General features: G+C 70.7%; 54 protein-coding genes (1 of these 54 cut by a window edge). 38 read left to right on the top strand and 16 right to left on the bottom strand.

Annotation, left to right across the window (positions count from 1 at the left end; genetic code table 11):
* The 10 genes from ABEA33_RS03840 to ABEA33_RS03795 all read left to right on the top strand — a co-directional run.
* Positions 1-1,144, top strand: partial view of an Rne/Rng family ribonuclease gene (locus tag ABEA33_RS03840; RefSeq protein ID WP_345525266.1) — the 3' portion only. The gene continues 1,955 nt to the left of window position 1, outside the view; only the last 1,144 of its 3,099 coding nucleotides appear in the window; its start codon lies beyond the left edge, outside the window; it ends in the stop codon at positions 1,142-1,144.
* 174 nt (positions 1,145-1,318) lie between these two features.
* Positions 1,319-1,627 carry a 50S ribosomal protein L21 gene (gene rplU, locus ABEA33_RS03835; RefSeq protein WP_345525265.1) on the top strand — a complete coding sequence of 103 codons (309 nt, stop codon included), beginning with the start codon at positions 1,319-1,321 and terminating at the stop codon, positions 1,625-1,627.
* 59 nt (positions 1,628-1,686) lie between these two features.
* Positions 1,687-1,941, top strand: a complete 255-nt coding sequence (gene rpmA, locus ABEA33_RS03830; RefSeq protein WP_345518548.1) for a 50S ribosomal protein L27 — start codon at positions 1,687-1,689, stop codon at positions 1,939-1,941.
* An 83-nt stretch (positions 1,942-2,024) separates the two neighbouring features.
* Entirely contained in the window at positions 2,025-3,575 is a 1,551-nt protein-coding gene (gene obgE / locus ABEA33_RS03825; RefSeq protein ID WP_345525264.1) for a GTPase ObgE, read from the top strand.
* Entirely contained in the window at positions 3,572-4,687 is a 1,116-nt protein-coding gene (gene proB / locus ABEA33_RS03820) for a glutamate 5-kinase (RefSeq protein WP_345525262.1), read from the top strand. The genes obgE and proB overlap by 4 nt, the downstream gene beginning before the upstream one ends.
* 18 nt (positions 4,688-4,705) lie before the next feature.
* Positions 4,706-5,668 carry an endonuclease/exonuclease/phosphatase family protein gene (locus ABEA33_RS03815; RefSeq protein ID WP_345525260.1) on the top strand — a complete coding sequence of 321 codons (963 nt, stop codon included), beginning with the start codon at positions 4,706-4,708 and terminating at the stop codon, positions 5,666-5,668.
* Between the two features lie 280 nt (positions 5,669-5,948).
* On the top strand, positions 5,949-6,245 hold the full coding sequence (locus tag ABEA33_RS03810) for an SRPBCC family protein (protein ID WP_345525258.1): 297 nt from the start codon (positions 5,949-5,951) through the stop codon (positions 6,243-6,245).
* A gap of 22 nt (positions 6,246-6,267) precedes the next feature.
* Complete coding sequence (locus ABEA33_RS03805) at positions 6,268-7,449, top strand: cysteine desulfurase family protein (RefSeq protein ID WP_345525257.1); 1,182 nt, start codon at positions 6,268-6,270, stop codon at positions 7,447-7,449.
* Positions 7,446-8,546 (top strand): tRNA 2-thiouridine(34) synthase MnmA, encoded by a 1,101-nt coding sequence (gene mnmA / locus ABEA33_RS03800; RefSeq protein ID WP_345525256.1) that lies wholly within the window; start codon positions 7,446-7,448, stop codon positions 8,544-8,546. Before ABEA33_RS03805 ends, mnmA begins: the two co-directional genes overlap by 4 nt.
* Positions 8,547-8,622: 76 nt before the next feature.
* On the top strand, positions 8,623-9,606 hold the full coding sequence (locus tag ABEA33_RS03795) for a methionine synthase (RefSeq protein WP_345525255.1): 984 nt from the start codon (positions 8,623-8,625) through the stop codon (positions 9,604-9,606).
* Between the two features lie 168 nt (positions 9,607-9,774).
* Here the strand turns inward: ABEA33_RS03795 and ABEA33_RS03790 are convergent, their stop codons facing one another.
* Positions 9,775-11,388 carry an MFS transporter gene (locus ABEA33_RS03790; RefSeq protein ID WP_345525254.1) on the bottom strand — a complete coding sequence of 538 codons (1,614 nt, stop codon included), beginning with the start codon at positions 11,386-11,388 and terminating at the stop codon, positions 9,775-9,777.
* Positions 11,388-11,999, bottom strand: a complete 612-nt coding sequence (locus ABEA33_RS03785) for a TetR/AcrR family transcriptional regulator (RefSeq protein ID WP_345525253.1) — start codon at positions 11,997-11,999, stop codon at positions 11,388-11,390. The genes ABEA33_RS03790 and ABEA33_RS03785 overlap by 1 nt, the downstream gene beginning before the upstream one ends.
* 182 nt (positions 12,000-12,181) lie before the next feature.
* On the opposite strand from ABEA33_RS03785, the gene ligA reads away from it, so the two are divergent.
* Positions 12,182-14,296 carry an NAD-dependent DNA ligase LigA gene (gene ligA / locus ABEA33_RS03780; protein WP_345525252.1) on the top strand — a complete coding sequence of 705 codons (2,115 nt, stop codon included), beginning with the start codon at positions 12,182-12,184 and terminating at the stop codon, positions 14,294-14,296.
* Here ligA and ABEA33_RS03775 read toward each other — a convergent pair.
* Positions 14,284-15,423, bottom strand: a complete 1,140-nt coding sequence (locus ABEA33_RS03775; protein ID WP_345525250.1) for a hypothetical protein — start codon at positions 15,421-15,423, stop codon at positions 14,284-14,286. The genes ligA and ABEA33_RS03775 overlap by 13 nt on opposite strands.
* Positions 15,416-15,934, bottom strand: a complete 519-nt coding sequence (locus ABEA33_RS03770) for a SigE family RNA polymerase sigma factor (protein ID WP_345525249.1) — start codon at positions 15,932-15,934, stop codon at positions 15,416-15,418. The genes ABEA33_RS03775 and ABEA33_RS03770 overlap by 8 nt, the downstream gene beginning before the upstream one ends.
* An 85-nt stretch (positions 15,935-16,019) precedes the next feature.
* Between ABEA33_RS03770 and gatC the strand changes: the two genes are divergently transcribed.
* The 8 genes from gatC to ABEA33_RS03730 all read left to right on the top strand — a co-directional run bounded on the left by gatC (position 16,020) and on the right by ABEA33_RS03730 (position 25,557).
* Positions 16,020-16,319 (top strand): Asp-tRNA(Asn)/Glu-tRNA(Gln) amidotransferase subunit GatC, encoded by a 300-nt coding sequence (gene gatC, locus ABEA33_RS03765; RefSeq protein WP_345525247.1) that lies wholly within the window; start codon positions 16,020-16,022, stop codon positions 16,317-16,319.
* Complete coding sequence (gatA, locus tag ABEA33_RS03760) at positions 16,319-17,839, top strand: Asp-tRNA(Asn)/Glu-tRNA(Gln) amidotransferase subunit GatA (RefSeq protein WP_345525244.1); 1,521 nt, start codon at positions 16,319-16,321, stop codon at positions 17,837-17,839. The genes gatC and gatA overlap by 1 nt, the downstream gene beginning before the upstream one ends.
* Complete coding sequence (gatB, locus tag ABEA33_RS03755; protein WP_345525243.1) at positions 17,836-19,329, top strand: Asp-tRNA(Asn)/Glu-tRNA(Gln) amidotransferase subunit GatB; 1,494 nt, start codon at positions 17,836-17,838, stop codon at positions 19,327-19,329. Before gatA ends, gatB begins: the two co-directional genes overlap by 4 nt.
* 214 nt (positions 19,330-19,543) lie before the next feature.
* Positions 19,544-21,133, top strand: coding sequence for a prenyltransferase/squalene oxidase repeat-containing protein (locus tag ABEA33_RS03750; RefSeq protein ID WP_345525242.1), 1,590 nt, complete (start codon positions 19,544-19,546; stop codon positions 21,131-21,133).
* A 2-nt stretch (positions 21,134-21,135) separates the two neighbouring features.
* Entirely contained in the window at positions 21,136-22,083 is a 948-nt protein-coding gene (locus tag ABEA33_RS03745) for a hypothetical protein (RefSeq protein WP_345525241.1), read from the top strand.
* Complete coding sequence (locus ABEA33_RS03740; RefSeq protein WP_345525240.1) at positions 22,080-23,189, top strand: energy-coupling factor transporter transmembrane component T; 1,110 nt, start codon at positions 22,080-22,082, stop codon at positions 23,187-23,189. The genes ABEA33_RS03745 and ABEA33_RS03740 overlap by 4 nt, the downstream gene beginning before the upstream one ends.
* Positions 23,186-24,757 (top strand): ABC transporter ATP-binding protein, encoded by a 1,572-nt coding sequence (locus tag ABEA33_RS03735; protein WP_345525239.1) that lies wholly within the window; start codon positions 23,186-23,188, stop codon positions 24,755-24,757. The genes ABEA33_RS03740 and ABEA33_RS03735 overlap by 4 nt, the downstream gene beginning before the upstream one ends.
* Positions 24,754-25,557 carry an ECF transporter S component gene (locus tag ABEA33_RS03730; protein ID WP_345525237.1) on the top strand — a complete coding sequence of 268 codons (804 nt, stop codon included), beginning with the start codon at positions 24,754-24,756 and terminating at the stop codon, positions 25,555-25,557. Before ABEA33_RS03735 ends, ABEA33_RS03730 begins: the two co-directional genes overlap by 4 nt.
* Here the strand turns inward: ABEA33_RS03730 and ABEA33_RS03725 are convergent.
* The 3 genes from ABEA33_RS03725 to ABEA33_RS03715 all read right to left on the bottom strand — a co-directional run bounded on the left by ABEA33_RS03725 (position 25,544) and on the right by ABEA33_RS03715 (position 28,027).
* On the bottom strand, positions 25,544-26,695 hold the full coding sequence (locus tag ABEA33_RS03725; RefSeq protein WP_345525235.1) for a PQQ-dependent sugar dehydrogenase: 1,152 nt from the start codon (positions 26,693-26,695) through the stop codon (positions 25,544-25,546). The genes ABEA33_RS03730 and ABEA33_RS03725 overlap by 14 nt on opposite strands.
* Before the next feature lie 68 nt (positions 26,696-26,763).
* Positions 26,764-26,985, bottom strand: coding sequence for a hypothetical protein (locus tag ABEA33_RS03720; RefSeq protein ID WP_345525234.1), 222 nt, complete (start codon positions 26,983-26,985; stop codon positions 26,764-26,766).
* Positions 26,986-27,154: 169 nt separating this feature from the next.
* Positions 27,155-28,027, bottom strand: coding sequence for an EamA family transporter (locus ABEA33_RS03715; RefSeq protein ID WP_345525233.1), 873 nt, complete (start codon positions 28,025-28,027; stop codon positions 27,155-27,157).
* 42 nt (positions 28,028-28,069) lie between these two features.
* Here ABEA33_RS03715 and ABEA33_RS03710 point away from each other — a divergent pair, with 42 nt between their 5' ends.
* On the top strand, positions 28,070-29,158 hold the full coding sequence (locus tag ABEA33_RS03710; RefSeq protein ID WP_345525231.1) for a WD40/YVTN/BNR-like repeat-containing protein: 1,089 nt from the start codon (positions 28,070-28,072) through the stop codon (positions 29,156-29,158).
* A gap of 2 nt (positions 29,159-29,160) precedes the next feature.
* Positions 29,161-29,616, top strand: coding sequence for an SRPBCC family protein (locus tag ABEA33_RS03705; protein WP_345525230.1), 456 nt, complete (start codon positions 29,161-29,163; stop codon positions 29,614-29,616).
* Positions 29,617-29,630: 14 nt separating this feature from the next.
* Here the strand turns inward: ABEA33_RS03705 and ABEA33_RS03700 are convergent, their stop codons facing one another.
* Positions 29,631-32,207: a glycoside hydrolase family 65 protein gene (locus ABEA33_RS03700; protein WP_345525229.1), complete on the bottom strand. Its 2,577-nt coding sequence runs from the start codon at positions 32,205-32,207 to the stop codon at positions 29,631-29,633.
* A complete protein-coding gene (locus ABEA33_RS03695) occupies positions 32,204-32,914 on the bottom strand; it encodes an HAD family hydrolase (RefSeq protein ID WP_345525433.1) in 711 nt (236 codons plus the stop codon). The genes ABEA33_RS03700 and ABEA33_RS03695 overlap by 4 nt, the downstream gene beginning before the upstream one ends.
* Before the next feature lie 110 nt (positions 32,915-33,024).
* Between ABEA33_RS03695 and ilvD the strand changes: the two genes are divergently transcribed.
* From ilvD to ABEA33_RS03665, 6 genes are all read left to right on the top strand, one after another.
* Entirely contained in the window at positions 33,025-34,707 is a 1,683-nt protein-coding gene (gene ilvD / locus ABEA33_RS03690; RefSeq protein ID WP_345525228.1) for a dihydroxy-acid dehydratase, read from the top strand.
* A gap of 499 nt (positions 34,708-35,206) precedes the next feature.
* Positions 35,207-36,001, top strand: a complete 795-nt coding sequence (locus ABEA33_RS03685) for a hypothetical protein (RefSeq protein WP_345525227.1) — start codon at positions 35,207-35,209, stop codon at positions 35,999-36,001.
* A gap of 915 nt (positions 36,002-36,916) precedes the next feature.
* Positions 36,917-37,735: a hypothetical protein gene (locus tag ABEA33_RS03680; RefSeq protein WP_345525226.1), complete on the top strand. Its 819-nt coding sequence runs from the start codon at positions 36,917-36,919 to the stop codon at positions 37,733-37,735.
* 170 nt (positions 37,736-37,905) lie between these two features.
* Positions 37,906-38,667 carry a hypothetical protein gene (locus tag ABEA33_RS03675; RefSeq protein WP_345525225.1) on the top strand — a complete coding sequence of 254 codons (762 nt, stop codon included), beginning with the start codon at positions 37,906-37,908 and terminating at the stop codon, positions 38,665-38,667.
* Between the two features lie 373 nt (positions 38,668-39,040).
* Positions 39,041-40,057 (top strand): hypothetical protein, encoded by a 1,017-nt coding sequence (locus tag ABEA33_RS03670; protein ID WP_345525224.1) that lies wholly within the window; start codon positions 39,041-39,043, stop codon positions 40,055-40,057.
* 10 nt (positions 40,058-40,067) lie between these two features.
* A complete protein-coding gene (locus ABEA33_RS03665; protein WP_345525223.1) occupies positions 40,068-41,024 on the top strand; it encodes an FUSC family protein in 957 nt (318 codons plus the stop codon).
* Here the strand turns inward: ABEA33_RS03665 and ABEA33_RS03660 are convergent.
* A complete protein-coding gene (locus ABEA33_RS03660; RefSeq protein WP_345525222.1) occupies positions 40,996-41,898 on the bottom strand; it encodes an aldose-1-epimerase in 903 nt (300 codons plus the stop codon). The genes ABEA33_RS03665 and ABEA33_RS03660 overlap by 29 nt on opposite strands.
* Before the next feature lie 22 nt (positions 41,899-41,920).
* Between ABEA33_RS03660 and xylB the strand changes: the two genes are divergently transcribed.
* The 3 genes from xylB to ABEA33_RS03645 all read left to right on the top strand — a co-directional run bounded on the left by xylB (position 41,921) and on the right by ABEA33_RS03645 (position 46,253).
* Positions 41,921-43,318 carry a xylulokinase gene (xylB, locus tag ABEA33_RS03655; protein ID WP_345525221.1) on the top strand — a complete coding sequence of 466 codons (1,398 nt, stop codon included), beginning with the start codon at positions 41,921-41,923 and terminating at the stop codon, positions 43,316-43,318.
* Complete coding sequence (locus ABEA33_RS03650) at positions 43,315-44,529, top strand: kynureninase (protein ID WP_345525220.1); 1,215 nt, start codon at positions 43,315-43,317, stop codon at positions 44,527-44,529. The genes xylB and ABEA33_RS03650 overlap by 4 nt, the downstream gene beginning before the upstream one ends.
* A gap of 425 nt (positions 44,530-44,954) precedes the next feature.
* Positions 44,955-46,253 (top strand): HNH endonuclease signature motif containing protein, encoded by a 1,299-nt coding sequence (locus tag ABEA33_RS03645; RefSeq protein WP_345525219.1) that lies wholly within the window; start codon positions 44,955-44,957, stop codon positions 46,251-46,253.
* A gap of 239 nt (positions 46,254-46,492) precedes the next feature.
* On the opposite strand, the gene ABEA33_RS03640 is transcribed toward ABEA33_RS03645, so the two are convergent.
* Complete coding sequence (locus tag ABEA33_RS03640) at positions 46,493-46,855, bottom strand: DoxX family protein (protein ID WP_345525218.1); 363 nt, start codon at positions 46,853-46,855, stop codon at positions 46,493-46,495.
* A 101-nt stretch (positions 46,856-46,956) separates the two neighbouring features.
* On the opposite strand from ABEA33_RS03640, the gene ABEA33_RS03635 reads away from it, so the two are divergent.
* Entirely contained in the window at positions 46,957-47,334 is a 378-nt protein-coding gene (locus ABEA33_RS03635; RefSeq protein ID WP_345525217.1) for a winged helix-turn-helix transcriptional regulator, read from the top strand.
* Between the two features lie 4 nt (positions 47,335-47,338).
* Here the strand turns inward: ABEA33_RS03635 and ABEA33_RS03630 are convergent, their stop codons facing one another.
* Entirely contained in the window at positions 47,339-47,689 is a 351-nt protein-coding gene (locus ABEA33_RS03630) for a UBP-type zinc finger domain-containing protein (protein ID WP_345525216.1), read from the bottom strand.
* Positions 47,686-48,348 carry a Pr6Pr family membrane protein gene (locus ABEA33_RS03625; protein WP_345525214.1) on the bottom strand — a complete coding sequence of 221 codons (663 nt, stop codon included), beginning with the start codon at positions 48,346-48,348 and terminating at the stop codon, positions 47,686-47,688. Before ABEA33_RS03625 ends, ABEA33_RS03630 begins: the two co-directional genes overlap by 4 nt.
* Before the next feature lie 31 nt (positions 48,349-48,379).
* Here ABEA33_RS03625 and ABEA33_RS03620 point away from each other — a divergent pair, with 31 nt between their 5' ends.
* A complete protein-coding gene (locus ABEA33_RS03620; protein ID WP_345525432.1) occupies positions 48,380-49,075 on the top strand; it encodes a GNAT family N-acetyltransferase in 696 nt (231 codons plus the stop codon).
* Here ABEA33_RS03620 and ABEA33_RS03615 read toward each other — a convergent pair.
* The gene (locus ABEA33_RS03615; protein ID WP_345525213.1) at positions 49,041-49,691 is read right to left on the bottom strand and encodes a response regulator transcription factor; all 651 of its coding nucleotides are present in this window, start codon (positions 49,689-49,691) and stop codon (positions 49,041-49,043) included. The two genes, ABEA33_RS03620 and ABEA33_RS03615, sit on opposite strands and share 35 nt — an antisense overlap.
* Positions 49,684-50,337: a sensor histidine kinase gene (locus ABEA33_RS03610; protein WP_345525211.1), complete on the bottom strand. Its 654-nt coding sequence runs from the start codon at positions 50,335-50,337 to the stop codon at positions 49,684-49,686. Before ABEA33_RS03610 ends, ABEA33_RS03615 begins: the two co-directional genes overlap by 8 nt.
* A 38-nt stretch (positions 50,338-50,375) precedes the next feature.
* Here ABEA33_RS03610 and ABEA33_RS03605 point away from each other — a divergent pair, with 38 nt between their 5' ends.
* Positions 50,376-50,696, top strand: a complete 321-nt coding sequence (locus ABEA33_RS03605) for a hypothetical protein (protein WP_345525210.1) — start codon at positions 50,376-50,378, stop codon at positions 50,694-50,696.
* A gap of 203 nt (positions 50,697-50,899) precedes the next feature.
* Here ABEA33_RS03605 and ABEA33_RS03600 read toward each other — a convergent pair whose 3' ends face one another.
* On the bottom strand, positions 50,900-51,616 hold the full coding sequence (locus ABEA33_RS03600) for a hypothetical protein (RefSeq protein ID WP_345525209.1): 717 nt from the start codon (positions 51,614-51,616) through the stop codon (positions 50,900-50,902).
* A 138-nt stretch (positions 51,617-51,754) separates the two neighbouring features.
* Here ABEA33_RS03600 and ABEA33_RS03595 point away from each other — a divergent pair, with 138 nt between their 5' ends.
* From ABEA33_RS03595 to ilvC, 5 genes are all read left to right on the top strand, one after another.
* Positions 51,755-52,171, top strand: coding sequence for a VOC family protein (locus ABEA33_RS03595; RefSeq protein ID WP_345525208.1), 417 nt, complete (start codon positions 51,755-51,757; stop codon positions 52,169-52,171).
* Positions 52,168-52,854, top strand: coding sequence for a 4a-hydroxytetrahydrobiopterin dehydratase (locus ABEA33_RS03590; protein ID WP_345525207.1), 687 nt, complete (start codon positions 52,168-52,170; stop codon positions 52,852-52,854). Before ABEA33_RS03595 ends, ABEA33_RS03590 begins: the two co-directional genes overlap by 4 nt.
* Positions 52,855-53,113: 259 nt before the next feature.
* Positions 53,114-54,871, top strand: coding sequence for an acetolactate synthase large subunit (locus ABEA33_RS03585; RefSeq protein WP_425577303.1), 1,758 nt, complete (start codon positions 53,114-53,116; stop codon positions 54,869-54,871).
* On the top strand, positions 54,868-55,422 hold the full coding sequence (gene ilvN / locus ABEA33_RS03580; protein WP_345525205.1) for an acetolactate synthase small subunit: 555 nt from the start codon (positions 54,868-54,870) through the stop codon (positions 55,420-55,422). Before ABEA33_RS03585 ends, ilvN begins: the two co-directional genes overlap by 4 nt.
* Positions 55,423-55,453: 31 nt before the next feature.
* Positions 55,454-56,482, top strand: coding sequence for a ketol-acid reductoisomerase (gene ilvC / locus ABEA33_RS03575; RefSeq protein WP_345525204.1), 1,029 nt, complete (start codon positions 55,454-55,456; stop codon positions 56,480-56,482).
* Positions 56,483-56,562: the final 80 nt, after the last annotated feature.

Here is a 56,562-nt window from a genome sequence, read left to right as displayed (position 1 = left end):
GGAGCAGATCGCCAAGGGTCTCGACCGCAAGGTCTGGCTGCCCTCGGGCGGCTCCCTGGTCATCGACCGCACCGAGGCGATGACCGTCGTCGACGTCAACACCGGCAAGTTCACCGGCTCCGGTGGCAACCTCGAGGAGACGGTCACCAAGAACAACCTCGAAGCGGCCGAGGAGATCGTCCGCCAGCTCCGGCTGCGCGACATCGGCGGCATCATCGTCGTCGACTTCATCGACATGGTCCTCGAGTCCAACCGCGACCTGGTGCTCCGTCGCCTGATCGAGTGCTTGGGCCGCGACCGCACCCGCCACCAGGTCGCCGAGGTGACCTCGCTCGGGCTCGTGCAGATGACCCGCAAGCGGATCGGGACCGGCCTGGTCGAGGCGTTCAGCGAGAACTGCTCGCACTGCCAGGGTCGCGGTCTCGTCATCCATGACGCACCGGTCGCACCCAAGGACAGCTCCGACGACGAGCCGCGTCGCGGTGGCGGCGGCGGTGGTGGCCGTCGGGGCCGTGGCCGCGGCCGCGGGCAGGACGACGCCGCAGCCGGCACCGGCGGCGGTGCGAAGGCGCCCTCGCCCAAGGACGTCGCCGCGATGGCACGCCCGGAGAACGCCGAGCACGAGCATGACCACGAGCACGAGGACATCCCGGAGGAGACGCCCCTCGTGGCGGCTCCGACCGAGCTGGCCGTCGAGGCCTCGTCGGTCGAGGAGGCGCCGGTCGAGGAGGCCCTGGTCGAGGAGGCCCTGGTCGAGGAGACCGCGGCCGTCGAGACCCTGGCCGAGCCGGAGGCGGACCCGGAACCGGCACCGCCGAAGGTGACGACCCGCAGCCGCCGTCGCAGCGCGCCGCGGCCCGCGGCCGAGCCAGCACCCGTCGTGGTGCTGGCAGAGCCACAGCCCGTCGCCGTGCAGCCCGTCGTCGAGCCGCCCGTCGTCGATGCCGTGGCGGAGCCGGTGGCAGCGCCGGAGCCCCCGAAGGTGGTCACCCGCACCCGTGGTCGGTCGGCGACCCGCCCGGCCGGTCCTCCGGCCGAGGTGTCGGCCGCGACGACCGGCGATGAGGACGGCGACCACGCTGAGGGGGAGCACCCCCACGTGGAGCACGTCCCGATCAAGAAGAAGGGCTCGCGCAAGCGCTGACCCGGGCCGGACGGCGCTGTTTTGCCGTACGGCGGGCTCGTCCGTACTATTGACTCTCGGTGCGCATTCTGTGCGCCTGTCTCTGTGCGGCGCCGTCCAAAGCGTTGTGCCCCAGACAGAGTTGCCAGACTCAGACGTTCCATTCAGCTCAGCAAGACGACGAAGGAGACCGCGGTGTACGCGATCGTGCGCGCAGGCGCCAAGCAGCAGAAGGTTGCCGTCGGCGACGTCATCGAGATCGACAAGATCACCACGGCGGCCGGCGACTCGGTGAAGCTCCCGGTGGTCCTCGTCGTCGACGGTGAGACCGTCACCTCGGATGCCAAGGCGCTCGACAAGGCGTCCGTGACCGTCGAGATCCTCGGCGCCACCAAGGGCCCCAAGATCATCATCCAGAAGTACAAGAACAAGACCGGCTACAAGAAGCGCCAGGGGCACCGCCAGAAGTACACCCAGGTCAAGGTCACCGACATCTCCCTCTGAGCCCCCGGCTCCAGGTCTCCAGGCACTCACGAAGCCAGTACCGAACTAAGGATCACGACATGGCACACAAGAAGGGCGCGGCGTCCACCAAGAACGGCCGCGACTCAAACTCCCAGCGCCTCGGCGTCAAGCGGTACGGCGGCCAGGTCGTCAACGCGGGCGAGATCATCGTGCGCCAGCGTGGCACCCACTTCCACCCGGGCGCCGGCGTCGGCCGCGGCGGCGACGACACCCTGTTCGCGCTCGTCGCGGGTGCTGTCGAGTTCGGCACGCGTCGCGGTCGCCGCGTCGTGAACGTCGTCCCGGGCGAGTGACCTGACGCTCACCCACATTCGCTTCACCATCGAAGGGCGTCCCTGAAACTCGGGACGCCCTTCGATCATTTCTAGGAGAGACCATGGCTGTACCCACCTTCGTCGATCGGGTGTCGCTGCACATCAGCGCCGGCCGCGGCGGGCACGGTGTGGCCTCGGTCCACCGTGAGAAGTTCAAGCCGCTCGGCGGCCCCGATGGCGGCAACGGCGGCCCCGGCGGCTCGGTGATCCTGCGGGTCGACCCCGATGTCACCACCCTGATCGACTACCACCACAGCCCCAAGCGCAGCGCCGAGTCCGGTGGCCACGGCGCCGGTGACCACAAGAACGGCGGCCACGGCTCCGACCTCGTGCTCCCGGTCCCCGACGGCACCTTGGTGACCGACCCGCAGGGCAACGTGCTCGCCGACCTGGTCGGCCCCGGCACCGAGCTCGTGGTCGCGCAGGGCGGCCGCGGCGGTCTCGGCAATGCCGCCCTCGCCTCGTCCAAGCGCAAGGCCCCCGGCTTCGCACTGCTGGGCGAGCCCGGCGACGAGCTCGAGATCGTGCTCGAGCTGAAGGTGGTCGCCGACATCGGCCTGGTCGGCTTCCCGAGCGCGGGCAAGTCCAGCGTCATCGCCGCGATCTCCCGGGCCCGGCCCAAGATCGCCGACTACCCGTTCACCACCCTGGTGCCCAACCTCGGCGTGGTCACTGCCGGCGACACGACGTTCACCGTCGCCGACGTCCCCGGCCTGATCGAGGGTGCCAGCGACGGTCGAGGCCTTGGCCACGACTTCCTGCGCCACATCGAGCGGTGTGCGGCCCTGGTCCACGTCATCGACGCGGCCAGCATCGAGCCGGGCCGCAACCCGGTCGACGACCTCGACATCATCGAGCTCGAGCTGAGCCGGTACGGCGGGCTCGAGGACCGGCCGCGTCTGGTGGCCCTCAACAAGATCGACGTCCCCGACGGCCGGGACATCGCCGGCTTCGTCGTCGAGGAGCTGCGCGGCCGTGGGCTCGACGTCTTCGAGGTCTCGGCCGCGTCCGGCGAGGGGATGCGCGAGCTGATCTTCGCGATGGCCGCCATCGTCGAGTCGGCACGCGTCGCCAAGCCCACGGTCGAGGCGACCCGGATCGTGCTGCGCCCGCCGTCGGCCGACGGCAAGGAAGAGTTCACGATCACCTCGACCCAGGACGGCTGGCGGGTGCGCGGCGAGAAGCCCGAGCGCTGGATCCGCCAGACCGACTTCAGCAACGACGAGGCCGTCGGCTTCCTCGCCGACCGGCTCAACCGACTCGGTGTGGAGACCCGCCTGCTCAAGCTGGGTGCCGAGGAGGGTGACGCCGTCCTCATCGGCCACCCCGACAACGCGGTGGTCTTCGACTTCAAGCCCGGCATCGACGCCGGCGTCGAGATCCTCAGCCGCCGCGGCGAGGACCAGCGGTTCGACGACGACCGTCCCGCGGCGCACCGCCGCCGGGCGATCCAGGAGGCGCTGCCCGAGCGCGGCGAGGGTGAGACCCGGGCCGACGTGGCGCGACGCCTCGACAAGCCCGAGACGTACGGCCCTCAGTCGTACGAGATCGGCAGCACCGAGGATCCCGACTGGGCCGAGAACGACCCCGGAGCGAACGACTCGGGGAAGTGAACACCCGCGCCGAGGTGACCGGGGCGAAGCGGATCGTCGTCAAGGTCGGGTCCTCCTCCCTGACGACCGCGGCCGGCGGCATCGACCCCGGTCGCGTCCGTGACCTGGTCGACGTGCTCGCCAAGCTGCGCGTCAACGGCGCCGAGGTGGTGCTGGTGTCCTCGGGCGCCATCGCGGCAGGACTCGCGCCCCTCGGGCTGAAGAGGCGACCCAAGGTGCTGCCCGCGCAGCAGGCCGCGGCCTCGGTCGGCCAGGGGCTGCTGGTGCACCGCTACACCGAGGAGCTGGCGCGGCACGGGGTGATCGCGGGGCAGATCCTGCTGACCGTCGACGACGTGACCCGTCGTTCGCACTACCGCAACGCCTACCAGACCTTCGCCAAGCTGCTCGAGTACGGCGTGCTGCCGATCGTCAACGAGAACGACACCGTCGCGACCAGTGAGATCCGGTTCGGCGACAACGACCGGCTGGCGGCCCTGGTCGCCCACCTGGTCCACGCCGACCTGCTGGTGCTGCTCAGCGACGTGGACGGCCTGTACGACGCCAACCCCGGCGACCCGGGCAGCTCCCTGCTGTCGGACGTGCGGTCGGTCGAGGATCTCGACGAGGTCCGGATCGGCAAGGCCGGCAGCGCCGGGCTCGGCACCGGCGGCATGCAGACCAAGGTCGACGCGGCCCGGATCGCCACCGGCGCGGGCATCCCCGTGGTGCTGACCTCGGCCGACAACGCCGGTCGTGCGCTTGCGGGGGAGCCGGTCGGCACGCTCTTCCACTCCACCGGCCGCCGCCGGCCGACCCGGCTGCTGTGGCTCGCCCACGCGACCGAGCCGAAGGGCACCCTGGTCCTCGACGCCGGCGCCGTCCGCGCCGTGGTCGAGCGCCGCGCTTCCCTGCTCGCAGCCGGCATCACGGCGGTCGAGGGCACCTTCCACGCGGGCGAGCCGGTCGACATCGCCGCCCCCGACGGCACCCCCGTCGCCCGCGGCCTGGTGAACTTCGACGCCGAGGAGCTGCCGCAGCTGCTCGGCCGCACGTCGAGCGACCTCAAGCGCGAGCTGGGCGCGGGCTACGAGCGCGAGGTCGTGCACCGCGACGATCTCGTGCTTCTCTGACCCCGCTAGTTTGGGCCCGTGCGTGCGCGGGTGGTCGTCTTCTGGGTCGTCGTCGGCCTCGTCCTGGTGGCGGCGTTGGCGATCACCGCCGCGCGCCTGACCGAGCCCGACGGCCGGCTCGGCATCGCGCTCGTCGCGTTCACGCCGCTGGCGCTGGTGCTGTACGCCGTCGTGCTGCTGCTCGCCCTGGCCCGGCTGGCCGTACGCCGTCGGTGGCGGGGCGCCGCGCTCCCGGTCGTACTGGTCGCCGTCGGCGGGCTGGTGCTGCACGGGTGGTGGTACGCGCCGCAGGTGTCCGGCGCCAATCCGCCGGCCGCGGACGACGCGACGCCGCTGGTCGTGATGACAGCAAACCTCCGCCTCGGCGAGGCGGACGGCATCGAGGTGGTGCGCACCGCCACCGAGCAGCACGTCGACCTGCTGGTGCTGCAGGAGGTGACGCCTGCGGTGCTCGCCGACATGGACCGGGCCGGGTTGCCGGACCTGCTGCCGAACCGCGTGGGCCTGCCCGGGAGCATGGCCAGCGGCACGATGGCGTTCTCGCGGACCCCGCTGACCGAGTCGTCGCGGGTGCCGACCGCCCTCGGCAGCTGGAGCTTCCTGATGGGAGACCTTCGCGTGCAGGCGGTGCACCCGACGTACCCCGTCGACGCCACCGGCTGGGAGCGCGACCAGGCGGTCATCCTCCACGCGGTGGCCGACGACGAGCCCGACCTCGTCGTGGGTGACTTCAACGCGACTGCCGACCACCGCTCGATGCGCACTCTCACCGACCGCGGCTACCGTGATGTCGGCGAGCTCGCGAACGACGGCTGGCACCCCACGTGGCCCGGCGGCGGCAGGTACGACGTCCTCGGGCTGCCGCTCGCCCAGATCGACCACGTCCTGGTGGGGGAGCGGCTCGCCGCCCTGGGCATGAAGACGCGCGCCGTGCCCGGTAGCGACCATCGCGCCGTGGTCGCCACCGTCGCCCTGAAGTGAGTGCCACTGTTCGGCCACACTCGATCTTCGGCCACTCAGTGCAACTCGGGTTTTCACGTTCGGGTGATGGATACGGGACTGGGACCCCGCCCCCGGGAGGGGGGCGCGATCTCGGAGGGAGCGAGAAGTCGTCTGTCGCCGCTGACGGCGGCACCGCGGCACCGGGCCGTCGCGCATCGTCCTTTCCAACCCGGAGCGGCACCCCGAGCTCGACGGGTCCGGCTTCGTCCTCAGCGACGAGAAGAGCGACCGGATCACCGGGACCGGGCAGGTGTTCCGGATGAACATGTCCGGCCCGCACCTGGGCGGCGACTACCAGACCGACAACACCGTCACGGGCTACGACAAGAACCACCTGCTCGCTTGGCAGACCGCGCCCGCCGGCACCGAGCCGCCCGGGTGGGAGTGGGTCTGGGACCTGAAGGCGGAGGGATCTGACGCCACGGCGGTCACGCTGACCTACGACTGGGGCAAGGTCACGGACCAGGACCTGCTCGCCAAGATCGGCTTCCCGCTGGTCCCGGCGTCGGCACTGGAGGGCTCGCTGGGCAACCTCGCCTCCGCGGTTGCTGGCTGACCGCCGTACCCTGGTCGGTGCAATGACCGACAGGACCGTCTACCTCGACCACGCTGCGACCACACCGATGGTGCCGGCAGCGGTCGAGGCGATGACGGCGCACCTCCTCGAGGTCGGCAACGCCAGCTCGCTGCACGCCTCCGGCAGGCACGCCCGACGCGTGGTCGAAGAGTCCCGGGAGACCATCGCCCAAGCCCTCGACTGCCGGCCCGGTGAGGTCGTCTTCACCTCCGGCGGCACCGAGGCCGACAACATGGCGCTCAAGGGCGTCTACTGGTCGCGCCGCGCGGCCGACCCGCGCCGTACCCGCATCCTCGCCACGTCGATCGAGCACCACGCCGTGCTCGACCCGCTCCACTGGCTCGAGACGGCCGAGGGTGCCGCGGTGTGGCCTCTGGCCGTCGACTCGCAGGCTCGCCTCGACGTCGACGCGTTCCGGGCAGCGGTCGAGCGCGACCCCGGCTCGGTGGCGCTGATCTCCGTGATGTGGGCCAACAACGAGGTCGGCACGCTGCAGCCCATCGACGAGGTCGTCGCGATCGCGGCCGAGCACGGCATCCCGGTGCACACCGACGCCGTCCAGGCCGTCGGGGCAGTGCCGGTGGCGTTCGCCCGCTCGGGCGTCGACGCGCTGACGCTCACCGGACACAAGGTCGGCGGCCCTTTCGGCGTCGGCGCACTCGTCGTGCGCCGTGAGCTCGACGTCACCCCGTTGGTGCACGGTGGCGGCCAGGAGCGCGACATCCGCAGCGGCACCATCGACCCCCCGGCGATCGCCGGCTTCGCCGCGGCCGTGGAGCTCGCGGTCAAGCAGCAGGCGGACCACGCCACCCGGATCTCGGCGCTGCGCGACGACCTGGTGCGCCGGGTCATCGCGGCCGTGCCCGACGCCCACCTGCACGGGCCCGCGCTCGACAGCGGCGCGCGACTGCCCGGCAACGCACACCTCGGCTTCCCGGGCTGCGAGGGCGACTCCCTGCTGATGCTGCTCGACGCGCGCGGGATCGAGTGCTCGACCGGCTCCGCCTGCTCGGCCGGCGTGCCGCAGCCGTCGCACGTGCTGCTCGCGATGGGTCGCGACGAGGAGGCCGCCCGGCACTCGCTGCGCTTCTCGCTCGGCCACACCTCGACCCAGGCCGACGTCGACGCGGTCGTCGAGGCGATCGTGCCCGTGGTCGAACGGGCCCGGGCAGCCAAGCGATGAGGATTGTTGCTGCCATGTCCGGCGGCGTCGACTCCGCCGTCGCCGCGGCGCGCGCGGTCGAGGCCGGCCACGACGTCACGGGCATCCACCTGGCCCTATCGCGCAACCCGGCGTCGTACCGCTCCGGCGCCCGCGGCTGCTGCACGATCGAGGACTCCAACGACGCGCGACGGGCCGCCGACGTGATCGGCATCCCGTTCTACGTCTGGGACCTGTCCGACCGCTTCCACGAGGATGTGGTCGAGGACTTCATGGACGAGTACGCCGCCGGCCGCACTCCCAACCCCTGCCTGCGCTGCAACGAGAAGATCAAGTTCGCGGCCGTCCTCGACCGGGCGCTGGGGCTAGGCTTCGACGCGGTCGCGACCGGGCACTACGCGCAGCTGCGCACCGGTGCGGACGGGCTGATCGAGATGCACCGCGCGGTCGACCACGGCAAGGACCAGTCCTACGTGCTCGGCGTGCTGGACCAGCAGCAGCTCGCCCACTCGCTCTTCCCGCTCGGCGACTCGACCAAGGCCGACGTACGCCTCGAGGCGGCGGAGCGCGGCCTGTTGGTCGCCGACAAGCCGGACAGCCACGACATCTGCTTCGTCGCCGACGGCGACAACGCCGGCTGGCTGCGCGAGAAGCTAGGCGACAAGGCGCCCAACCACGGCGGCGAGATCCTCGACGAGTCCGGGGAGGTGCTCGGCCAGCACGACGGGACCTACGGGTTCACCATCGGCCAGCGCAAGGGGCTGCGGCTGGGCCGCCCGGCTCCGGACGGGAAGCCGCGGTTCGTGCTCGACATCGAGCCCGTGTCCGGCACCGTCACCGTGGGTCCGCGTGAGCATCTTGCGGTGCACCGGCTCAGCGGCATCAAGCCGCGCTGGTGTGGCACCGTCCCGCGGTCGCTTTCCGGGACGGTCCAACTCCGCGCGCACGGTGAGGAGCTCCCGGCGCGGGTGAGCGTCGGGGAGACGGTCGAGATCGAGCTGCTCGAGCCGGCGTACGGCATCGCGCCCGGTCAGGCGGCGGTGCTGTACGACGGAACCCGCGTCGTCGGATCCGCGACCATCGCGTCGACGTCGTCGGTAACGGCGGGGCAGCGGTGAGCAGGCAACCGTTTCGAGCCACGGCGAGCGGGATTTCGGTTGCTGACTCACCGCCGCGGCGTCAGGTGCCCCGCCCGTGGTGATCGCGACCGGCGTCGGGTCCTATCCCGGCGAGGACTTCGATGAAGCGCTCCGCACCGTCCTCGGCGAGCTGCCCGACCTGCCGCACCTGCCGGAGCTGCCGGCGCGGGGTGTGACGGCCGGGATGACCGGGCGAGCGTTGGCCGTGATGGCCGAGCTCGGGGCCGACCTGCAGCCTGCTGGCTGGCGCCTCACCGACGCGCCAGGGGTCGACCACCGGCGCGCGCGCAGTCTGCTCGGCCAGGACCTGGACACCCTCGAGGACCTGACAGAGGGCTACTCCGGTTCGTTCAAGATCCAGGTGGCCGGGCCGTGGATGCTCGCGGCGACCGTCGAGAAGCCGCGCGGCGACAAGGTGCTCAGCGACTTCGGTGCCCGGCGCGAGCTGGCCCAGGCGCTGGCCGAGGGGCTACGTGGCCACGTGGCCGACGTACGACGACGGCTGCCGGGTGTGGATCGCCTGATCGTGCAGGTCGACGAGCCGGCGCTGGCCGCCGTCCTCGGCGCGAAGGTGCCGACCGCCTCCGGGTTCGGCCGACACCGGATGGTGCACCCGCCCGAGGCGTCGGAGGCGCTGGCGTGGGTGCTCGAGGCGATCGCCGAAGCGGGAGCCGAGCCGTGGGTGCACACCTGCGCATCCGGCACGCCGCTGGAGTTGCTGCGTACGTCGGGCGCGCGTGGGATCTCGGTCGACCTCGGCCTGCTGACGGCCGCCGACCACGACGCGCTCGCCGAGGCGCTGGAGGGTGGGGACACCGTCGCGCTCGGTGTCGTACCGTCGCTCGACCCGGCCACCGCGCCCACCGACACGGAGCTCACCGAGCGGGTGCTGCGCTGGCTCGACATGCTCGGCCTCGACCCGACCGAGGTGGGGGAGCGCCTCGTGATCACCGCGACCTGCGGACTGGCCGGTGCCTCGCCTGCCTGGTCGCGCGAGTCGCTCGAGTTGCTGCGCACCGCGGCCGCGAACCTGACCTGAGGGGACCCATCCTGCGGCACCCTCATCACCAGCCGCAACCCGGACGACCTCCCGGCTTTCATCAAGGCTCTCGAGGACACGCTGTCCTGAACGCACGAACGGGTCGTGTGCCTGAGCCCGCGCTATCGCGCGTTCTCAGGCACACGACCCGTGTGGTCGTGCGTCAGATCAGCCCACGTGGACCGGAACGTCCTCGGGGCCGTCGGTCGCGAGCTCCTCGTGCTTCACGTTGAGGAAGAGCCACGTGGCCAGCGAGCCCAGTGTGATCAGACCGGCGCCGACCAGGAAGGCCGCCGTCGCGCCGTTGGTGAACGAGCCCAGGTAGGCCAGCTGGCCCACCTGGTCCTTCGGCAGACCCTGCTGGGTGAACGCGCTGGCCAGCTCGGACTTCTTGTCGGAAGCCGCGCTCAGGGCGACCGTGCTCAGGATCGCCAGTCCGAGCGCGCCGCCGACCTGCTGCATGGTGTTCAGCACGCCGGAGCCAATGCCCGAGTCCTCAGAGCGGAGGTGGTGCACCGCGGTGAGGGTGAGCGGCACGAACACGGCGCCCATGCCGATCGACATCAGCACAATGAACGGGAAGATCGACGACCAGTAGTTCACGCCATCACCCAGGCTGCCGCTCTGCATCGCCGAGAGGATGCCGTCGGCCGAGTCAGGGACCGAGATCCGCGAGAAGCCCACCAGGGACGCCGCCGCCATCAAGGTGCCGACACCGGCGATGTAACGGGCGTCGATCCGGTTGACGAGGTTGGACGACAGGCCCGCACCGATCACGATGCCGACGGAGAACGGCAGGAACGCGAACCCGGCGTGCAGCGGGCTGTAGCCCATCACCAGCTGGATGAAGAGGCTCAGGAAGTAGAACATCGCGAACATCGCCGCGGGCACGACCATCATCACCAGGAAGCTGGTGGCCCGGGTGCGGTTGGCGAAGACCCGGACCGGCAGCAGTGGGTGCTTCACGCGAGACTCGATGAAGGCGAACGCCGCGAGCAGCACAGCACCGGCCACCAGGGACGCGATCGTCCAGGGGTCGTCCCAGCCGTGTGCCGCCTCGCCGGCACGGCTGAAGCCGTAGACCAGGCCGAGCAGGCCGAGGGTGCCGGTGATGGCGCCGGGGATGTCGAGCTCGCCGGGGTGCGACTCCGACTCGTTGAGGAACCGGGGAGCCAGGGCAGCTGCGAACAGGCCGATCGGCACGTTGATGAGGAACGTCAGCCGCCACCCGTCGATGGTGACGCCCAGGATGTCGGGCGATGTGCCGGTGAGCCAGCCACCGAGGATCAGGCCGACCGCGGCGCCGGCGCCGGACATGGCGGCGTACACCGCGAACGCCCGGTTGCGCGTCGGACCAGCGGGGAAGGTCGTGGTGATCAGTGCGAGCGCGGCGGGGGAGGCGAGCGCGGCGCCGAGGCCCTGGAGGCCTCGGGCCGAGAGCAGCAGTGCCTCGTTCTGGGCGAGGCCGCCGAGCAACGACGCGACCGCGAAGATCGACAGGCCGATCATGAAGACCTTGCGGCGGCCGTAGAGGTCGCCGAGGCGACCGCCGAGGAGCAGCAGGCCACCGAACGCGAGCGCGTAGCCGGTGACGATCCAGGTGAGGTTGGCCTGGTCGATGTCGAGGTCGGCGCCGATGAAGGGCAGCGCGATGTTGGCGATGGAGGCGTCGAGCACCACCATCAGCTGGGCGATCGAGATGAGCACGAGCGCCCACCTCAGGTTCAGCGGCTTGCCGGAGGCCTTGTGGATGGTGGCCTCGGCACTGGCGACGTCAGTCATCAGTCTTCCTTCTGGGTCGTCTGGATGGTGGCCGGTTCGCGGGTGGCGGCCGGCAGGATGATCTGGTCGATGACGCGCGTGATGATGTCGAGGTCGGGGACCTCGCCCATCACGAACACGCGGTGGAGGATGATGCCGGCGAGCGCCGGCTCGAGCAGGTCGAGGTCGGCGTCGGGGCGGATCTCTCCGCGGTCGCGGGCGCGTTCCCAGAGCTGGCGAGAGACCGCGATCTTGGGGCCGATGACCTCGCGGCGGAGTGCCTCCGCGAAGGCCGCGTCCCGGGAGATCGCGGTCAGTACGCTGGCGAAGGTCGCGACTGACTTCGGGTCGGACAACCCTCCGACGCCGCAGAAGACCTGCTGGAGGTCACCGCGCAGGGAGCCCGTGTCCGGTGCGTGCACGGGGCCCTTGCTGTGCTGCAGTGCCTCGATCACCAGGCTGACCTTGTTGGTCCAGCGGCGGTAGAGCGTGGCCTTGGACGCCTTGGCCTTGGTCGCCACGGCGTCCATGGTGAGCCGGTCGTAGCCGACGTCGGCGAGCACCTCGAGGGTGGCGTCGAGGATCTCCTGCTCGCGGTCGCCCTCGACTCGCGGGCGTTCGGTCGGTGTCATCGATGTCCTCCTCGCGGTGTTCAGAAGTCGTTAACCTAGATGAAACGAAACGGTTTCGTTTCATCCGGAACAGCGTAGGGCGGCCGATTAATTCCGAGCAACCGGATATTTTTCTCAGAAATCTCTTGCGCCCTCCCGACCGGGCCGCCGGCGGTGTCGGTGCGGCGCGGCAGAATGCCCCCATGAGCACTCCCTCCGAACCAGTTGTGGATGCCCAGGTCGACGCCGCTCCGGCCGAGACCCGGGAGGAGCACCGTCGGATCGCGGAGGAGATCGAGGACGCCCGCTGGCGCTACTTCGTGCTCGACAGCCCGACCCTCGACGACGCCGACTACGACCGGCGGCTGCGCCGGCTCCAGGAGCTCGAGGAGGAGTTCCCCGAGCTGCGTACGCCGGACTCGCCGACGCAGAAGGTCGGGGGAGCGGTGTCGACCGAGTTCACCGCGGTCGACCACCTCCGGCGGATGGAGAGCCTCGACAACGCGTTCTCCTTCGAGGAGCTCGAGTCGTGGCACGCCCGGCTCGCGCGTGACGGCATCGAGAAGCCCGCTCTGCTCTGCGAGCTCAAGGTCGACGGCCTGGCGATCAACCTGCTCTACGAGGGCGGCCGGCTCAAGCGGGCGCTGACTCGCGGCGACGGCAGCACCGGGGAGGACGTCACGCCCAACGTCCGCACGATCGAGTCGGTGCCCGACCGGCTGACCGGCACGGACGAGTTCCCGGTGCCGGACCTGATCGAGGTGCGGGGAGAGGTCTTCCTCCCGGTCGAGGCGTTCGAGCGGCTCAACGAGTCGCTGCTCGAGGCGGGCAAGGCGCCGTTCGCCAACCCGCGCAACTCGGCGGCAGGGTCGCTGCGCCAGAAGGACCCGCGGGTCACCGCGAGTCGCGCGCTCGACATGGTCTGCCACGGCATCGGCGAGCGGCGTGGCTTCGAGCCGAAGGCGCAGTCGCACGCCTACGAGGCGCTACGGGCCTGGGGCCTGCCGATCAGCGAGAAGGTCAAGGTCGTGCCGACCCTCAAGGAGGTCGAGGCCTACATCGAGAACGCCGGCGAGCACCGGCACACGATCGTGCCCTACGAGATCGATGGTGTCGTGGTGAAGGTCGACGACGTGTCGCTCCAGCGTCGGCTCGGCTCGACCAGCCGCGCGCCGCGCTGGGCGATCGCGTTCAAGTACCCGCCCGAGGAGGTCAACACCAAGCTCCTGGACATCAAGGTCAACGTCGGCCGCACCGGCCGCGTCACGCCGTACGGCGTCATGGAGCCGACCCTCGTGGCCGGATCGACCGTCGAGAACGCCACCCTCCACAATGCTCACGAGGTCAAGCGCAAGGACGTCCGCCCCGGCGACACCGTGATCCTGCGCAAGGCCGGCGACGTGATCCCCGAGATCCTCGGGCCGGTGCTCGCGCTGCGGCCCACAGGGCTGCGACCCTGGAAGATGCCGACGAAGTGCCCGTCCTGCGCGACACCATTGGCGGAGCAGAAGGAGGGTGACAAGGACCTGCGCTGCCCCAACCACGAGAAGTGCCCGGGCCAGGTGCGCGAACGGGTCTTCTTCGTCGCGAGCCGCAACGCGTTCGACATCGAGGGCCTGGGCTACGAGGCGGCGACCGCCCTGCTGGATGCCGAGGTGATCACCAACGAGGGCGACGTGTTCGACCTGACCGCCGAGCAGCTGCTCAAGGCGCCGTTGTTCACCCGCGCTCCGAAGAAGGGTGAGGAGGGCCTGCAGCTCAGCGCCAACGGTCAGCGGCTGCTCGACAACCTCGGCGCCCGGCTCCAGGTGCCGCTCTGGCGGGTGCTGGTCGCGCTCTCGATCCGGCACGTCGGCCCCAGCGCGGCGCGTGCGCTCGCGCAGGAGTTCGGGTCGATGGCGGCGATCAGGGAGGCGACCGAGGCGGAGCTGGCCGCCGCCGAGGGGGTGGGCCCGACCATCGCCGAGGCGGTGATCGAGTGGTTCAAGGAGCCCTGGCACGTCGCGATCGTCGACAAGTGGAAGGCCGCCGGGGTCTCGCTCGAGGACAAGCGGGACCAGTCGATCGACCGCACCCTCGAGGGCCTGACGATCGTGGTGACCGGGTCCCTGGTCGACTTCAGCCGCGACTCCGCCAAGGAGGCGATCCTGTCTCGCGGCGGCAAGGCAGCGGGGTCGGTGTCCAAGAAGACCGACTACGTCGTGATCGGGGAGAGCGCTGGGTCGAAGGCCGACAAGGCCGAGCAGCTCGGCGTCCCGATCCTCGACGAGGAGGGCTTCAAGGCCCTCCTCGTCGACGGACCTCCTCAGGACTCGTAGGAGTTGCCGCCCACCTTGACGGGCCCGTCGCCCAGAGAGATCCCGGTCGACGTGCAGTCGCCGGTGGCGGGGGAGCAGAGGTCGACGGCGCCGTCCGTGACCCGGATGACGCGTCCGTCGGGCGTCCAGCCGGCCTGGTCACCGATGTCGAGCTTCGTGCTTGCGGCGTCGCTCAGGTCGACGACCTGCGACGCCGGGTCGTCGTAGACGCAGACGTAGTCGTCGTTGCAGGTGCTCCACGGGATGAGCAGGGCATAGCGACCGTCGGGCGACAGGCTGGCCCCCGCGGGTCCGGCGGGAAGGTCGGAGACCACGCGGTCCCCGGTCGCCACGTCGATGACCGCGCTGGGATTGCCGCGCTGGTCCTCCAGCACCTCGTGGCCGGCGGTCACGCCGGGGAAGCGGGACGAAGGTAGGTGCGCGGCGTCCTCCACCTCGCCTGTGCGCCAGTTGACCTCCAGGGTGGCGTCGTCGAGGCCGACGTAGACGTGGTCCCCGTCGAGCGCGACGGGCGGGGCCTCCCAGCCACCCCAGCTGAAGGCACCGTCGATGGGGATCGTGGCCGCGACGTCGCCGGTCCGGACGTCGCGCAGCACGACGGTCCAGTCGCCGTGCCCGACGACACCGCGCTTCTCGGCGTACGCGAGGTAGGGCAGCGTCGGGTCGGAGCTTGGTGCCCGGTCGCCGAGCTGCAGACCGAGGCTGTGCACCTCGCCGTCGTCGGTCACGAGGGCGTAGGAGGAGTCGGAGCCGTCGGTGTAGGAGGCCTTCCCGGTGCGCACGACGCTGCCGGCGGACGTGTAGTAGATCGACTTGACCTTGCTGGGGAGCGTGACGGTGGCGCCGTTGCCCAGTGACAGCGTCGATCCTGAGGCGACCGCCCAGCCGGCCGGGTTCAGCGCGCTGGCCACGGCGGGGTCGGTGGGCGGGCGGAAGTGCGCCCGGTCGGGCAGGTTCATGCCGAGTCCAGCCACAGCGACCACGCCGGCCGTCACCGTGGCGCCCACGACCAGCCGGCGCCGGCGCTGCACGCGCCGACCGCGCGACAGGATCGCGTCAGCGGGTGCCGTCGGCACGTCGAGGGTGTCAGCCTCCTGGCGGAGGAGAAGGGCGAGGCGTTCAGTCACGGTGTGCTCCCAGGGTGTGCGGGACGGCGGCTTCTCCGAGCTGGGCGCGCAGTCGCGCGAGTGCATCGGAGGTCTGGCTCTTGACGGTGCCCTCGGAGATGCCGAGGGCGTAGGCGACCTCGCGGACGCTGAGGTCGTCGTAGTAGCGGAGCACCACGACGGCGCGTTGGCGTGGCGCGAGCGTGGCCAGGGCGTCGACGAGGGCGGTGCGGGTAGTCGGGTCGTGCTCGGTGCCGGCATCCGGCAGCACCTCGGTGGGGTGCTCGTTGCGCCAGGACTTCCGGCGGAACCAGGAGGCGGCGGTGTTGGCGAGCACGACGCGGGCGTACGCCGGGGCCGCTGCGGGCTCCTTGACCTTGCGCCAGGAGGCGTAGGTCTTGGCGAGCGAGGTCTGGACGAGGTCCTCGGCGAGCTGGTGCTCACCGAGCATCAGATACGCGGTGCGGTAGAGCCCGGGCCATGCGGCGTGCACGAACTCGGCGAACTCGTCGTCCGTCAGTGTTCTTGCCAAGAGGTCCTCCTCGATCGGTCATCCGAGAAGATGCCGCATCGGCCCGATCGGTTGGGTCCGGCCCATCTCTCCTAGGATTGACCACATGCCCGAAATTTCCCGAGACGAGGTCGCGCACCTGGCGAACCTCGCCCGGATCGACCTGTCCGACGACGAGCTCGACCATCTCGCACCGCAGCTGTCGGTGATCTTGGAGTCCGTGGCCTCGATCAGCGGCGTCGCCGGCGACGACATCCCCCCGACCTCGCACGCGCTGCCGCTCACCAACGTCTTCCGCGAGGACGTCGTGCGCCCGAGCCTGACGCCCGAGCAGGCGCTCTCCGGCGCCCCGGCCGTCGACGAGCAGCGCTTCTCCGTGCCGCGGATCCTGGGAGAGGAAGCCTGATGACGCTCATCCACCGGACCGCGGCCGAGCTGGCCGACGCGCTCGCCGCTGGCGAGACCACCTCGGTCGAGCTGACCCAGGCCCACCTCGACCGCATCGCCGCCGTCGACGGCGCGGTGCACGCCTTCCTGCACGTCGACGCCGAGGGCGCGCTCGCCCAGGCGGCAGAGTCCGACGCGCGTCGCGCCGCCGGCACCCTGCTCTCGGCCCTGGACGGCGTGCCGATCGCCGTCAAGGATGTCCTCGCGACCGAGGGGCTGCCGACCACGTGCGGGTCGAAGATCCTCGAGGGCTGGATCCCGCCGTACGACGCGACGGTGGTCAGCAAGCTCAAGGCCGCCGGCCTGCCGATCCTCGGCAAGACCAACATGGACGAGTTCGCGATGGGCTCCTCCACCGAGCACTCGGCGTACGGCGCCACGCACAACCCGTGGGACCTGGACCGGATCCCGGGCGGTTCCGGCGGTGGTTCCGCCGCCGCCGTGGCCGCCTTCGAGGCGCCGCTCGCGATCGGCACCGACACCGGTGGCTCGATCCGCCAGCCCGGCGCCGTCACCGGCACGGTCGGGGTCAAGCCGACGTACGGCGGGGTGTCGCGCTACGGCCTCGTCGCGCTCGCCAACTCGCTCGACCAGGCCGGGCCGGTCACCCGGACCGTGCTCGACTCGGCTCTGCTGCACGAGGTCATCGGTGGGCACGACCCGATGGACTCCACGAGCATCGACCAGCCGATCCCCGACCTGGTGGCCGCCGCCAAGCAGGGCGCCGTGGGCGACTTGACCGGCGTGCGCATCGGCGTGATCTCCGAGCTCGCGGGCGACGGCTGGCAGCCCGGGGTGATGACCCGCTTCCAGGAGTCGGTCGACCTGCTGGTCAAGGCCGGCGCCGAGGTCGTCGAGGTGTCCTGCCCCAACTTCGTGCACGCGATGGCGGCGTACTACCTGATCCTGCCGGCCGAGGCGTCCAGCAACCTCGCGAAGTTCGACGCCATGCGCTACGGCCTGCGGGTCTGGCCCGAGGGCAAGCCCGACGCGAGCGCCGAGGAGGTGATGCGCGCGACCCGCGACGCCGGATTCGGTGACGAGGTGAAGCGCCGGATCATCCTCGGCACCTACGCGCTGTCCAGCGGCTACTACGACGCCTACTACGGCCAGGCCCAGAAGGTGCGCACGCTGATCGCGCGCGACTTCGAGGCCGCGTTCGAGCAGGCCGACGTGCTGGTCTCCCCGACGGCGCCGACCACGGCGTTCAAGCTGGGGGAGAAGCTCGACGACCCGATCGCGATGTACCTCAACGACCTCGCGACCATCCCGGCCAACCTGGCGGGCGTCCCCGGCATCTCGGTGCCCAGCGGCCTCGCCGAGGAGGACGGCCTGCCGGCCGGCTTCCAGATCTTGGCGCCGGCCCTCGCCGACGACCGCTGCTATCGGGTCGGCGCCGCCCTCGAGGCCGCGCTGGTCGCGCAGTGGGGCGGACCCCTGCTCGACAAGGCTCCCGCTCTGGAAGGGGCATCGGCATGACGGACACCCTGGTCGCCTTCGACGACGTGCTGGCGGCGTACGACCCGGCGCTGGGCCTGGAGGTCCACGTCGAGCTCAACACCAACACCAAGATGTTCTGCGGCTGCCCGGCCGTCTTCGGCGGCGAGCCCAACACCCAGGTCTGCCCGACCTGTCTCGGCCTGCCCGGCGCGATGCCGGTGGTCAACGCCAAGGCGATCGAGTCGGCGATCCGGATCGGCCTCGCCCTCAACTGCGAGATCGCGGAGTGGTGCCGGTTCGCCCGGAAGAACTACTTCTACCCGGACATGCCGAAGAACTTCCAGACCAGCCAGTACGACGAGCCGATCGCGTTCGAGGGCTACCTGGACGTGGAGGTCGACGGTGAGACCTTCCGGGTCGAGATCGAGCGCGCGCACATGGAGGAGGACACCGGGAAGTCGCTGCACGTCGGTGGCGCCACCGGGCGCATCCACGGCGCCGACCACTCGCTGGTCGACTACAACCGGGCCGGCATCCCGCTCATCGAGATCGTCACCAAGCCGATCCAGGGCATGGGGGAGAAGGCGCCGGCCGTGGCGCGCGCGTACGTCTCCCAGCTGCGCGACGTGATCCTGGCCCTGGGCGTCTCCGAGGCCCGGATGGACCAGGGCAACCTGCGCGCCGACGTCAACCTGTCGCTGGCGCCGAAGGGCTCGGGGGTGCTCGGCACCCGCACCGAGACCAAGAACGTCAACTCGTTCCGCTCCGTCGAGCGGGCCGTCCGCTACGAGATGCAGCGCCACGCCGGCATCCTCGACGCGGGTGGCTCGATCCTGCAGGAGACGCGCCACTGGCACGAGGACACCGGGATCACCACGAGCGGTCGCGAGAAGTCCGACGCCGACGACTACCGCTACTTCCCCGAGCCCGACCTGGTGCCGGTCGCACCGTCGCGCGAGTGGGTCGAGGAGCTGCGCGGCACGCTGCCGGAGAACCCGCTGCTCAAGCGGGCCCGCCTGCAGGGCGACTGGGGCTACACCGACCTCGAGATGCGCGACGTCGTGGCCGCCGGCGCGGTGGGCCTGATCGAGGAGACCGTCGCCGCCGGCGCGTCGCCGCAGGCGGCCCGCAAGTGGTGGCTCTCCGACCTCGGCCGCCGGGCCAACGACGCGGGTCTCGACATCACCGACCTCGAGGTCACTCCGGCCCAGGTCGCGGCTGTCCAGGCGCTGGTCGACAGCGGCACCCTCAACGACAAGCTCGCCCGGCAGGTCTTCGACGGCCTGCTCGCCGGTGAGGGCACACCCGAGGAGATCGTGGCCGCCCGTGGGCTGGCCGTCGTCTCCGACGAAGGTGCACTCTCGGCCGCGGTCGACGCCGCCATCGCCGCCAACCCTGACGTCGCCGGCAAGATCCGTGACGGCAAGGTGGCCGCGGCCGGGGCGTTGATCGGTGCGGTCATGAAGGAGATGCGCGGCCAGGCCGACGCCGGCCGGGTGCGCGAGCTCGTCCTGGAGAAGCTGTCCTGACTCGTTGCTGCCCGCGCGGCGGAGTTATGCTGCGCGGGCACATCAACGTACGCCCGTGGCGGGGGAAGCCGGTGAGACTCCGGCGCTGACCCGCAACCGTAGAGCCGGAGCGCCTGCCACGACGCGTCCTGATCACACGCTGTCGTGGAAAGCAGTGGGTGGCGACCCGGGGATCCACCTCGAGCCCCTCCCGCTGAGCAGCGGGAAGGAAACAATGCTCCGCTCCGTACGTCGCGCCACCGCCCTCGTGGCCGTGCCGGCTCTCACCGCCCTCGTCCTGGTCGCAACGCCGACCGCGGCGACCGCCGCCGAACCGTCCCCGTCCGGCTCCGCCTCCACCTGGCTGACCGGTCAACTGACCGGTGGGGAGATCGTTGGCGAGTTCGGGCCCGACTACGGCCTGTCAATCGACACGGCGGTCGCTCTCGCAGCTGTCGGCGGGCACCAGTCCGATGTCGTCGCCGTTCGCGATGCGCTCGCCGCCCATGTGGAGAGCTACACCACCGGAGACGCCTTCGGCGATGTCGACAGCCAGTACGCCGGAGCCACGGCCAAGGCGATGTGGTTCGCCCGCTTGTCCGGCGGCAACCCGCACGCCTTCGGCGGGGTGGACCTCCAGACCCAGTTGGAGTCGCTCGTCACCACCACTGGCCCGAGCACTGGTCGCATCGTCGACCAGAGCTCGTACGGTGACTACGCGAACGCTCTCGGCCAGATCTTCGCCGCCCGGGGACTCGCGCAAGGCAGCTCGCCCCTGGCGGCCGATGTTCGATCGTTCCTCCTGAAGCAGCAGTGCGCGGCCGGGTTCTTCCGACTCTCCTTCACCGAGAGCGCCGGAGCGGCCGATCAGACCTGTGACGGTGGCACCGCGACCGAAAGCGCACCCGACACCGACGTGACGGCCCTCTTCGTGATCGCGCTGCATGACGACGCTGCAGTGGCCGCGCCGGTGGCGGCGGCGACGGCCTGGCTGAAGCAGCAGCAATTGGGCGACGGATCCTTCGGCGGTGGCCCTTCCACCGAGGCGCCGAACGCCAACAGCACCGGACTCGCCGGCTGGGCTCTCGGTGAGGTCGGTGACACCGCGGGCGCCAAGAAGGCGGCCGTCTGGGTGAAGGCGCACCAGGTCGTCAACGCCGGCGCGTGCGCGCAGTACGCCGCGGCCGACACCGGCTCGATCGCGTACGACGACGCCGCGCTGACCGCGCTGGTGACCAAGCCGATCGCGCCGGCCACGCGCGACAAGGCGCGCCGCGCGACCGCCCAGGCGATCCCGGTGCTGAAGTGGGCACCCGCCGGCACCGGCACCAACGTGCTGTTCACCTCCGAGTACGTCCGCGCCGGGACCACGCCGTCGGTAGGCGTCACCGGTGCGGCTCCCGGTGACGCGCTGTGCGCCACGACGCCTGACGGGCAGAAGCTCGCCGCCACGGCCAATGCTGCCGGCGAGGCGCAGTTCCCGATCAAGCTCGGGACGAGGACGTCGACGACGGTCGTGACCGTCGCCAACGCGGCCGGCGTCGTCGACACGGCCACGATCAAGGCCCTCGGCGCCAAGAAGCTCGGGATCACCACCAAGGCCAAGGTCCGCAAGGGCAAGACGGTGAAGGTCCTCGTCCGCGGCCTCGCGCCGGCCGAGTCCGTGGTCGTGAAGGTCGGCGGCAAGAAGAAGGCCGGCCAGGCCAACGGCAAGGGCCGCTTCGTCGCCAAGGTGAAGGCCACCAAGCGGGGCAAGACGAAGGTCGTCGTCCGTGGCGAGTTCGCCAACCGCAAGGGCACCAAGACCATCCGGGTCGTTCGCTGACCGTGCAGCTCCTCGGCAGCGCTCTTCGTCTCGCCGCCGCGACCGTCCTGGTCGCGGCGGCGGGGCTGGTGCTGCCCGCAGGGCCGGCGTCGGCTGCGACCTGTTCGAGCGGCAGCGGCGTGAGCGTCGTCGTCGACTTCCACGAGCTCGGCGGCGGCGTCCAGACCGCCTGCGTCGCCGGGGGCGGGGGGTCGTCGGCGACATCGCTCTTCGGGTCGGCGGGCTTCGGCCTGAGCTACGTCCAGCGGCAGCCGGGGTTCGTCTGCCGTGTCTCGGGGAAGCCCGCGTCCGATCCGTGCGTCAACACCCCGCCGGCCGACGCCTACTGGGGCCTGTGGTGGTCCGACGGCAAGTCTGGCGCCTGGACCTACGCCACCACGTCGGCGAGCGGGCTGGACGTCCCCGAAGGCGGGTACGTCGCGTTCTCGTGGAACGGCAGTGCCACCCGGTCCACCCCCGGCCTCAGCCCGGCGGCCCACGCGGTGGCGCCGACGCCGACCAGCAAGCCGACGTCGAAGCCGTCGACCAAGCCCTCGAGCAAGCCGTCCACCGAGCCGTCGACCAAACCCTCGAGCAAGCCCTCGAGCAAGTCCGAGCCGTCGACCAAGCCTTCGGCCACCTCCACGAAGGGGGACCCCGCGAGCGCGTCGGACAGCCCCTCGACCACGGAGTCCTCGACGCCGAGCTCATCGCCGGCGAAGCAGCAGTCCGGCAAGGCCGGTCAGCCGACGAAGCCACCAGGAGGCGTGGACGGCGAGATGCTGCCGGAGTCAGCGCCCGCGTCCACCGACAGCACCAAGAGCACCGACGCGGCCCCGGCCGCCTCCGACCCTGCCGATGCGTCTGACGGCGGCCTGCCCACCTGGGTCGGCCCGGTCGTCGTGGCCGTCCTCTTCGCCGCAGGCGGTGCCGTCGCCGTCGTACGCCGACGGCGGAACCCGACCCCGTGAGCCGGCCCCGCGACCTGCACCCGGTGGCCTGGTGGCTGTGGGCCATCGGGCTCGCGGTCGCCGCGTCGCTGACCACCAACCCGCTGATCCTGCTCATGCTGATCGGGGTCGCCGCGCTGGTGGTCTCGCTGCGCCGCTCCGAGCAGCCGTGGGGCCAGTCGTTCCGGCTCTATGTGTGGCTGGGCGTGGCGATCGTGGTGATCCGGGTGGCGTTCCGAATGGTCTTCGGCGGCTACTTCGGCGGCCGGGTGTTGCTCGACCTGCCGTCGATCCCGCTGCCCGACTGGGTCGCTGGGATCACCCTGCTCGGACCGCTCTACTCGGAGGCGCTGCTCTTCGCGTTGTACGACGGACTCCGGCTCGCGACGATCGTGATCTGTGTCGGGGCGGCCAACTCGCTGGCCAACCCGAAGCGGCTGCTGCGCTCGGTGCCCCCGGCGCTCTACGAGATCGGGACCGCGCTCGTGGTCGCGGTGAGCGTGCTGCCGCAGTTCGCCGACAGCCTGCGCCGGGTCCGCGCCGCGCAGGCGCTGCGGGCGGGAGAGACCGGCCGTGTCAACGGCCTGCGCCGGCTGCTGGTGCCCGTCCTCGAGGACGCGCTCGAACGCTCGCTCGCCCTGGCGGCCGGCATGGACGCTCGCGGCTACGGCCGCGCGGGCGACGCCACGCCCGCCCAGCGTCGTACGACGGGCGCACTGATGCTGGCCGGCCTGGTCGGCATCTGCGTCGGGACGTACGCCGTGCTCGACCACACCGCCCCGCGCATCCTGGCGCTGCCGATGCTCGTGATCGGGACGGTCGCGGCCGTCGCCGGGCTGCGCAGCGCCGGTCGCCGGGTCGAGCGCACCCGCTACCGCCCCGACCCGTGGCGCTGGCCTGAGGTAGCCGTCGTCGCCTCCGGCCTCCTGGTCGCCGGCGCCGGCTGGTGGGTCAGCGAGCACCAGCTCCTGGTCGCCTACCCGCCGCTCGACGCGTTCCCGACGCTCAGTGCCGCGGCGCTCGCCGCCGGGGTGGTTGCGCTCCTCGGAGGACTCTGCTCCCCGCCCCCTGCCCGCTCGAACGCCGCCGCGCCCGTCGTACCCGCCCGTGCGGAGATGGCCGCATGATCGAGCTGCGCGGCATCACCTTCTCGTACGACGACACGGTGCCGGTCCTCGACGGCGTCGACCTGGTCGTCGACGAGGGCGAGCTGGTGCTGGTCTCCGGGCCGACCGGGGTCGGCAAGTCCACGCTGCTCGGCGTCGTGACCGGGCTGGTGCCGCGTTTCTCGGGCGGCACGCTGGACGGCGACGTGCTGCTCGACGGCGTCAGCATCGTGCACATGCCGCCGCGCGAGCGCGCGCACGCGATCGGGTACGTCGGCCAGAACCCCGCGGCCGGCTTCGTCACCGACACGGTCGAGGAGGAGCTCGCCTACGGCATGGAGCAGCTCGGCCTGCCGCCGGAGACGATGCGCCGCCGGGTCGAGGAGACCCTCGACCTGCTCGGCATCGCCGACCTGCGCCACCGCGACCTACGCGCGCTCTCCGGCGGCCAGCAGCAGCGCGTCGCGATCGGATCGGTGCTCACGATGCACCCGCGGCTCCTCGTGCTCGACGAGCCCACCTCCGCGCTCGACCCGACCGCAGCCGAGGAGGTGCTCGCGACGCTGACGCGACTGGTCCACGACCTCGGGGTGTCGGTGCTGCTGGCCGAGCACCGGCTCGAGCGCGTGATCCCGTTCGTCGACCGGATGTGCCTGCTGACGGGTGCGGGCCGGGTGACCGTGGGGGAGCCGGGCGAGCTGCTCGTCACCTCGCCCGTCGTACCCCCGATCGTCGAGCTCGGCCGCGCCGCCGGCTGGAGCCCGCTGCCGCTCAGCGTCCGCGACGCCCGCCGCCTGGCTCGTGACCTCACCGCCCGGCTGGGGACGCCGCCCGTGACGGTCGACGCACCGGCAGCGACCGCGGTCGCCGTACGCGGCCTCGATGTCGTGCACGGCCAGACCGTCGCCGTACGAGACCTCGACCTGGAGCTCGGCGCCGGCCGGGTCACCGCCCTGATGGGACGCAACGGCTCCGGCAAGTCCTCGCTGCTGTGGGCGGTCCAGGGCAGCGGTCGCCGTACGGCGGGCCGGGTGGACGTCTCCGGCAGCGACCCGGCAGCCCTCGCCCCTGCCGGTCGCCGCGCGCTGGTCGGGCTGGTGCCGCAGAACGCCGCGGACCTGCTCTACCTCGAGACCGTCGACCAGGAGTGCGCGGCCGCCGACGGCGGGTCCGGTGAGTGCCGCGCGCTGCTCGACCGGCTGGTGCCCGGGATCCCCGGCGACCAGCACCCCCGCGACCTCTCGGAGGGGCAGCGCCTGGCGCTCGCCCTGGCGCTGGTGCTGGTGTCTCGACCGCGTGTCCTGCTGCTCGACGAGCCCACGCGCGGACTCGACTACGCCGCCAAGCACGTGCTGGCCGGCATCCTGCGGGGGCTCACCGCCGACGATCACGCCGTCCTGGTGGCCACCCACGACGTCGAGTTCGTGGCCCAGGTCGCCGACGACGTCGTCGTGCTCGCGGACGGCGAGGTCGTCTCGTCGGGGCCGGTGCGCCGGGTCGTGGCGGAGTCGCCGGCGTTCGCCCCGCAGGTCACCAAGGTGCTCGGTGCGCCGTGGCTGCGCGTCGACGAGGTCGTGGCCGCGCTGTGAGCACCCCGGCGGTCCGCATCTCTCCCCGCTCGGCTCTGGTGCTGGGCGTCGCATCGTTCGCCGGCCTGATGATGCTCTGCTGGCCGCTGCTCCTGCGTGCCGGCACGGGGGAGCGCGTGGACCCGCCGTTCCTCTTCCTCGCGCTGCTGCCGATCGTGATCGCGGTGGTGCTCGCGGAACTCAACGAGGGTGGCCTCGACCCGCGCGTGCTCGCCGTCCTCGGCGTGCTCAGCGCGGCCAACGCGATCCTGCGCGGCGTCTCCCCGGGTACGGCGGGCGTCGAGCTGACGTTCTTCCTGCTGATTCTCGGCGGGCGGGTCTTCGGGCCGGGCTTCGGGTTCGTCCTGGGCTGCACGTCGCTCTTCGCATCGGCCCTGATGGCGGCCGGCGTCGGCCCCTGGCTGCCCTATCAGATGCTCTGCGCCGCCTGGGTCGGCATGGGCGCCGGGCTGCTGCCGCGCCGGTTCACCGGACGCGCCGAGATCGCGCTGCTCGCGGCGTACGGCGTGTTCGCGTCGTACGCCTTCGGCCTGCTGATGAACCTGTCCGGATGGCCCTTCATCGCCGGCATCGCGGTCGAGGGTCACGAGGGCTCGCTGTCCTACGTGCCCGGCGCCGCGGTGCTCGACAACCTGCACCGGTTCCTCGTCTACACGGTGCTGACGTCGACGGGCAGCTGGGACACCATGCGCGCGATCACCACCGCGGTGGCGATCGCGCTGCTCGGTCCCGCGATCCTGGCGACGCTGCGACGGGCCGCCCGTCGCGCGACGGTCACCGGGGTCGTCAGGGCTCGATGACCAGGATCCGGTCGTCGCCGGCGGCCGGGTCGCCGCGACCGTCGGTGTTGCTGGTGGTCACCCAGAGGTTGCCGTCGGGAGAAGCGACGACGGTGCGCATCCGGCCGTACTTGCCGACGAAGAAGGCAGTCGGATCCTGGGCCTGCTTGCCCGTGACGTCGACCTGCCAGAGCCGCTCACCCCTGAGTGATGCCATCCAGAGATCCCCGTCGAGCCAGGCGAGCCCGGACGGTGAGGCGTCGTCGGTGTTCCAGACGAGCTGGGGGTCCTGCAGTGAGCTGTCGCCGTTGCCCATGCCCTCGACCATCGGCCATCCGTAGTTGGTGCCGGGCGTGATCAGGTTGAGCTCGTCGAACGTGTTCGCCCCGAACTCCGAGGCCCACAGCCGGTCCCGGTCGTCGAACGCGAGTCCCTGCACGTTGCGGTGTCCGTAGGACCAGATCGGCGAGCCCTTGAACGGGTTGCCCGGAGCCGGGTCGCCGTCGGTGGTGATCCGCAGGATCTTGCCGGCCGTGGTGCTCTTGTCCTGGGCGAGGTCGGACTGCCCGGTCTCGCCGGTGGAGGCGTAGAGGTAGCCGTCGGGCCCGAACGCGAGCCGACCGCCGTCATGGATGAACCCGCGGGGGATTCCGGCCAGGATGGTGGTGGGAGCACCGAGCTTCCCGCCCTCGAGGGTCGCCTTGACGATCCGGTTCTCGGTCTCGGCGCTGTAGTAGAAGAACAGCAGCCGATCGGCCTCGAAGTCGGGGGAGACAGCGACGCCGAGCAGCCCGGCCTCCCCGCCCTCGTCGCCGATGCCGACGGCGTCCGAGATGGTGCCGATCTCGCGCACGTCGTACGCCGGGCTCGCGAGCAGCAGCACCCTGGTCGTGTCGCGCTCGGTCACGATCGCGTCGCCGTCGGGCAGGAACGCGACGCCCCAGGGCGCCGCCAGTCCGGTCGCAACGGTGTCGACGACCTTCGGTGGGGTCGTGTCCTTCTCGGGTGCCTCGCTCGACGACGGTGTCCCGGACCGCGCGCTCTCGGACGGCGTGGGCGACGCGAACGTCTTGCCGGGCTCGTCGCTGCCGTCGCTGCACGCGGTGAGGCCGCCCGCGGTGAGGACGGCGGCACTGGCGAGGGCGACGAGGCGTCTCATGCTGGAGACCCTAGCGATCAAGGCTGAACCCGCCGGGCGGCCAGGGAGAGGCGTCCCGCCCGGCAGGCTCAACCGTGTGCAGCCTGAGCTGCGACCTCCGGCGCCGGGGAGCGACCGCGTGCGGCCAGGAAGTCCTCGACGTCATTGAGCTCCGCACGCCGTTGTGCGAGGGCGGTGGAGGCGATCATGGCGTTGCGGCGAGAGCGCTGCTGGGACTCGACCGGCCAGCGTCGTACGGCATCCACGGCGTGCCCGATCGGCCGTGCGGCGTGGCGCGGTACCAACTGCATCGCGGGCTCCCATGTGTGTCCCGAGTGACAACGTGCGGCCCACGCTAGGAGCCGGCCGCTTCGCCCGGGTCAACGACGTGTGACGGTTGCGTGAACTCCGTCCGGCCCCGGACGTCATACGAATCGTGGTCTCTTGCCCACGATTCGTATGACGTCCGCCGCCGCGCGCTCAGTCGGGCGCGGGAGCGAGGGTCCGGGAGGAACGCGTGGCGCCCACGGACGCGATCACGACGAAGGTCATCGCGAGCCACTGCTCCCAGGTGAGGAACTCCTGGAGGACGATGATGCCGGCGAGAGCCGCCGCGGCGGGTTCGAGGCTCATCAGGATCGAGAAGACCGATGCCTTGATCGAGCGCAGGGCGACCAGCTCGCAGGAGTACGGCACCACCGACGACAGCAGCCCGACCGCGGCGCCGAGGAGCAGGATGCGCGGGTCGAGGAGGTCGCCGCCGCCCTCGCCGATGGCGAACGGCGTGAGCAGCAGGGTGGCGAACACACTGGCGAGCGCGAGCCCGTCGAAGCCGGGCCAGCGCTGGCCGGTCTGGCCCGCCAGGAGGATGTACGACGCCCACATCGCCCCGGCGAGCAGCGCGAAGAGAGCGCCCGCCAGGTTCACCTCGCCTCCGCCGGAGAGTCCGAGGACCGCGACGCCGAGGCCGGCGAGCAGCACCCACAGGAGGTCGCGCACCCGCCGGGAGCCGATCACCGCCAGGGTCAGCGGCCCGATGAACTCCAGCGTCACCGCGATGCCCAGCGGGATCCGGGCGAACGCCTGGTAGATCGCCCAGTTCATCACGCCGAGGCAGAGGCCGAAGGCGAGCACGACGAGCCAATCCGTACGAGAGCGTCCGCGCAGCACGGGCCGGGCGATGGCCACGAGCACGATGGCGCTGGTCACGAGCCGCAGCCACACGATCGTGGTCGGCGCGATCTCGTCGAAGAGGCTCTTCGCGATGCCGGCGCCGAACTGCACCGACAGGATGCCGATCAGGACCAGCCAGACCGGTGAGACCAGTCGGAGCGATGAGTCTCTACCGGTCACCGGGTCAATCTAGAAGAATGGACGGTTGACCGAGGAGGCGGCATGGCAGACCGGACGCTGTTGATGGTCGGGACCCGCAAGGGCCTGTGGATCGGTACGTCGGACGAGGAGCGCGCGGACTGGGAGTTCACCGGTCCGCACTTCGACATGGAGGAGGTCTACTCCTGCCTCGTGGACACGCGCGGCGACGCGCCGAGGCTGCTCGCCGGTGCCTCATCGAGCTGGCTCGGCCCGCAGGTCTGGCGCTCCGACGACCTCGGCGCCTCCTGGCAGGAGACGCCCAACGGCGCCGTCCGCTTCCCGGAGGGGTCGGAGGCCAACGTCGAGCGGGTCTGGCAGCTGGTGCCGGGCGTCGATCCCGACGTCGTGTACGCCGGCACCGAGCCGGCCGCGGTGTGGAAGTCCACCGATCGTGGGGAGACGTTCGCGCTCGAGCAGGAGCTCTGGGACCACCCGCACCGCACCGAGTGGGGCGCCGGGTTCGGCGGCCAGGCCTTCCACACGGTGCTGCCCCACCCCACCGACCCGCAGGCGGTGACGGCCGCGCTGTCGTCCGGTGGGGTCTACCAGACCACCGACGGCGGTCGGTCCTGGGAGGCGCGCAACCACGGCATCCGGGCCGAATTCCTGCCCGAGGGCCAGCAGTACCCGGAGTTCGGGCAGTGCGTCCACAAGATCACCCGGCACCCGAGCCGGCCCGAGCGGCTGTATCTGCAGAACCACGGCGGCGTCTACCGATCCGACGACGAGGGCCAGATCTGGAAGTCCATCGCCGACGGGCTTCCCGCAGACTTCGGCTTCCCGATCGTGGTGCACCCGCACGAGCCCGACACGATCTTCGTCTTCCCGATCAACGGCGGTGACGGGCGCTACCCACCGGAAGGCAAGGCCCGCGTGTGGCGCTCCCGGGACGCGGGGGAGACCTGGCAGGAGCTCGGCGACGGACTGCCCGACTCGTTCTACGTCGCCGTGATGCGCGATGCGATGTGCGCCGACGACCACACCCGCACGGGCCTCTACTTCGGGGCCCGCAACGGGGCGGTCTGGGGCTCGGCCGATGAGGGCGACACCTGGCGCCAGATCGTCTGCGACCTGCCCGACGTGATGGTCGTCCGAGCGGCGAGCGTCTAGCGATGGGCTCCTTCGAGGTGGTGCGGGCGACGACGATCGCGGCTGACCCGGCGCGCGTGCACGCGCTGATCGACGACTTCCACGAGTGGCCGGCCTGGTCGCCGTGGGAGGACCTCGACCCCGACCTGCAGCGCACCTACACGGGCCCAGCCACCGGTGTCGGTGCCCACTACGCCTGGCGCGGCAACCGCAAAGCCGGCCAGGGGACCATGGAGATCACCGCTTCCTCGCCGGAGCGCATCGACATCGACCTGGTCTTCATGAAGCCGTTCGACTCCGCCAGCAAGGTGTCCTTCGAGCTGGTGCCGACGGACGCGGGCACCGAGGTCACCTGGCGGATGCGCGGCGAGCAGAAGGGCATCTGGGGCGTGGTCGGCAAGGTGATCTCGATGGACCGCCTGGTCGGCAAGGACTTCGAGAAGGGACTCACCCGGCTCAAGGCGATCCTGGAGTCCTGATCAGAGCCGACTGCTCAGAACTGGCTTCCTTGGGCCGCCGTCGTCTCCGGTGCGTAGATCGGCAGCTCGCCGGTGTTGTCGAACTCCTCCGGCGGCAGGATCGGGTCGGGTACGCCGGCAGTGATCGTGCTGCCGTCGGCGCGGGTGCCACCGATGACCGGGTGGTCGCCGAGCAACCCGTCGATCCGGTCGCCCTGGCCGTCGAGCTCCACCACCAGCGGCGCCGCAGCGGTGACGACGTACGACGTCCCGCGGACCGTCAGCGGCACGTCGGCGGAGTCGGGCTCGGGGAGCGTGAAGGTGATCCGGTCCTCGGTCAGCTCGACCACCACCCGGGAGCCCTGCCAGCAGAAGCGGAAGCGCAGCGCCGGCCAGGTGGACGGCAGCCGCGGGTCGAAGCTCAGCACGCCCGCGTGGTCGCGCATGCCGCCGAAGCCGAACACCAGAGCGCTCCACACCCCGCCGGTCGAGGCGATGTGCAGGCCGTCGACGGTGTTGCCGTGCAGGTTCATCAGGTCGACGTACAGCGACTCGTGGAAGTAGTGCAGGGCGGCCTCGTGGTAGCCCACCTCGGCCGCGATCACCGACTGCACGACCGCCGAGAGCGTCGAGTCGCCGGTGGTGATCGGGTCGTAGTACTCGAAGTCGGCGCGCTTCTCGGCCAGTGAGAAGCGGTCGCCCTGGAGGAAGAGCGCGAGGACGACGTCGGCCTGCTTGAGCACCTGGAACCGGTAGATCACCAGTGGGTGGTAGTGCAGGAGCAGCGGCCGCAGCTCGGACGGCGTCTTGGACAGGTCCCAGACCTCGCGGTCGAGGAAGAAGTCGTCCTGCGGGTGGATGCCGAGGCCGGTGTCGAAGGGGATCGTCATGCCGGCGGCGCAGGCTCGCCACTCCTCGACCTCGTCGTCGGACAAACCGAGCCGGGCGGAGACGCGGACGAAGTCCAGCGGGTAGGCGTCGCGGATCCGCTCGACCGAGGCCACGGCCTGCTCGAGGTTGAAGCGAGCCATCACGTTGGTGAAGAGGTTGTTGTTGACAACGGTCGTGTACTCGTCCGGCCCGGTGACACCGTGGATGTGGAAGGACTCGTCACCGTTGCTGCGCCAGAACCCGAGGTCGGCCCACATCCGGGCGGTCTCGACGAGGATGTCGATGCCCTCGCGGACCAGGAACCCCTCGTCTCCGGTAGCGCGCACGTACTTGATCAGGGCGTAGGCGATGTCGGCGTCGATGTGCACCTGCGCCGAGCCCGCCGCGTAGTACGCCGAGGCCTCCTCGCCGTTGATCGTCCGCCACGGGTACATCGCACCGCTCTGAGCCATCTCTCGCGCGCGCTCCCGAGCGGCCGGCAGCAGCACGGAGCGGAAGTGCAGCGCGTTGCGAGCCACCTCCGGCTGGATGTAGCTGAGGAACGGGATCACGTAGACCTCGGTGTCCCAGAAGTAGTGGCCCTCGTAGCCCGAGCCGGTCATGCCCTTGGCAGGTACGCCGAGCCCGTCGATGCGCGCGCTCGCCTGGGCCAGGCTGAAGAGGTTGTAGCGGGTGGCCTGCTGGATCGCGCGGAGCTCGTCGGTGTCGCCGGGGATCTCGACGTCGGCCGCGGCCCAGAAGTCGGCGTACCAGCCGCGCTGGTCCTCGACGTAGTGCGTGTGACCGTGCCGGGCAGCCCGGTCGAGGGTGCGGTCGCAGCGGTCGGACAGCTCGCGGACCGGTACGCCGCGCGAGGAGTGGTAGGCGACGGTCTTCTGCAGCCGCATGGTGGTGCCCTGGGTCGCGTCGACCCGGTAGACCACCTTGGCCAGGTCCTCCTCGGCCCGCGCGACCGTCTCGAACTCGTCGGTGGTGTGCAGCGTGTGGTCGGCCGCGACCGCGACGGTCATGCCCGAGTGCGCGCACTGGTAGCCCAGCATCAGCCGGTCGTCGGTCGCGTAGCTCATCCGCGGGAGCAGGACCCGCTCGCCGAAGGCTCCCGCCTTGCGGGGGTCGACGATGTCGCCGCCCGCCGTCGTCGGCATCCGGTACTCGTCGACGCCGTCCTGCCGGTTGAGGATCTGCGACGAGATCACGATCGGGGCGTCACCGGTCAGCACCTCCACCTCGAGGGTCATGATCGCGAGGTGGCGCTGGGTCATCGAGATCATCCGCGTCGAGTCGATACGCACCCGCTTGCCGGACGGCGTACGCCAGATCAGGCTGCGCCGCAGCACGCCGTCGCGGAAGTCCAGGCAGCGCTCGTAGTGCTCGAGGTCGGCGGTGCCGAAGGTCAGGGGCTCGTCCTCGACGTAGATCTTCATGACCTTGGTGTCGGGGACGTTGACCAGCGTCTGGCCGGTGCGGGCGAAGCCGAAGGCCGCCTCGGCGTGTCGGATCGGCCAGGTCTCGTGGAAGCCGTTGAGGAAGGTGCCGTGGGCGTACGACGGGCGCCCCTCCTCGGGGTTGCCGCGCATCCCGAGGTAGCCGTTGGCGACCGAGAAGAGCGTCTCGGTGACTCCGAGATCGTCGGGGCGGTAGCCGGTCTCGATCAGCGCCCAGGGCTCGATCGGGAAGCGGCCGCGGTCGAGCGGGTCGGGACCCACGGCGTGACTGTTCATGCGGCATCTCCCGTCGGGACGAGCTCCGCCAGGTCGGCAACGACGATCGTCGCACCGGCCTCCGTCAGACGTTCGGCGCCGGCACCCCGGTCGACCCCCACCACCAGCCCGAACGCGCCCTCGGCACCGGCCCGGACGCCGGACACGGCGTCCTCGAGCACCACCGAGCCGGCCGCGGTGGCGCCGAGATACTGGGCCGCGTGCAGGAACGTGTCGGGTGCCGGCTTGCCCGGCAGCCCGAGCTCGTGGGCGACGGTGCCGCTCACCACGATCCGGAACCGGTCGGCGAGTCCGGCCGCCTCGAGCACCGCCGGGGCGTTGGCCGACGACGACACCACCGCGAGCGGCAGGCCGAGGTCGCGCAGGTGGTCGAGCAGCAGCACCGATCCGGGATACGCAGCGACGCCGTCCCGCTCCAGCACCACGTTGAACGCGTCGTTCTTCCGATCACCGAGCTCGACGACGAGGTCCTGGGGCGCCGGGATGCCTCGTGAGGTCAGGAAGTCACGGACGCCCTCGTAGCGAGGCTTGCCGTCGACCTGGGCGAAGTAGTCGGCATCGGTGTACGGCGCCCGGTCGCCTGCCCCGTCGTACGACGTCAGGAAGGCGTTGAACATCTCGGCCCACGCCGCCATGTGGACCTCGGCCGTGGGTGTCACGACACCGTCGAGGTCGAACAGCACTGCGTCGTAGTCGCTCCATTGCACCCGGGTCACGGGACAAGGCTAGGGACTCCCGACCCCGGCCGCAGTGATGCCCGCCTCTCGGCTGCCGGGCAGGTCGAGACCAGCGACCGGGCGGCGAATACCCTGGGGTCATGACCGAGCCCGACATCAAGCCCCGTTCCCGCGACGTGACCGACGGTCTGGAGAAGACCGCCGCGCGAGGGATGCTCCGGGCCGTAGGCATGGGCGACGACGACTGGGAGAAGCCGCAGATCGGCGTGGCGTCCAGCTGGAACGAGATCACCCCCTGCAACCTCTCCCTCCAGCGCCTCGCGCAGGCGGTAAAGAACGGCGTGCACGCGGCCGGTGGCTACCCGCTCGAGTTCGGCACCATCTCCGTCTCCGACGGCATCGCGATGGGCCACGAGGGCATGCACTTCTCGCTGGTGTCGCGCGAGGTGATCGCCGACTCCGTCGAGACGGTGATGATGGCCGAGCGCCTCGACGGCTCCGTGCTGCTGGCCGGCTGCGACAAGTCGCTGCCCGGCATGCTGATGGCCGCCGCGCGCCTCGACCTCTCCAGCGTCTTCCTGTACGCCGGCTCGATCATGCCCGGCCAGGTCGACGGCAACGATGTGACGATCATCGACGCCTTCGAGGCCGTCGGCGCCTGCCTCGCCGGCAAGATCTCCCGCGAGGAGGTCACCCGGATCGAGAAGGCGATCTGTCCGGGCGAGGGTGCCTGCGGTGGCATGTACACCGCCAACACGATGGCCGCCGTCGCCGAGGCGATCGGCATGTCGCTGCCCGGCTCGGCCGCACCGCCGGCCGTGGACCGGCGCCGCGACGGCTTCGCGCACCGCTCCGGCGAGGCCGTGGTCAACCTGCTGCGCAAGGGCATCACCGCCCGCCAGATCATGACCAAGGAGGCGTTCGAGAACGCCATCACCGTCGTGATGGCCCTCGGCGGCTCGACCAACGCCGTGCTGCACCTGCTGGCGATGGCCCGCGAGGCCGAGGTCGACCTCACCATCGACGACTTCAACCGGATCGGCGACAAGGTCCCGCACCTCGCCGACCTCAAGCCGTTCGGCAAGTACGTCATGTACGACGTCGACAAGATCGGCGGCATCCCCGTCGTGATGAAGGCGCTGCTCGACGCCGGCCTGATGCACGGCGACTGCCTCACCGTCACCGGCAAGACGATGGCGGAGAACCTCGCCGACCTCGCCCCGCCGGAGCTCGACGACGACGTGATCCGCAAGCTCGACCGGCCGATCCACGCGACCGGCGGCCTGACGGTCCTCAAGGGATCGTTGGCGCCCGAGGGTGCGGTCGTGAAGACCGCCGGGTTCGACGACTCGGTCTTCTCCGGCACCGCCCGGGTCTTCGACGGCGAGCGCGCCGCGATGGACGCGCTCGAGCGTGGCGAGATCAAGGCCCGCGACGTCGTGGTCATCCGCTACGAGGGTCCCAAGGGCGGTCCGGGCATGCGCGAGATGCTGGCCATCACCGGCGCGATCAAGGGCGCCGGTCTCGGCAAGGACGTCCTGCTGATCACCGACGGCCGCTTCTCCGGCGGTACGACGGGCCTGTGCGTCGGCCACATCGCGCCCGAGGCCGTCGACGGCGGCCCGATCGCCTACGTCCGCGACGGCGACACCATCACCCTCGACGTGGCCAACCGACTGCTCGAGATCGAGGGCGTCGACGAGGACGAGTGGGAGAAGCGCAAGGTCGGCTGGGAGCCGCTGCCGCCGAAGTACACCCGAGGCGTGCTCGGCAAGTACGCCAAGATGGTCCAGTCGGCCGCGCACGGCGCCATCACCGGCTGAGCCTGGCGCAGACGGCAGGTCACTGGTGCCTGGCGCGGCCGTGAGTGCACCGACTTGGACCGTGACCATCGACGTTGGTGCGGGGTCAATGGCCCGTTTGGGCCTGCCCGTCTGGGCCCGCCCGCCTGGGCGAACCGACTGACCCGAACTAGCCATGGAGAAAGTCAGCTCATCAGAGGATCGTGAATTGCCTTAGCTCGTAGATGTGCCGCGCGGACAGACGATTTCTCATCCTCGCGGCGGCTTCTCAGGCAGTTCGAAGATCAGGCAGGCATTGCGAACGCGGGCCGACCGGATGACCGACTCGAGTCGCGGTGTGCCGCGCCGCGACATCGTGACGATGCGGATGCAGTGCTCCGACCGCGGCACGTGCTGAGGAAGCGCAAGTTCGGATCGTCGAGAGTGCGCTGGACGTGATGGCACCCTCGATGGTCGACCTCGAAATGTGCGCGTTGTCAGGACAGTGCGGGCGACGTGCGCTGGTCACAAAGGAGACCAGATGTCGGACATGCTCAGTGAACTGAACGACGAAGATCGCGGCGACTTCTTGGCGCGGCTCGAAGTCTTCGGTGTTGATGAGTCAGCGATCATAGCGCGTGACGTCATCACCCAGCCGGGGACCTTCACCACGCTGACTACTCGGCAAGACACCGCCAGTGATTATCGGCCCGTCATGCTACGAACAAATGACCTCGACAAGGTCAATCGGTGGATCGGAGTGCCTGACAGCACGTTCGATCGGACGGAACCGATCGTCCCTGCCCCGAGCTCCGGGCGAGGCGGGCTCCTCTCCCGATTCGGCCCAGGTGGAGGTAGCGCACGCGAACACCTCAGGCCGACAGGCGAGCGCCGGGCAGAGACGAAGGCGCGAACACCTGAGGCTGGCGAGGACGTCCAGCCGGCCGACCTGGTAGGTGCGCAGCCCGCCTCGAGCATGTCGTCCGAGGACTACGCGGAGCTGCGCATGGCCGGTCGCGCGTATTTGCGTGGGGATTCACGGAAGGTTGCGGCCTACCGGACGCTCATCGAGTTGGCCTTCCCAGTGATCGAAATACCGCTATGGCCCATTTTCAACGTGCTCGTCAAGAGTGGCTCGGTCCTGGAGTTCGGTCCAGGGCCGCATGCCCTGGTCGCCTATTCGGTGACGATCGAACGGGGAGGAATTGTTCGCAGTTATGGGGACCTGACCATATCGGCGACGATTCTGCGACGCACCATTCCGAAAGTCAAGGTGCCATTTGATGAAGCACTGCTTCGTGGTCGCGTCTTTGGCGGTATCCATTTTGAGGGCTGAGCCCTCGGGATGAACTGTCTGTGAACGAAACTATCCTAGGGGTTAGTGGTGGCAGAATTCGAGAACATCTCAGCGAGCGGCGCCCGCGGTCCGGACGGGACCGCAGGGCAAACTGGTGGCGAGGGGGGTGACGGGTTCGCCGCAGAATGCCATTGGAACGGCGACGACGCGCCTTCGGACGGGACCGGCGGTAGCCGCGGTTCGGACGGTGGGGGCGCAGGACGCGGCGGTGACGCTCCATCACCGACGGACCTGACGATCCGCATCCGAGATCTGATCGGCGAGATCAGCGCGATCAACAAGGGTGGGCGCGGCGGGGACGGAGGCCGAGGCGGTGGGGGCGGTGCCGGGGGCCGTGGGGGACACGGCGGCAGCGGCAGTGGTTGCGAAGATCCGGCGAACGGCGCACGCGGTGGCGACGGAGGCAACGGTGGGCGTGGCGGCGATGGGGGCAAGGGTGCCGACGGCGGCGACATCTACCTCCTCTACAAGAACTACGTCGGCGGGAGTTTCAGCGGCGAGTCCGAGCTGGGCGCGGGTGGAGCCGGCGGAGCCGGTGGAAGTCCTGGGGGCGCTGGTCCTGGTGGCAAGCGTGGCGGCGACGGCGCCTCTGCCGCCCAAGGAAACTCTGGCGCGCCCGGCGGCCCCGGGAACCCAGGAACTGCTGGTCGTCCGGGTCAAGTGCTCGTTCAACCGGACCCGTCCTAGCTCGTCGTGCGGGCGCCGTGCGGGGGCGAGGCGCAGCGTCTGCCTGCGCGGGAGGAGCGGCTTCTCCACGCCCTTGCGAGCGCCGAGCCGGACCTGGCCGCAGCAGCAAGGCAAGGTGCCTGGGACCTCCTACGGCCTCAGGGCGCGTCGGGCTCCGGGTCCACCGACTACGCCAGCGCACTCAATGCCGATGGTTCGCCCCTTCAGGTGTGCGTCTCGGTCGATGCCGATCGCCGCACCACGGCTCTGGTCGCCGATCCTGGTAGTGATCAAGCCACGGCAGTCGCGCACCACCGGCACGGAATGGCGGCGCTGTCGCGATTGAGCCGAAGGACGTTCGACGGCGCCACACGCGCACGCGCGACCGAGGTGTGCCGCGCACTCCTGCCGACGGACGTCGGCGCCTACCCCGAGTTGGCGGTGGGCACCGTGTGGCTCGGGGTGCCGCTGCAGGACGACGGGCTGGGCGTGTATCTCAACGGCGCGTGGGGCGGCGCTCTGGCGCGATGGAACAGAGTCACCCGTTGGTTGACCGAAGAGGGTGTCCCTTCGGAAGCCTGGACGACACCGATCGCAGCTCTTTGCGGCCACGCTCATGTCTCATCTCTTGCCGTGGATATCGACCGCTCGGGCCGGTCACGTCTCAAGGTCTATTTCAGGTTGGATCGGCCCATCCCGCTGACCGCGTTCGGGGCAGGGCTGTGGAGCAGCTCGTTGTTGGCTGCCTTTCTCGATGAGGTGGCCGGCAACCGGTGGCTACCCCGGTCCGGGTTGGTGTTCTGCATGAGCTTTGCAGCAGGCAGGTCGCGGTTGACCGACGTGAAGGTGGACGTGTGCGGTCACTGCATGGGGGAGGACACCGACTGGCCGCAGTGCCTGGATCGCGTCGCGGCGATCGCGGGCACCGCCCGCGTGCCCTGGGTGCCGTGGGAGCTCGGGCGCTCAACGGAGGTGGCGTTCCTGGGAATGGGATGCAGGGCGGATGGATCCACGCGCTGGAACCTCTACCTGAGGTCAGGCAGATGACCGCCCCACCACAGGGACGCAGTCTTCGGGCGGCACTCTCGTCGGGCCTGCAGTTCCTGATCGGCAGTCAGGCCTCCGACGGCCACTGGCAGGACTTCCAGCTGCCGTTGGGGGCGTCCGACGGCTGGGTCACGGGATACGTCACGGTCGCGATGGCGCAGTCATCGCGGTTGGCGACGGACGAAGTCATGGACGCGGCTTGCCTCGCGGTGAGACGCGGTGCCGCATGGCTGCGGCTGCAACGCCACTATCAGGTCGGCTGGGGATACAACGAGCGCTCGGGCGCGGACGCGGACTCCACAGCCTGGGCCATCCGCGCGATTCGTGCCGCCGGAAGCGTCGTCGACCCTGCTGATCGGGACTTCTTGATCTCGCACTGGGATTCGAGCGGGGGTGTCCGGACGTTCCTCGACGGACCTGGGGGATGGTCTCGAGCCCATTCCGAGGTCACGGCCGCAGCCGTCCTGGCGGTCGGTCCTTCGGGTGCCGACCAGGTTCGCGACAGTCTGCGCTACAGCCGGCGGATCAGGTTGGCGGACGGATCCTGGCCCGCCTACTGGTGGCGCACGACCCACCTCGCGACCTTGCTGCACGTGCAGATGCTCGTGATGCTGGGTTGTCGTACAGGTGATGAGCGTCCGGTGGTGTCCGAGCGGCAGGAACAGCAGGTGACGGGCGCGTTCGACCTGGCATGCGTCGCGGCCACCGCTGCCCTCTCGACCATGCCTACGACGACGATCGCTCTCCTGGCACAAGAACTGGTCAACCAGCAATCAGGAGATGGCTCGTGGGACTCCTCACCCAGTCTGCGACTGACAGATCCGGGATCGGGAGCGCCGTCGTCGCCGCTGCAGGGCCGCTTGTACGCGGACCAGGCGCGGATCTACACCACGGCGACGGCCGTCAGCGCGCTCGCGCGGTGCCTGTCGTGAACGAGCCCCAGGCAGTACTCCTCTACCGCGCTTCGTGCTGGAGATGCCGACGACTGTCGATCCTTGTGGCGGTGGCGGCGCTCGGCGTCGCTCGACGAGTCCCCATGGAGTCTCCTGCTGGCGAACGTCTCCTCGAGCAGCGGCAACTGTCGAACGAGAAGGTCGCCCTCGTTTGGGAAGGGGGTGTCGCACTGGGGTGGCGCGTCTTCCCTTGTTCGTTGCGTCTCGGTTTGACCAGGCTCGGCCGGGTCCGAGCCTAGGGAATGTCGCCAGCTCAGGTTCGGGGGACTGCGGCACTGGCCGGAGCGCGTTGTACTGTCCGCGACGACGGATCCGATAGACATGAAGTGCCGGCCCTGCCCGCGGAGGACGAATGCCCGATCATCAGCCCGACCAGCGGGGCCCGGTCCTCTTCCTGGTCCTGCTGGCGATGGTCGCCCTGATCGTCATCGCCTGGGGCGTCGGTGAGAACGGTGCCAACGGTGAGCCCTCCCGCGGGGAGTCCTCCCGGGGCGAGCCCCCGCCGGTCGTGCCCTCCCCGTCGGCGGTCGAGCCGGGTGCGGCGCCGGCGCCGAGCGACGTGGAGCAGTCCGCAGGCGTGGTGCCCGCGTTGCCCGGTGGCGGCACGAAGGTCTTCGCGGACAACCACTTCCTGGTCGCCTACTACGGCACCGGCCAGACCAGCGCCCTCGGCGTCCTCGGCGAGACCGACCCGGACACCATGGACCGGCGGCTGCACCGCGCGGCCAGGCCGTTCCGCCAGCCCGGCCAGCCGGTGCGGCACGTCTACGAGCTGATCGTGACGATCGCGGACGGCTACCCGGGCAAGGACGGCGACTACAGCCACGACATCCCCCGCTCCGAGGTACGTCGCTACATCCGCGCCGCCCACCGCAACGACGCCCTGCTGCTGCTCGACATCCAGCCCGGCAGGACCAGCTTCCTCGAGGCGGCCAAGCGCTGGGAGTGGGCGCTGCGCGACCCGTGGGTCGGCCTCGCGCTCGATCCAGAGTGGCGGATGGGCCCGCGTCAGGTCCCGGCGCACACCGTCGGTCAGGTCCGGGCGGGCGAGGTCAACCGCACCTCGGGCTGGCTGGCCCGGATCGCTCGCGAGGACGGGCTGCCGCAGAAGCTCTTCGTGCTGCACCAGTTCCGCGTCGACATGATCGAGCGGATAGGACAGGTCAAGAAGCGTCCCGAGCTCGCGATGGTCCAGCACGTCGACGGCTTCGGCACCCCGCGGCAGAAGCTGGCGACGTACCACGCGGTCGCCCGCCCGAAGCAGTTCGCGATGGGCTTCAAGCTGTTCTACGACGAGGACGTGCGCCGGATGCAGTCGCGCGCCGTGCACGCCGTACGCCCGAAGGTGCGGTTCGTCAGCTTCCAGTGATTGCCTTCCCATGAATGCGCGCCGCGTCGCCCTCCGGGCCTGTGTCTCCGTCCTGGTGCCGCTGCTCGTGCTGTACGCCGTGGGGCGGCTCGAGTGGTCGATCTTCGCGACGTTCGGCGCGTTCACGTCTCTGTACGGGCGGGAGCGGGCCGGCCGCGCCCGGCTGCAGCTCCAGGCGCGGCTGGCGCTCTACCTGACGACGGCGGTCGGTCTCGGCACGCTGGTCGCCTGCGCACCGGAGCGGGCCTGGCTGGCGGTGCCGGCCGCTGCGACCGTGTCGGCACTGGGGTCCTTCGCGTCGGACGCCGAGCGGTGGCACCCGCCTGGGCCGCTCTTCCTCGTGTTCGCGTTCGCCGCCTGCGCCGCCCTGCCGTCGAGCGGGTCCGACGTGCTTGTGGCGGTCGGCGTGGCCGCGGCGTCCGCCGCGTTCTCAGTCGTCGTCGGCAACCTCGGTGCCTGGTGGCGACGTGACGACGGGGAGCCGGTCGCGCGGCCGACGTACCTCGCGAGCCTGCGGTGGCACGTGCTGCCGTGCTCGCTCGGGGTCTTGCTGGCAGGGTCCATCGCGACCACCGCTGACATCGGCCGGCCCTACTGGGCGATGGTCTCGGCGGTGGTGCCGCTGGTCGCCGTGGACTTCCGGCACCAGGTGGTGCGCGGCCTGCACCGGGTGGTCGGCACGCTCGCCGGGCTGGTCGTGGCCGGCGCCCTGCTGGCGTTGGACCTCGGCGGGCTCGCGGTGATCCTGGTGGTGGCGCTGCTCCAGGCCGTCGCGGAGCTGCTGGTCGGCCGCAACTACGCGCTCGCGCTCGTCGCGATCACGCCGCTCGCGTTGCTGATGGTGCACCTGGCAGCGCCGGTGCCGACCTCGGAGCTCCTCGCCGACCGCGGCATCGAGACCGTCATCGGAGTCAGTGCCGGACTGCTGGTCGGCTACCTCACGCGGGTGCGCTACCCGCGATCGTGAACGATGCCCGGTGGGTCGCACCCGGCTCGAGCGCGACCAGGTCGACGCCGGAGTTGAACGCGTCGGGTGGCGCGGTGGTCGGCTCGACTGCCAGCGCCTCGCGCTCGCGGCCCTTGATCGTGTCGCCGGTGAAGACGTGCAGCCAGCTCACGCCCTCGTGGCCCGTGAGCCAGACGCTACGGCCGGTGTCGGGATCGGTCAGCGTCACGGTCGCGCCGTCGGCGACCCCGCCGTACGGGTGGTCGAGGACGATGTCGCCGATCGGGCGCGGTTCGCGGTAGTCGTACGGCGTACCGTCCACCGGCTCCGCCGGGCCGGCGTGGCCGCGCTCGCTCATCGGGCACCAGGTCGACGCGGGGAGAGTCAGCACGCAGTCGTCGACCCGGCGGCCGACCGTGAGGTAGGGGTGCAGGCCGGCGCCGTACGGCGCGGTGTCGGCGCCGGCGTTGGTGGCCGAGAGCACGGTCGTCAGTCCGTCGTCGCCCAGCCGGTAGTCGACCTCGAGGTCGAGGGCGAACGGATACCCGGTCTGCGGCTGGAGCTCGTAGGTCAGCACCACCCGGTCGGCGATGTGCTCGGCGACCTCCCAGGCGACCCAGCGGGCGAGCCCGTGGATGGCGTTGAGCTTCGCGGGTTCGCTGAGCGGGAGCTGGTGGTGACGGCCGCCGAAGTCGTAGGCGCCGTCCGCGACCCGGTTGGGCCACGGCATCAGCACGGCCCCGCGGCTGCTCCGAGACATCTCGCCTGGCTCCGAGCCTGCGACCAGGTCGACGCCGTCGCGGGTCAGCGTGCGCAGGCACGCCCCGACGGTGACGACCTCGGCCGCATAGGGGCCGTGTGACAGGGAGAGCGGGAGACCCGCGGGAGCACGCACCAACACACCTTAGGGTTTGCACGTGCCACTCGTTGCGGGGGTCGACTCCTCCACCCAGTCCTGCAAGGTCGTCGTCTGTGATGCGGAGACCGGCGTAGTCGTCCGCACCGGCCACGCGTCGCACCCCGAGGGCACCGAGGTCGCTCCCGAGGCCTGGTGGGACGCCCTGCAGACCGCGATCGCGGCAGCCGGCGGGCTCGACGACGTCGCCGCTGTCGCGGTCGGAGGGCAGCAGCACGGCATGGTCTGCCTCGACTCGTCCGGCGACGTCGTACGCCCGGCGTTGCTGTGGAACGACACCCGCTCCGCCCAGGCCGCCCTCGACCTGATCGACGAGCTCGGCGGGCCGCAGCCGTGGGTCGACGCGGTCGGGCTGGTGCCGGTCGCCTCCTTCACGGTGACCAAGCTGCGCTGGCTGCGCGATGCCGAGCCCGACAACGCGGCTCGTACGGCGGCCGTGTGCCTGCCGCACGACTACCTGACCTGGCGCCTGGCTGGGGCTCCTGGCCTGGACGCTCTGGTGACCGACCGCGGGGACGCCAGCGGCACCGGCTACTGGTCGCCGTCCTCCGGCGAGTACCGCCGGGACCTGCTGACCCTCGGGCTCGGTCACGACGTGGTCCTACCGCGAGTGCTCGGCCCTGCGGAGTCCGGCTTGTCGATGCCGTCCGGGGCGCTGCTCGGACCCGGCACCGGCGACAACGCGGGCGCAGCCCTGGGCCTGGGGGCGGTCGCTGGTGACGTCGTCGTCTCGATCGGTACGTCGGGGGTGGCCTGCGCCGTCGCCGATGCGCCGGTCGGTGACGTGACCGGCGCGGTGGCGGGCTTCGCCGACGCGACCGGGCGCTTCCTGCCTCTGGTCGCCACCCTCAACGCCGCCCGGGTGCTCGACGCCGCGTGCCGGATGCTCGGTGTCTCTCACGAGGAGCTGTCCGAGCTCGCGCTGTCCGCGCCCGCCGGTGCCGGCGGCCTCGTGCTGGTGCCCTACCTCGAGGGCGAGCGGACCCCCAACAAGCCCGACGCCACCGGCGCGATCCACGGGCTCCGGCTCGAGACCGCCAACCCGGCGTACCTCGCCCGCGCGGCCGTCGAGGGCATGATCTGCGGCCTGGCCGACGCCGTCGACGCGGTGCGCGCCCTGGGCACGCCGGTCGAGCGGATCATCCTGGTCGGCGGAGCGGCCCGCTCGCGCGCCGTACGCGAGATCGCCTCGGCGGTCCTCGGGCTGCCGGTGTCGGTGCCCGAGCCGGGGGAGTACGTCGCGCGCGGCGCCGCCCGCCAGGCCGCCTGGGTGCTCGCGGGAGGTGCCGAGCCGCCGCAGTGGCCGCTGTCCGGCGTCGTCTCGACGGAGGCCGAGGCGACGCCGTCCGTGCGGGCGCGGTATGCCTCGGTGCGTGAGCTGACGGCGAGCCGGCCATGACGGAGTCCACGACGCATCCGTTGGACGCGGTCGACCCGCTGGCGTCGTACCGCGACCGCTTCGTCGGTGCGTCGTCGGACCTCGTCTACTTCGACGGCAACTCGCTCGGTCGGCCGCTGTCGGTGTCGGGCCCGCGCATCGCGCGGTTCGTCGAGGAGGAGTGGGGTGGGCGGCTGATCCGCGGCTGGGACGAGCGCTGGATGTCGCTGCCCCAGGAGATCGGCGACGACCTGGGTCGGGTCGTGCTCGGAGCGGCGCCCGGTCAGACGACGATCGGCGACTCCACCACCGTGCTGCTCTACAAGCTGATGCGGGCCGCGGTCGCCGCGCGGCCCGGTCGCACCGAGATCGTGATCGACCGCGACAACTTCCCGACCGACCGCTACGTCGCGGCCGGCATCGCCGAGGAGTGTGGGCTGACGCTGCGCTGGATCGACGTCGACCCGGCTGCGGGGGTGACGCCCTCGCTGTTGTCTTCGACTGTCGGTCCGGCCACGGCGCTCGTCGTCCTCTCCCATGTCGCCTACCGGTCGGCGTGGCTCGCCGATGCTCCTGCGCTGACGGCCATCGCCCACGAGGCGGGTGCCCTGGTGCTCTGGGACCTGTGCCACTCGGCGGGTTCGGTGCCGGTGTCGCTCGACGAGTGGGGCGTGGACCTCGCCGTCGGGTGCACCTACAAGTACCTCAACGGCGGACCCGGATCGCCCGCGTTCTGCTATGTCGCATCCCGCCACCTGTCGTCGCTGACGCAGCCGATCCAGGGGTGGCTGGGCTCGGTCGACCCGTTCCTGATGGGGCCGTCGTACGCGCCCGCCGCCGGTATCCGCCGCTTCGTCTCCGGCACGCCCGCCGTCGTCGGGATGCTCGCGATGCAGGACATGATCTCGTTGATCGAGTCCGTGGGGATCTCTGCTGTGCGCGAGAAGTCGATCGCCCTGACGTCGTACGCGATCTCGCTGGGGGAGTCGGTCCTCGGCCCGCTCGGCGTGGTGCTGGCCTCGCCCCGGTCTGCCGCTGAACGAGGCGGGCACGTCACCTTCAACCACCCGCTGATGCGCGAGGTCACCGCCGCCCTCTGGGAGCGCGACGTCATCCCCGACTACCGCGACCCGGGCGGCCTGCGGCTCGGGCTGTCTCCGCTGTCGACCTCGTTCGCCGAGGTCGAGCACGGCATCGGGCTGGTGGCCGAGGCGCTCGAGTCGCTGGCCTGACGGGGCGATGGTTGAGGTGCGAGGCGCGCTAGCGCCGAGCCTCGAAACCACCACAGCGTAGGCAGGGCAGCGTGCGCGGGCTGCGGGTCCGCTCGGGTCGGTCGCCGACCAGCTGACAAGACGGGTACGGCGGGTCTCGGGTCGACGCCGGCTCCCGGCTTTCCGGTGGTCGAGCAGCGAGCGCCAGCGAGCGTCGTCGAGGCCACCGCACCCGAGGCGGGGCGGTGGGTGGCGGGGGTCTCGACAAGCTAGACCACCGGGGGTCGGTGGTTGAGGTGCGAGGCGCGCTAGCGCCGAGCCTCGAAACCACCCACCGAAGACCACGCCGAAATCTCTCTCGAACTATCTCCGAAAAGTGTCCACATCCCGGTCAAACAAGGGGTTCTGAGCATCCCACTGTCGGTGGCCAGTGCTTGGCTTGACCCATGAGCGAAGGCCAGCACACCACCAATCACGGAGAGTCGCCCGACTCCCCGGACCAGGTGCTGGCCGCCCTCCAATCCCACCACCAGGTGGTGACTTCCGCGGAGGTCGCCAAGCTGAGACTCGCGGTCCGGTGGGCGGTCATGCACCCCGTCGACTCCATCACCCATGGCGCCGCGACCGTCGAGGGCACCGAAGGCGAGCTCGCGATCGCCGGGCCAGGGGCGCCGCTGGTCGCGGAGTTCTGCGTCGCCGACCTCGCGTTCGCCCTGGGGGTGTCGACCGACGCCGGACGGACGTACCTCGGCGACGCCCTCGAGCTCCGGTACCGGCTCCCCAAACTCTGGGCAGTGGTGACCACCGGGCGGGTGCCGGTGTGGAAAGCCCGCAAGATCGCCCACGCCACCAAAACCCTGTGCCAAGGCGCCGCCTACGTCGACACGCACCTGGCGCACCAGGCACACCGCTGCTCCTACGCCCAGATCGACCGCGCCGTCGACGACGCCCTCCGGCTCTACGACCCCGCCCAGGCCGACAAGCGCCGCCGCGAAGCCGCCGACGCCCGCCACTTCGACATCGACACCAACCAGGTCTCCTACGACGGCACCGTCCACGTCGACGCCGACCTCGACCTCGCCGACGCCCTCGACCTCAACGACGCCATCACCACCGGCGCCGCCCAGCTCGGCCGCCTGGGCTGCGACGAGTCGTTGGACGTACGCCGCTCTCTCGCGGCCGGAGCGCTCGCCCGCCAAGAGCTCACCCTCGACCTCCCCATCACCGACCAGGACACGGACCGACCCGAACCGCCTGTCCGCAAGCGGGAGCTGATGATCTACATCCACCTCTCCGAGTCCGCGGTCAACAACGGTGTGGCCGGGGTCGAGAACACCCGCTCCGCCATCAGTGTCGAGCAGGTCAAGGACTGGTGCGCCGGCACCAACACCCGCGTCACCATCCGCCCGGTCATCGACCTCAACGACAACCTGCACACCGACACCTACCGCCCTACCGACCTCATGCGCGAGCAGGCGGTGCTCGCCAACGCGACCTGCGTGTTCCCCAAGTGCAGCCGACCATCCCGGTCCGCCGACCTCGACCACGTCACCGAGCCCCAACGCGGCGGCCCCACCAACAGCGCGAACCTCGCCCCGCTCTGCCGAGGCCACCACCGCTACAAGACCCACGGCGGCTGGACCGTCGAACGCACCGGACCCACCACCTTCACCTGGACCAGCCGCTACGGCTACACCTACGACTGGGACACCCAACACACCCAGCACACCCGACATCCCCACTGAGACCACCCCGCCGGCACCGCCGGCGGGGTCACAGTTCTGTCCGGGTGGATCAGGATTGCTCGGGCTCCCGCTTGCGTCGACCTTTTGCCTTCGGTCGAAACAGTTCGGGCACAACGAGCACGAGGACACCCGGCACGACGACCAGACCGAGGACTTGGCCCGCTGGCGTGCGCGGATTCCGCGACCACATGCGTTCTCGTTCTGGGTCTGGCACGCCGTCAGTATGGGCGACCGCGGCCTCACCAGGTCGTTGCCAACCAGATGGTCAGGCCGGCGAGCACGATGAGGACGACATTGAGGCCGATCTCCTTGACCTCGCCGCGGGACAGGTGCAGCGCGGTGGCCAGCACCTGGAGCACGAAGAACCCGGCAGCTGCGACGATCGCGAGCCACGGGGCGATCCCGGTGAGGGGTGGGAGCAGGAGGCCGACGACACCGAGGATCTCGACGAGGCCGATGGTCCGCACGAGCGGCATCGGGATCGTGTCGACCCAGCCCATCATCGGCGCGAGCTGCTCCTTGCTCTGCACGACCTTCTTGCCGCCGGCGTACAGGTAGAAGATGCCGAGCAGTCCGGCCACGATCCAGTACGCGATCTCCACGAGCCCTCCAATGGTTACGACTTGTTAGCGAGCACATCGTCGGTGACTATCGGAGGGCTTACAAAAGGCACACCGGTGTGCGTAGCGAACCGAGGACGGCGATGTCGCGGTACGAGAAGACCTGCCTGATCCGTGGCGACGGCGGCCGCGCCATCCGCGGCATCCTGGACCGGGTCGGCGACAAGTGGACGCTGCTGGTGGTGGCGACGCTCGATGGCGAGCCCATGCGCTTCACCGAGCTCCAGCAACGCATCCCGGGCATCTCACAGCGGATGCTGACGCGCACGGTGCGGCACCTCGAGCGCGACGGCCTCGTCACGCGCACGGTCTACCCGGAGGTGCCGCCACGAGTGGAGTACGAGCTGACGACGATGGGTCGCACCCTGATCGGCCCCGCGGTCGCGCTGGCGGAGTGGGCCGTCGACAACAACCCCGACATCGAGGAGAGCCAGGCGTCGTACGACGCCGAGCACCCCTGAGCCGCTACCCGTGGATGTGGTCGCGCCAGTCGTCGGGCACTCGGTCGGCAGGGCCGGGGACGGTCTGGTCCTCCGGACGGCACTGGGCGTCGACGAGCCGGGGACCGAGGAAGCCGGACTCGGTGGTGAAGTCCCAGAACCAGTCCTCGCCGGGCTCGAAGCTGGTCATCACCGGGTGGCCGGTCGCGCGGAAGTGCGCGGTCCCGTGCTGGGCAGGCGAGGTGTCGCAGCAGCCGATGTGTCCGCACTGCGCGCACCGCCTGAGATGGACCCACCAGCCGCCGGCTTCCTCGCACTCGACGCAGCCGGTGCCGCTCGGCGGGACGGAGGGGTCGATGCCGGCTCGTTCGCTCATGACCTGACGTTATCGGGATGCGGCGCCACAGGCATCCGCCGATCGGCGTACGCATAGGCAGCGAAGACCAGGAGGAAGAACGCGGTGATGCCGACCAGTGCGACCGAGACGGCGGCCCAGCCCTTCTCGTCGGGGTCGAGGAAGGGGTACGGGTACCAGCCGTCCACGGCACCGAAGAGCATCGTCCAGGCCGTCCACACGATCGGGAAGAGCAGCGCCAGCACGACCACCCGACGGGTGACCCGGGGGCGCGGCCCCCAGGCCAGCCAGCCGATGATCGCCAGCGCGGGCACGACCATGTGCAGCGACTTGTCGGCGAGCCAGTCCAGGCCATCGAGGTCGAGGAGCGGGCGCAGCAGGAAGAAGTGCACGACGGCGGTGACGGTGATCGCGACCGTCCCCGCCAGCCGTAGCACCCGCCAGCCACGGCCGTCGTGCGTGGGATCGAGCGCGAGTGTGACAGCGGCGATGGCGACGAGCAGGTTGCTCTCGACGGTGAAGTAGACGAAGAAGCGGTAGACCCGGATCCCGGTGGACGGTGGGTCGACCTCGTCGAGCACCTGCCCACCGTGCAGCAGGAGGACGAGCTGCAGCACCAGCGCGGCGATCGCCACCAGGGCGGTGAGCGCGTGCCAGCTCCGTGCGTACGACGGGGTCACGTCCGAAGACTAGGGTGCGGCCGTGCCCGAGATGAACGAGTACGGCCTGCAGGTCGGTGACCTCGTGCCCGGTTGGACCGCGCGCCCCTGGCCGGAGGCGACGACGCTGACCGGCCGCTACGTCACCCTCGAACCGCTGGGCGAGGACCATGCCGGCGCGCTGTACGACGCCCTGTGCAACCCCGGCGACGAGGAGCTCTGGACCTACCGGCCGACCGACCCGCCTGCCGACGTGGCGGCGATGTCGGCGTTCATCCAGGAGCACCTCGACGCGAGCGGCCTGGAGACCTTCGCCCTGGTCCCGACCGGCCAACAGGCGCAGGGCATCGCGTCGTACACGCGCATCGACACCGCGACCGGTCAGGTCGAGATCGCGGGCGTCCTGTACGCCAAGACCCTCCAGCGGACCCGCGCCGCGACCGAGGCGATCCACCTGAGCATGCGGCACACCTTCGACGACCTCGGCTACCGCCGGTTCGAGTGGAAGTGCGACAGCCTCAACGAGCCGTCGCGCCGGGCGGCCGCCCGGCTCGGCTTCACCTACGAGGGCCGGTTCCGCAACCACATGGTGACCAAGGGCCGCAACCGCGACACCGACTGGTTCTCGGTCACCGACGCCGAGTGGCCGGCGGTGAGGGCGACGCACGAGCGGTGGCTCGACCCGGCCAACTTCGACGAGCACGGCGGACAGCTCACGAGGCTCCGAGTCCCTCGTCCCGTGCCTTGATCATCGCCTGCGCGCGGTCGGGGATGCCGAGCTTGGTCAGCACGTTGGAGACGTGGTTGCGGACCGTCTTGGGCGAGAGCACCATCCGGCGCGCGATGGTCGTGTTGTCGTAGCCGCGGGCGAGCAGGTCGAGCACCTCGCGCTCGCGGTCGGAGAGCTCCGGGAACGGCACCCGGACCGCCGTACGCCCCGAGGTCAGGGTCGCCATGGCCCGAGAGGCGACCTGCGGACCGAGGATCGCCTCGCCGTTCGCGACCGCCCGGATGCCGCGCTCCACCTCGGCGGGCGAGGCGCTCTTGAGCAGGTAGCCACGAGCGCCGGCGCGCATCGCCGCGACGACGGACTCGTCGTCCTCGTCCATCGTGATCACGAGTACGGCGAGGTCGGGCAGCGTGCGCACCAGATCGCGTGTGGTCTCGATGCCGGAGTCCTCACCGAGGTGCAGGTCCATGAGTACGACGTCGACGGACTCGTCGATGCGCTCCCTCGCCTGCGCGGCGTCCTCGGCCTGGCAGACGACCTCGATCCCGTCGAGGGAGCCGAGCAGGCCGGCCATGCCCAGGCGGAAGACCGGGTGGTCGTCGACGACCGCGACCCGGATCAGCTGCTCAACCATGGGACACCACGAGGGGCAGCGTAGCGATGACCTCGGTCCCGCCGCCGATCCGATCGCGCACGTCTAGCGAGCCGCCCTGCTCGTCCGCGCGCTCGCGCATCGAGTGCGTCCCGACCCCGGGCAGAGCGTCGTCGTCACGCCCGGTGCCGTCGTCCGCGACCACCAGCAGCAGGCTCCCGGCCGGGTGCCTGCGGGCCACGATCCGGCAGTGGTCGGCTCGGGCGTGCCGGGACACGTTGGAGAGCACCTCGCTGGCGATGCCGTACGCCGCCGCGGCGATGCGCGGGTCGAGGTCGTCGAACCGGTCGGACTCGACCGCGACCGTGAGGCCGCCACCGTCGAACCTGCTCGCCAGCTCGGCGAGCGCCGCGACCAAGCCGAGCTCGTCGAGGATGGGCGGCAGCAGGTGGTGCGAGAGGCTGCGCACGCTGACGGTCGCCGCCTCGACCTCGCCCTGGAGGTGGGCGAGGAGCTCGAGGCTGGCGTCGGGGTCCGATCGCAGGAGGTTGCGCATCTCCTCGAGATCGGCGGCGCCCCGGCCGATGACGACGGCAGCGGCCACGACGGACGCCAGCTCGTGCAGGGTCGACAGGTCGTGCGCGGACAGCTGTTCGCCAGGCAGCGCCGAGACCTGGAGCAGGCCCACCAGCTTGCCTCGTACCGACGGCGAGCCAGCCCTGCCCGTTGCGCTCCTCCTCCGGACCGAACCGGTGCCGCAGCTCCACGACCAGCGCGGCGACCAGGCCCAGGGCGATCGCCACCCAGTACGGCGTTGCGCTCGTCATCTCGTCGGTGAAGATCTCGTCGATGCTGATCGCCGCGGTCAGCGTCGTCCCGGCGGCCAGGCCGACCCACTCCCAGCCGAGGGGGTGGTCGCGCACCAGCCACGGCACCACGAGGAAGAGCGCGAGGGTGCCGGGCACCCAGGCGGTGCTCTGCAGCAGGACGATCTGCGCGTTGGGCGGTCCGCCACCGGGCAGCAGCGCCCACACGTCGTACCCGTAGCCGAACGCCGCGAGCCCGCCCCGATCGCGACCAGGCCCAGGAGCCGCGCAACCAGGTGGGAGCGGCGGCTCAGGGTCACGGCCGCGACCGTGCCGTAGGCACCGGCCACGGAGACGTCGACGGCGAAGAACCAGTGGTCCTGGTCGACCGGGCGCGGCCGATGCCCGTCGGCCGGGGACGCTCGGCGGGCACCGGGTCCCCGGTCAGCTGCCGGCCCGCTGGCGGCGGTCGCCGAAGGCGAACCCGAGGCCGAGCACGAGGATCAGCACGGGGCCGGTGAACCCGGCCATGTACTGCAGCGGCGAGAGGCCGACGAGCAGCGTGATGCCGCCGAACACCGCACCCACCCAACCGAGCCAGCGCGGGGCCGCGGCGTGTCGGAGGGCACCCACGGCGACCGCGACGCCGGTCAGGCCGGCGCCCACCCACAGCCACGGGATGGTCCCGATCCAGTGGCCGACGACGGCCGCGAACTCAGGGTCGATCGCGACGGTGTCGTCGGTGAGGGCGAAGACGATCTCGGTCGTGAACCCCGCCCCCATCAGGGTCGCCACCGCCGTCAGCAGCAGGCCGCCCGCCGCGACGTCGGGGAGCAGGCTGCCGGCCGGTGCCTGGGCCCGGAGCCGCCGGCGCAGGCCGGCCGCGAAGATCAGCAGCATGATCGCCGCACCGGTCATCGCGAAGTGGAGGATCAGCAGCTGTGGCACGTAGTCGCCGAGCCGGTCGAGGATCAGGTCGGCGTCGCCGGCGTACTTCTTGTTGTAGACGGCGTCGATCTGGAGCGACGCCTGGATGCCGACGACGCCGGCGATGCCGGCAGCGGCGCCGACGAACGCCCAGCCACGGCTGGAGGTGGGGGATACCCGGCGCCGACGTGCGTCGAGCTCTTCGTGGGCGGTGCTGCTGGCGATGGTGGTCACGGCGGTGCTCCTCGGTCTCGGCTCCCCGGTTTCGAGAGCAGTGGCACCAAGGTCGGTCGCCCGGCGTCCCGGACGTCAGGGCAGGCCGTCCCGTTTTGTCGGGCAGCTGTGTCGGCGCGGTGTGCCAAGGTGGATGACATGGACCAGCGGCTGAGCTTCGTGTCGGTCGCCGTACGCGACCTCGACGCCACCCGGGCGTTCTACCTCGACGGTCTCGGCTGGACGGCGTCGATGGACGTCCCCGGCGAGGTGCTGATGATCCAGGTGGGGGAGCTCGTCGTGCTGTCGCTGTGGGCCGAGAGCGGCTTCGAGAGCGAGGTCGGGCCGATCCGCCGAGGCGAGGGACTCGCGCCGATCACGCTCGCGCACAACGTGGCGACGCGCGCGGAGGTGGACGCCGTGCTGGCGACCGCCCGCGCCGCCGGCGCCGACCCGGTGCACGATGCCGTCGAGCGCGACTGGGGCGGCTACACGGGCTACTTCGGCGACCCGGACGGCTACCGCTGGGAGATCGCCTACAACCCCGGACCGATAGGACAGGTGGTGCTGCCATGACCGATCCCAAGACCGATCCCAAGACCGTGCTCCGTTACCCGCAGGTCGAGGCCGAGGGGCTCGACGACTGGCGCTTCTTCCTGATGCGGCTGCATGCGAGGTACCGCACCGGCAGCTTCGTGAAGGGCCTGGAGCTGGTCACCCGGATCACGGAGGCGGCCGAGGAGGCCAACCACCATCCCGACGTGGTCCTGACCTATCCGCAGGTCGACGTCGACCTGCAGAGCCACGATGTCCACGGTGTCACCAGCCGCGACGTCGCGCTGGCTCGGCGGATCTCCGAGATCGCGGCCGAGCTCGGCATCGAGTCGGCCCCGCGCGAGGTGTCCACCCTCGAGCTCGCGCTCGACGTCCCGGCGTACGCCGAGGTCAAGCCGTTCTGGGCGGCCGTGCTCGGCTACGCCGATGCCGCCTGGCCCTCCGAGATCCAGGACCCGGGCGGCCGCAACAACACGCTGTGGTTCCAGGAGGCCCCCGACGCGACGGGGGAGGTGCAGCAGCGGTTCCACCTCGACATCGTGGTGCCCCGGGAGGTCGCCGAGGAGCGCGTCGCCGCAGCGGTCGCCGCGGGCGGCACCCTCGTCAGTGAGGCGGCCGTGCCCGCGTTCTGGGTGCTCGCCGACGCCCATGGCAACAAGGTCTGCGTCTGCACCGCCGACGGACGTGAGCCCTCCGCCGGATGAGGCTGCGGAGTGAGACTGCAGAGTGAGACCGGCGTCTCGAAATCTGGGACGCCTGGCACACTCGGATGCGGGCGAGAGGGCCTGCGGTTACCGTGGAACCATGCGCAAGCAGCTTCTTGTACGCACGCGACGTGTGGGCTGAGTCCGAGACCGACTCGAGCGCGCACGTCACCCCTCGCCGCCCAACCGGGCCGAGGGGTTTTTTGTTGGGCAGGCACGGTAGGGCGACAGCCCAGGAAATCCAGAAGAGGACACAGTGATGAGCGAGCAGATGACAGGCGCGCAGAGCCTGATCAGATCGCTGGAAGCCGCGGGCACGACCGAGATCTTCGGTATCCCCGGCGGCGCCATCCTTCCGGCGTACGACCCCCTCATGGACTCCTCGATCCGGCACATCCTCGTACGGCACGAGCAGGGGGCGGGTCACGCCGCGCAGGGGTACGCAGCGGCGAGCGGACGCGTCGGCGTCTGCATGGCGACGTCCGGCCCGGGTGCGACCAACCTGGTCACGCCGCTCGCCGACGCGCACATGGACTCCGTGCCGATGGTGGCCGTCACCGGCCAGGTCGGTGCCGCTCAGATCGGCACCGACGCGTTCCAGGAGGCGGACATCCGCGGCATCACGATGCCGATCACCAAGCACAACTTCCTGGTCACCGACCCCGCAGACATCCCGCGTACCGTCGCCGAGGCGTTTCACATCGCGAGCACCGGCCGTCCTGGCCCCGTCCTGGTCGACGTCGCGAAGTCCGCGCTGCAGGCGATGACGACCTACGCCTGGCCGACGGAGCTCAACCTGCCCGGCTACCGCCCCGTGACCCGGCCGCACTCCAAGCAGATCCGTGAGGCCGCGCGGCTGATCCTCGAATCCCGGCGCCCGGTCCTGTACGTCGGCGGCGGCACCATCCGCGCCGGCGCCTCCCGTGAGCTGCGGGTGCTCGCCGAGTTGACCGGCATGCCGGTCGTCACCACGTTGATGGCGCGCGGCGCCTTCCCGGACAGCCACCCGCAGCACCTCGGCATGCCCGGCATGCACGGCACCGTGGCCGCGGTGGCCGGCCTGCAGAAGTCCGACCTGATCATCAGCCTCGGCGCCCGTTTCGACGACCGGGTCACCGGCAACCTCGACTCGTTCGCACCGGGCGCCCGGATCATCCACGCCGACATCGACCCGGCCGAGATCGGCAAGAACCGCGCGGTCGACGTCCCGATCGTCGGCGACTGCCGCGAGGTGATCAGCGACCTGATCGTGGCGCTCAAGGCGGAGGCCGACGCCGGCCACACCGGTGACTACGAGGGCTGGGTCACGTTCCTGGCCGGCATCAAGAAGACCTACCCGCTCGGCTACGACAAGCCGACCGACGGTGGCCTCTCCCCGCAGTACGTCATCGAGCGGCTCGGGGCGATCGCCGGCCCGGAGACGATCTTCACCTCGGGCGTCGGCCAGCACCAGATGTGGGCGGCGCAGTTCATCGGCTACGAGAACCCCAACACCTGGATCAACTCCGGCGGTCTCGGCACCATGGGCTTCTCCGTGCCGGCCGCGATGGGTGCGAAGGTCGGCATGCCCGACTCGACCGTGTGGGCGATCGATGGCGACGGCTGCTTCCAGATGACCAACCAGGAGCTGGCGACCTGCACGATCAACGACATCCCGATCAAGGTCGCGATCATCAACAACGAGTCGCTCGGCATGGTGCGGCAGTGGCAGACGCTCTTCTACAACGAGCGCTACTCCAACACCGACCTGCACTCGAAGCGGATCCCCGACTTCGTGAAGCTCGCCGACGCCTACGGCTGCGTGGGTCTCGCGTGCGAGAGCCCCGACGACGTCGACGCCACCATCAACAAGGCGATGGAGATCAACGACGTCCCGGTGGTCGTCGACTTCCGGGTGCACCGGGACGCGATGGTCTGGCCGATGGTCGCCGCCGGGACCAGCAACGACGACATCAAGTACGCCCGCGACCTCGCCCCGAAGTTCGACGACGACGCAGAGCTGGAGCTCCGAGCATGACGACCGCGCAGAACACGAAGCACACGCTGTCGGTCCTGGTCGAGAACAAGCCCGGCGTGCTCGCCCGGATCGCGGGCCTCTTCAGCCGCCGCGGGTTCAACATCGACTCGCTCGCGGTCGGCCCGACCGAGCATCCGGAGGTCTCACGGATGACAATCGTGGTCGACGTCGAGGGCTCGCCGCTCGAGCAGGTGACCAAGCAGCTCAACAAGCTGGTCGAGGTCATCAAGATCGTCGAGCTCGATGGCTCCTCCTCGATCAACCGTGAGCTGCTGCTCGTCAAGGTCAAGGCCGACGCCGAGTCCCGCGGTCAGGTGCTGGACGCCGTCCAGCTCTTCCGGGCCAAGGTCGTCGACATCGCCCCCGACGCCGTCACCATCCAGGCCGTCGGCAACGCCGACAAGCTGGGTGACCTGCTTCGCGTGCTCGAGCCCTTCGGCATCCGCGAGCTCGTGCAGTCCGGCATGGTCGCCATCGGCCGCGGCTCCCGTTCCATCTCCGAGCGCAACCTGCGCCCGGTCACCATCCCCGCCCCTCCCGCAGCGGGCTGAAGCAACACACCAACACGAAGGAGAAGCCCCAGTGGCTGAGATGTTCTACGACGACGACGCCGACCTGTCCCTGATCCAGGGCAAGCAGGTCGCGGTCATCGGCTACGGCAGCCAGGGTCACGCCCACGCGCTGTCCCTGCGCGACTCGGGTGTCGACGTGCGCATCGGCCTGCAGCCCGGCTCGAAGAGCCGCGCGAAGGCCGAGGCCGAGGGCCTGCGCGTCCTCACCCCGGCCGAGGCCGCGGAGGAGGCCGACGTCATCGTCATCCTCGCGCCCGACCAGCACCAGCGGAAGCTGTACGCCGATGAGATCGCGCCGCAGCTCGTTGCCGGCGACACCCTGGTCTTCGGGCACGGCTTCAACATCCGCTTCGGCTACATCACCCCGCCCGAGGGCGTCGACGTCTTCATGGTCGCGCCGAAGGGCCCCGGCCACCTGGTCCGTCGTGAGTACGTCGACGGCCGCGGCGTGCCGGTGCTCGTCGCCGTCGAGAAGGACTCGTCGGGCAACGCCTGGCCGCTCGCGCTGTCGTACGCCAAGGCCATCGGTGGCCTGCGTGCCGGCGGCATCAAGACCACGTTCACCGAGGAGACCGAGACCGACCTGTTCGGTGAGCAGGCCGTCCTCTGCGGTGGTGCCTCGCAGCTCGTCATGTACGGCTTCGAGGTCCTCACCGAGGCCGGCTACCAGCCCGAGGTCGCCTACTTCGAGTGCCTCCACGAGCTGAAGCTGATCGTCGACCTCATGTACGAAGGCGGCATCGCCAAGCAGCGCTGGTCGGTCTCCGACACCGCCGAGTTCGGCGACTACGTCTCCGGTCCGCGCGTCATCACGCCCGACGTGAAGAAGAACATGGAGGACGTGCTCGCCGACATCAAGAACGGCAAGTTCGCCGAGCGCTTCATCTCGGACATGGACAACGGCTCGCCGGAGTTCACCGAGTTCCGCAAGAAGGGTGAGTCGCACCCGATCGAGCAGACCGGCCGCGAGCTCCGCAAGCTGATGGCGTGGGTCAAGAGCCACGACTCGGACTACACCGAGGGCACCGCCACCCGCTGATCCACTGAGTCGTCCGCCTCTCGGCTAGCTATGGGTGCCTCTGAGGCGGACGACTCACGCTTCGAGGACCACCGGGATGA

This window comes from Nocardioides endophyticus, assembly GCF_039543845.1.
Classification (GTDB): Bacteria; Actinomycetota; Actinomycetes; order Propionibacteriales; family Nocardioidaceae; genus Nocardioides; species Nocardioides endophyticus.
The sequence above is the reverse complement of the archived record's forward strand: the minus strand, read 5'-3'. Positions and strand labels throughout refer to the sequence as shown.

Bases quoted from the DNA above. Each gene is read 5' to 3' on its own strand.
- rpmA (WP_345518548.1), top strand. From the start codon at position 1,687: ATGGCACACAAGAAGGGCGCGGCGTCCACCAAGAACGGCCGCGACTCA.
- obgE (WP_345525264.1), top strand. From the start codon at position 2,025: ATGGCTGTACCCACCTTCGTCGATCGGGTGTCGCTGCACATCAGCGCC.
- ABEA33_RS03810 (WP_345525258.1), top strand. From the start codon at position 5,949: ATGAACATGTCCGGCCCGCACCTGGGCGGCGACTACCAGACCGACAAC.
- ABEA33_RS03805 (WP_345525257.1), top strand. From the start codon at position 6,268: ATGACCGACAGGACCGTCTACCTCGACCACGCTGCGACCACACCGATG.
- mnmA (WP_345525256.1), top strand. From the start codon at position 7,446: ATGAGGATTGTTGCTGCCATGTCCGGCGGCGTCGACTCCGCCGTCGCC.
- ABEA33_RS03790 (WP_345525254.1), bottom strand. From the start codon at position 11,388: ATGACTGACGTCGCCAGTGCCGAGGCCACCATCCACAAGGCCTCCGGC.
- ABEA33_RS03785 (WP_345525253.1), bottom strand. From the start codon at position 11,999: ATGACACCGACCGAACGCCCGCGAGTCGAGGGCGACCGCGAGCAGGAG.
- ligA (WP_345525252.1), top strand. From the start codon at position 12,182: ATGAGCACTCCCTCCGAACCAGTTGTGGATGCCCAGGTCGACGCCGCT.
- gatC (WP_345525247.1), top strand. From the start codon at position 16,020: ATGCCCGAAATTTCCCGAGACGAGGTCGCGCACCTGGCGAACCTCGCC.
- gatA (WP_345525244.1), top strand. From the start codon at position 16,319: ATGACGCTCATCCACCGGACCGCGGCCGAGCTGGCCGACGCGCTCGCC.
- gatB (WP_345525243.1), top strand. From the start codon at position 17,836: ATGACGGACACCCTGGTCGCCTTCGACGACGTGCTGGCGGCGTACGAC.
- ABEA33_RS03750 (WP_345525242.1), top strand. From the start codon at position 19,544: ATGCTCCGCTCCGTACGTCGCGCCACCGCCCTCGTGGCCGTGCCGGCT.
- ABEA33_RS03735 (WP_345525239.1), top strand. From the start codon at position 23,186: ATGATCGAGCTGCGCGGCATCACCTTCTCGTACGACGACACGGTGCCG.
- ABEA33_RS03725 (WP_345525235.1), bottom strand. From the start codon at position 26,695: ATGAGACGCCTCGTCGCCCTCGCCAGTGCCGCCGTCCTCACCGCGGGC.
- ABEA33_RS03720 (WP_345525234.1), bottom strand. From the start codon at position 26,985: ATGCAGTTGGTACCGCGCCACGCCGCACGGCCGATCGGGCACGCCGTG.
- ABEA33_RS03710 (WP_345525231.1), top strand. From the start codon at position 28,070: ATGGCAGACCGGACGCTGTTGATGGTCGGGACCCGCAAGGGCCTGTGG.
- ABEA33_RS03705 (WP_345525230.1), top strand. From the start codon at position 29,161: ATGGGCTCCTTCGAGGTGGTGCGGGCGACGACGATCGCGGCTGACCCG.
- ABEA33_RS03700 (WP_345525229.1), bottom strand. From the start codon at position 32,207: ATGAACAGTCACGCCGTGGGTCCCGACCCGCTCGACCGCGGCCGCTTC.
- ilvD (WP_345525228.1), top strand. From the start codon at position 33,025: ATGACCGAGCCCGACATCAAGCCCCGTTCCCGCGACGTGACCGACGGT.
- ABEA33_RS03685 (WP_345525227.1), top strand. From the start codon at position 35,207: ATGTCGGACATGCTCAGTGAACTGAACGACGAAGATCGCGGCGACTTC.
- ABEA33_RS03670 (WP_345525224.1), top strand. From the start codon at position 39,041: ATGCCCGATCATCAGCCCGACCAGCGGGGCCCGGTCCTCTTCCTGGTC.
- ABEA33_RS03665 (WP_345525223.1), top strand. From the start codon at position 40,068: ATGAATGCGCGCCGCGTCGCCCTCCGGGCCTGTGTCTCCGTCCTGGTG.
- ABEA33_RS03650 (WP_345525220.1), top strand. From the start codon at position 43,315: ATGACGGAGTCCACGACGCATCCGTTGGACGCGGTCGACCCGCTGGCG.
- ABEA33_RS03645 (WP_345525219.1), top strand. From the start codon at position 44,955: ATGAGCGAAGGCCAGCACACCACCAATCACGGAGAGTCGCCCGACTCC.
- ABEA33_RS03635 (WP_345525217.1), top strand. From the start codon at position 46,957: ATGTCGCGGTACGAGAAGACCTGCCTGATCCGTGGCGACGGCGGCCGC.
- ABEA33_RS03630 (WP_345525216.1), bottom strand. From the start codon at position 47,689: ATGAGCGAACGAGCCGGCATCGACCCCTCCGTCCCGCCGAGCGGCACC.
- ABEA33_RS03620 (WP_345525432.1), top strand. From the start codon at position 48,380: ATGAACGAGTACGGCCTGCAGGTCGGTGACCTCGTGCCCGGTTGGACC.
- ABEA33_RS03615 (WP_345525213.1), bottom strand. From the start codon at position 49,691: ATGGTTGAGCAGCTGATCCGGGTCGCGGTCGTCGACGACCACCCGGTC.
- ABEA33_RS03595 (WP_345525208.1), top strand. From the start codon at position 51,755: ATGGACCAGCGGCTGAGCTTCGTGTCGGTCGCCGTACGCGACCTCGAC.
- ABEA33_RS03590 (WP_345525207.1), top strand. From the start codon at position 52,168: ATGACCGATCCCAAGACCGATCCCAAGACCGTGCTCCGTTACCCGCAG.
- ABEA33_RS03585 (WP_425577303.1), top strand. From the start codon at position 53,114: ATGAGCGAGCAGATGACAGGCGCGCAGAGCCTGATCAGATCGCTGGAA.
- ilvN (WP_345525205.1), top strand. From the start codon at position 54,868: ATGACGACCGCGCAGAACACGAAGCACACGCTGTCGGTCCTGGTCGAG.